This window comes from Pseudomonas sp. A125 (assembly GCF_055409485.1).
In genome coordinates, this window is record NZ_JBUZVP010000025.1 from 1 (window position 1) to 56,434 (window position 56,434).

At 60.5% G+C, this 56,434-nt stretch carries 55 protein-coding genes (1 of these 55 cut by a window edge); 32 read left to right on the plus strand and 23 right to left on the minus strand.

The genetic code is table 11. The features are described from left to right. Positions 1 to 188 precede the first annotated feature (188 nt). Both ACZRN6_RS27005 and ACZRN6_RS27010 read right to left on the minus strand, forming a co-directional pair. The gene (locus ACZRN6_RS27005) at positions 189 to 1,409 is read right to left on the minus strand and encodes a CaiB/BaiF CoA transferase family protein (protein ID WP_322142681.1); all 1,221 of its coding nucleotides are present in this window, start codon (positions 1,407 to 1,409) and stop codon (positions 189 to 191) included. A 13-nt stretch (positions 1,410 to 1,422) separates the two neighbouring features. After that, entirely contained in the window at positions 1,423 to 2,604 is a 1,182-nt protein-coding gene (locus ACZRN6_RS27010; protein WP_322142680.1) for an acyl-CoA dehydrogenase, read from the minus strand. Positions 2,605 to 2,761: 157 nt separating this feature from the next. Here ACZRN6_RS27010 and ACZRN6_RS27015 point away from each other — a divergent pair, with 157 nt between their 5' ends. The 11 genes from ACZRN6_RS27015 (at position 2,762) to ACZRN6_RS27065 (ending at position 12,860) form a co-directional block, all read left to right on the plus strand. Then, positions 2,762 to 3,661, plus strand: a complete 900-nt coding sequence (locus ACZRN6_RS27015; RefSeq protein ID WP_464009259.1) for a LysR family transcriptional regulator — start codon at positions 2,762 to 2,764, stop codon at positions 3,659 to 3,661. Positions 3,662 to 4,106: 445 nt separating this feature from the next. Next, positions 4,107 to 5,228, plus strand: a complete 1,122-nt coding sequence (locus ACZRN6_RS27020; protein ID WP_322142678.1) for a Re/Si-specific NAD(P)(+) transhydrogenase subunit alpha — start codon at positions 4,107 to 4,109, stop codon at positions 5,226 to 5,228. Positions 5,229 to 5,243: 15 nt separating this feature from the next. Then, a complete protein-coding gene (locus ACZRN6_RS27025; RefSeq protein ID WP_025854291.1) occupies positions 5,244 to 5,564 on the plus strand; it encodes an NAD(P) transhydrogenase subunit alpha part 2 in 321 nt (106 codons plus the stop codon). Continuing rightward, on the plus strand, positions 5,564 to 7,000 hold the full coding sequence (locus ACZRN6_RS27030) for an NAD(P)(+) transhydrogenase (Re/Si-specific) subunit beta (RefSeq protein ID WP_003214748.1): 1,437 nt from the start codon (positions 5,564 to 5,566) through the stop codon (positions 6,998 to 7,000). Before ACZRN6_RS27025 ends, ACZRN6_RS27030 begins: the two co-directional genes overlap by 1 nt. Positions 7,001 to 7,180: 180 nt before the next feature. After that, a complete protein-coding gene (locus ACZRN6_RS27035) occupies positions 7,181 to 8,674 on the plus strand; it encodes an acetyl-CoA hydrolase/transferase family protein (RefSeq protein ID WP_464009260.1) in 1,494 nt (497 codons plus the stop codon). A gap of 318 nt (positions 8,675 to 8,992) precedes the next feature. Continuing rightward, the gene (locus tag ACZRN6_RS27040) at positions 8,993 to 9,208 is read left to right on the plus strand and encodes a DUF1127 domain-containing protein (protein ID WP_048721398.1); all 216 of its coding nucleotides are present in this window, start codon (positions 8,993 to 8,995) and stop codon (positions 9,206 to 9,208) included. Between the two features lie 262 nt (positions 9,209 to 9,470). Next, complete coding sequence (locus tag ACZRN6_RS27045; RefSeq protein WP_464009261.1) at positions 9,471 to 9,665, plus strand: DUF1127 domain-containing protein; 195 nt, start codon at positions 9,471 to 9,473, stop codon at positions 9,663 to 9,665. A gap of 153 nt (positions 9,666 to 9,818) precedes the next feature. Continuing rightward, a complete protein-coding gene (locus tag ACZRN6_RS27050; protein ID WP_322142674.1) occupies positions 9,819 to 10,139 on the plus strand; it encodes a DUF2388 domain-containing protein in 321 nt (106 codons plus the stop codon). A 107-nt stretch (positions 10,140 to 10,246) separates the two neighbouring features. After that, complete coding sequence (locus tag ACZRN6_RS27055) at positions 10,247 to 10,555, plus strand: DUF2388 domain-containing protein (RefSeq protein ID WP_322148590.1); 309 nt, start codon at positions 10,247 to 10,249, stop codon at positions 10,553 to 10,555. A gap of 26 nt (positions 10,556 to 10,581) precedes the next feature. Continuing rightward, a complete protein-coding gene (locus ACZRN6_RS27060; RefSeq protein ID WP_003214760.1) occupies positions 10,582 to 10,902 on the plus strand; it encodes a DUF2388 domain-containing protein in 321 nt (106 codons plus the stop codon). Beyond that, positions 10,899 to 12,860 (plus strand): DUF7844 domain-containing protein, encoded by a 1,962-nt coding sequence (locus tag ACZRN6_RS27065; RefSeq protein WP_322142673.1) that lies wholly within the window; start codon positions 10,899 to 10,901, stop codon positions 12,858 to 12,860. Before ACZRN6_RS27060 ends, ACZRN6_RS27065 begins: the two co-directional genes overlap by 4 nt. Here the strand turns inward: ACZRN6_RS27065 and ACZRN6_RS27070 are convergent. After that, on the minus strand, positions 12,857 to 13,258 hold the full coding sequence (locus tag ACZRN6_RS27070; RefSeq protein WP_464009262.1) for a GFA family protein: 402 nt from the start codon (positions 13,256 to 13,258) through the stop codon (positions 12,857 to 12,859). The two genes, ACZRN6_RS27065 and ACZRN6_RS27070, sit on opposite strands and share 4 nt — an antisense overlap. Positions 13,259 to 13,529: 271 nt before the next feature. On the opposite strand from ACZRN6_RS27070, the gene ACZRN6_RS27075 reads away from it, so the two are divergent. The 9 genes from ACZRN6_RS27075 to ACZRN6_RS27115 all read left to right on the plus strand — a co-directional run bounded on the left by ACZRN6_RS27075 (position 13,530) and on the right by ACZRN6_RS27115 (position 23,696). After that, a complete protein-coding gene (locus ACZRN6_RS27075) occupies positions 13,530 to 14,837 on the plus strand; it encodes a CitMHS family transporter (protein ID WP_322142671.1) in 1,308 nt (435 codons plus the stop codon). A 64-nt stretch (positions 14,838 to 14,901) separates the two neighbouring features. Continuing rightward, positions 14,902 to 15,669, plus strand: coding sequence for a TerC family protein (locus ACZRN6_RS27080; protein WP_003214768.1), 768 nt, complete (start codon positions 14,902 to 14,904; stop codon positions 15,667 to 15,669). A 213-nt stretch (positions 15,670 to 15,882) separates the two neighbouring features. After that, entirely contained in the window at positions 15,883 to 17,541 is a 1,659-nt protein-coding gene (locus tag ACZRN6_RS27085; protein WP_322142670.1) for a Na/Pi cotransporter family protein, read from the plus strand. Positions 17,542 to 17,598: 57 nt separating this feature from the next. After that, positions 17,599 to 18,981 (plus strand): M16 family metallopeptidase, encoded by a 1,383-nt coding sequence (locus ACZRN6_RS27090; RefSeq protein WP_464009263.1) that lies wholly within the window; start codon positions 17,599 to 17,601, stop codon positions 18,979 to 18,981. Between the two features lie 71 nt (positions 18,982 to 19,052). Continuing rightward, positions 19,053 to 20,096: a DUF5924 family protein gene (locus ACZRN6_RS27095; protein WP_322142668.1), complete on the plus strand. Its 1,044-nt coding sequence runs from the start codon at positions 19,053 to 19,055 to the stop codon at positions 20,094 to 20,096. Positions 20,097 to 20,151: 55 nt separating this feature from the next. Beyond that, on the plus strand, positions 20,152 to 21,300 hold the full coding sequence (locus ACZRN6_RS27100) for an ABC transporter permease (protein WP_464009264.1): 1,149 nt from the start codon (positions 20,152 to 20,154) through the stop codon (positions 21,298 to 21,300). Then, complete coding sequence (locus ACZRN6_RS27105) at positions 21,297 to 22,100, plus strand: ABC transporter ATP-binding protein (RefSeq protein WP_464009265.1); 804 nt, start codon at positions 21,297 to 21,299, stop codon at positions 22,098 to 22,100. The genes ACZRN6_RS27100 and ACZRN6_RS27105 overlap by 4 nt, the downstream gene beginning before the upstream one ends. 1 nt (position 22,101) lies before the next feature. After that, a complete protein-coding gene (locus ACZRN6_RS27110; protein WP_017477990.1) occupies positions 22,102 to 23,040 on the plus strand; it encodes an MlaD family protein in 939 nt (312 codons plus the stop codon). Next, positions 23,037 to 23,696: an ABC-type transport auxiliary lipoprotein family protein gene (locus ACZRN6_RS27115; protein WP_322142665.1), complete on the plus strand. Its 660-nt coding sequence runs from the start codon at positions 23,037 to 23,039 to the stop codon at positions 23,694 to 23,696. Before ACZRN6_RS27110 ends, ACZRN6_RS27115 begins: the two co-directional genes overlap by 4 nt. Before the next feature lie 87 nt (positions 23,697 to 23,783). On the opposite strand, the gene ACZRN6_RS27120 is transcribed toward ACZRN6_RS27115, so the two are convergent. The 5 genes from ACZRN6_RS27120 to ACZRN6_RS27140 form a co-directional block, all read right to left on the minus strand. After that, positions 23,784 to 25,013, minus strand: a complete 1,230-nt coding sequence (locus ACZRN6_RS27120; protein WP_322142664.1) for a nucleoside recognition domain-containing protein — start codon at positions 25,011 to 25,013, stop codon at positions 23,784 to 23,786. A 99-nt stretch (positions 25,014 to 25,112) separates the two neighbouring features. After that, the gene (gene gltP, locus ACZRN6_RS27125; protein WP_010168665.1) at positions 25,113 to 26,444 is read right to left on the minus strand and encodes a glutamate/aspartate:proton symporter GltP; all 1,332 of its coding nucleotides are present in this window, start codon (positions 26,442 to 26,444) and stop codon (positions 25,113 to 25,115) included. A 730-nt stretch (positions 26,445 to 27,174) separates the two neighbouring features. After that, complete coding sequence (locus tag ACZRN6_RS27130; RefSeq protein ID WP_322142663.1) at positions 27,175 to 27,642, minus strand: inhibitor of vertebrate lysozyme family protein; 468 nt, start codon at positions 27,640 to 27,642, stop codon at positions 27,175 to 27,177. A 2-nt stretch (positions 27,643 to 27,644) separates the two neighbouring features. Next, a complete protein-coding gene (locus tag ACZRN6_RS27135; protein ID WP_003170804.1) occupies positions 27,645 to 27,809 on the minus strand; it encodes a DUF1328 domain-containing protein in 165 nt (54 codons plus the stop codon). 76 nt (positions 27,810 to 27,885) lie between these two features. After that, the gene (locus ACZRN6_RS27140) at positions 27,886 to 28,170 is read right to left on the minus strand and encodes a hypothetical protein (protein WP_322142662.1); all 285 of its coding nucleotides are present in this window, start codon (positions 28,168 to 28,170) and stop codon (positions 27,886 to 27,888) included. Between the two features lie 391 nt (positions 28,171 to 28,561). On the opposite strand from ACZRN6_RS27140, the gene algB reads away from it, so the two are divergent. Next, on the plus strand, positions 28,562 to 29,908 hold the full coding sequence (gene algB / locus ACZRN6_RS27145; protein WP_003214793.1) for a sigma-54-dependent response regulator transcription factor AlgB: 1,347 nt from the start codon (positions 28,562 to 28,564) through the stop codon (positions 29,906 to 29,908). A 10-nt stretch (positions 29,909 to 29,918) separates the two neighbouring features. Beyond that, the gene (locus ACZRN6_RS27150) at positions 29,919 to 31,706 is read left to right on the plus strand and encodes a KinB sensor domain-containing domain (RefSeq protein ID WP_322142661.1); all 1,788 of its coding nucleotides are present in this window, start codon (positions 29,919 to 29,921) and stop codon (positions 31,704 to 31,706) included. A 70-nt stretch (positions 31,707 to 31,776) separates the two neighbouring features. Here the strand turns inward: ACZRN6_RS27150 and ACZRN6_RS27155 are convergent, their stop codons facing one another. From ACZRN6_RS27155 to ACZRN6_RS27180, 6 genes are all read right to left on the minus strand, one after another. Then, on the minus strand, positions 31,777 to 32,553 hold the full coding sequence (locus tag ACZRN6_RS27155) for an N-acetylmuramoyl-L-alanine amidase (protein ID WP_322142660.1): 777 nt from the start codon (positions 32,551 to 32,553) through the stop codon (positions 31,777 to 31,779). Positions 32,554 to 32,651: 98 nt separating this feature from the next. After that, positions 32,652 to 34,760: a GGDEF domain-containing protein gene (locus ACZRN6_RS27160; protein WP_464009266.1), complete on the minus strand. Its 2,109-nt coding sequence runs from the start codon at positions 34,758 to 34,760 to the stop codon at positions 32,652 to 32,654. Beyond that, positions 34,757 to 35,635, minus strand: coding sequence for an endonuclease/exonuclease/phosphatase family protein (locus tag ACZRN6_RS27165; protein ID WP_003214803.1), 879 nt, complete (start codon positions 35,633 to 35,635; stop codon positions 34,757 to 34,759). Before ACZRN6_RS27165 ends, ACZRN6_RS27160 begins: the two co-directional genes overlap by 4 nt. Before the next feature lie 10 nt (positions 35,636 to 35,645). After that, a complete protein-coding gene (locus tag ACZRN6_RS27170; protein WP_464009267.1) occupies positions 35,646 to 36,284 on the minus strand; it encodes a thiol:disulfide interchange protein DsbA/DsbL in 639 nt (212 codons plus the stop codon). A 169-nt stretch (positions 36,285 to 36,453) separates the two neighbouring features. Then, positions 36,454 to 37,059: a c-type cytochrome gene (locus ACZRN6_RS27175; protein ID WP_010168648.1), complete on the minus strand. Its 606-nt coding sequence runs from the start codon at positions 37,057 to 37,059 to the stop codon at positions 36,454 to 36,456. 33 nt (positions 37,060 to 37,092) lie between these two features. Then, a complete protein-coding gene (locus ACZRN6_RS27180; protein ID WP_464009268.1) occupies positions 37,093 to 37,395 on the minus strand; it encodes a c-type cytochrome in 303 nt (100 codons plus the stop codon). A 192-nt stretch (positions 37,396 to 37,587) separates the two neighbouring features. Between ACZRN6_RS27180 and yihA the strand changes: the two genes are divergently transcribed. Continuing rightward, the gene (gene yihA, locus ACZRN6_RS27185) at positions 37,588 to 38,229 is read left to right on the plus strand and encodes a ribosome biogenesis GTP-binding protein YihA/YsxC (protein ID WP_088426053.1); all 642 of its coding nucleotides are present in this window, start codon (positions 37,588 to 37,590) and stop codon (positions 38,227 to 38,229) included. Between the two features lie 266 nt (positions 38,230 to 38,495). Here the strand turns inward: yihA and polA are convergent, their stop codons facing one another. Then, positions 38,496 to 41,288, minus strand: coding sequence for a DNA polymerase I (gene polA / locus ACZRN6_RS27190; RefSeq protein ID WP_464009269.1), 2,793 nt, complete (start codon positions 41,286 to 41,288; stop codon positions 38,496 to 38,498). Positions 41,289 to 41,362: 74 nt separating this feature from the next. Between polA and ACZRN6_RS27195 the strand changes: the two genes are divergently transcribed. Both ACZRN6_RS27195 and ACZRN6_RS27200 read left to right on the plus strand, forming a co-directional pair. Continuing rightward, the gene (locus tag ACZRN6_RS27195) at positions 41,363 to 41,653 is read left to right on the plus strand and encodes a DUF2782 domain-containing protein (protein ID WP_322142655.1); all 291 of its coding nucleotides are present in this window, start codon (positions 41,363 to 41,365) and stop codon (positions 41,651 to 41,653) included. A 56-nt stretch (positions 41,654 to 41,709) separates the two neighbouring features. Then, the gene (locus ACZRN6_RS27200; protein WP_464009270.1) at positions 41,710 to 42,663 is read left to right on the plus strand and encodes a homoserine kinase; all 954 of its coding nucleotides are present in this window, start codon (positions 41,710 to 41,712) and stop codon (positions 42,661 to 42,663) included. A gap of 133 nt (positions 42,664 to 42,796) precedes the next feature. On the opposite strand, the gene ACZRN6_RS27205 is transcribed toward ACZRN6_RS27200, so the two are convergent. Continuing rightward, positions 42,797 to 43,726, minus strand: a complete 930-nt coding sequence (locus ACZRN6_RS27205) for a zinc ABC transporter substrate-binding protein (RefSeq protein WP_322142653.1) — start codon at positions 43,724 to 43,726, stop codon at positions 42,797 to 42,799. 58 nt (positions 43,727 to 43,784) lie between these two features. Between ACZRN6_RS27205 and ACZRN6_RS27210 the strand changes: the two genes are divergently transcribed. The 4 genes from ACZRN6_RS27210 to ACZRN6_RS27225 are packed head-to-tail and all read left to right on the plus strand — an operon-like array spanning position 43,785 to position 46,590. After that, the gene (locus tag ACZRN6_RS27210; RefSeq protein ID WP_416152051.1) at positions 43,785 to 44,267 is read left to right on the plus strand and encodes a Fur family transcriptional regulator; all 483 of its coding nucleotides are present in this window, start codon (positions 43,785 to 43,787) and stop codon (positions 44,265 to 44,267) included. Then, positions 44,267 to 45,052, plus strand: a complete 786-nt coding sequence (znuC, locus tag ACZRN6_RS27215; RefSeq protein WP_464009271.1) for a zinc ABC transporter ATP-binding protein ZnuC — start codon at positions 44,267 to 44,269, stop codon at positions 45,050 to 45,052. Before ACZRN6_RS27210 ends, znuC begins: the two co-directional genes overlap by 1 nt. Then, positions 45,045 to 45,833, plus strand: a complete 789-nt coding sequence (gene znuB / locus ACZRN6_RS27220) for a zinc ABC transporter permease subunit ZnuB (RefSeq protein ID WP_010168631.1) — start codon at positions 45,045 to 45,047, stop codon at positions 45,831 to 45,833. Before znuC ends, znuB begins: the two co-directional genes overlap by 8 nt. Before the next feature lie 37 nt (positions 45,834 to 45,870). Next, on the plus strand, positions 45,871 to 46,590 hold the full coding sequence (locus tag ACZRN6_RS27225; protein ID WP_322142651.1) for a PA5502 family lipoprotein: 720 nt from the start codon (positions 45,871 to 45,873) through the stop codon (positions 46,588 to 46,590). Positions 46,591 to 46,690: 100 nt separating this feature from the next. Here the strand turns inward: ACZRN6_RS27225 and katE are convergent, their stop codons facing one another. Then, the gene (katE, locus tag ACZRN6_RS27230) at positions 46,691 to 48,832 is read right to left on the minus strand and encodes a catalase HPII (RefSeq protein ID WP_464009272.1); all 2,142 of its coding nucleotides are present in this window, start codon (positions 48,830 to 48,832) and stop codon (positions 46,691 to 46,693) included. 268 nt (positions 48,833 to 49,100) lie between these two features. On the opposite strand from katE, the gene ACZRN6_RS27235 reads away from it, so the two are divergent. The 3 genes from ACZRN6_RS27235 to ACZRN6_RS27245 are packed head-to-tail and all read left to right on the plus strand — an operon-like array spanning position 49,101 to position 51,607. Continuing rightward, the gene (locus ACZRN6_RS27235; RefSeq protein WP_003214829.1) at positions 49,101 to 50,108 is read left to right on the plus strand and encodes a methionine ABC transporter ATP-binding protein; all 1,008 of its coding nucleotides are present in this window, start codon (positions 49,101 to 49,103) and stop codon (positions 50,106 to 50,108) included. Beyond that, positions 50,108 to 50,782 carry a methionine ABC transporter permease gene (locus ACZRN6_RS27240; RefSeq protein ID WP_322142649.1) on the plus strand — a complete coding sequence of 225 codons (675 nt, stop codon included), beginning with the start codon at positions 50,108 to 50,110 and terminating at the stop codon, positions 50,780 to 50,782. The genes ACZRN6_RS27235 and ACZRN6_RS27240 overlap by 1 nt, the downstream gene beginning before the upstream one ends. Before the next feature lie 51 nt (positions 50,783 to 50,833). Beyond that, on the plus strand, positions 50,834 to 51,607 hold the full coding sequence (locus tag ACZRN6_RS27245) for a MetQ/NlpA family ABC transporter substrate-binding protein (protein WP_464009273.1): 774 nt from the start codon (positions 50,834 to 50,836) through the stop codon (positions 51,605 to 51,607). Positions 51,608 to 51,746: 139 nt separating this feature from the next. On the opposite strand, the gene ACZRN6_RS27250 is transcribed toward ACZRN6_RS27245, so the two are convergent. From ACZRN6_RS27250 to ACZRN6_RS27275, 6 genes are all read right to left on the minus strand, one after another. After that, positions 51,747 to 52,208, minus strand: coding sequence for a BRO-N domain-containing protein (locus ACZRN6_RS27250; RefSeq protein ID WP_464009274.1), 462 nt, complete (start codon positions 52,206 to 52,208; stop codon positions 51,747 to 51,749). Positions 52,209 to 52,755: 547 nt separating this feature from the next. Further along, the gene (locus ACZRN6_RS27255; RefSeq protein WP_010168617.1) at positions 52,756 to 53,391 is read right to left on the minus strand and encodes an SCO family protein; all 636 of its coding nucleotides are present in this window, start codon (positions 53,389 to 53,391) and stop codon (positions 52,756 to 52,758) included. Further along, positions 53,388 to 54,287, minus strand: a complete 900-nt coding sequence (gene cyoE, locus ACZRN6_RS27260) for a heme o synthase (protein ID WP_464009275.1) — start codon at positions 54,285 to 54,287, stop codon at positions 53,388 to 53,390. The genes ACZRN6_RS27255 and cyoE overlap by 4 nt, the downstream gene beginning before the upstream one ends. Then, positions 54,275 to 55,354: a COX15/CtaA family protein gene (locus tag ACZRN6_RS27265; protein WP_322142645.1), complete on the minus strand. Its 1,080-nt coding sequence runs from the start codon at positions 55,352 to 55,354 to the stop codon at positions 54,275 to 54,277. Before ACZRN6_RS27265 ends, cyoE begins: the two co-directional genes overlap by 13 nt. A 10-nt stretch (positions 55,355 to 55,364) precedes the next feature. Then, positions 55,365 to 55,964 (minus strand): hypothetical protein, encoded by a 600-nt coding sequence (locus tag ACZRN6_RS27270; RefSeq protein ID WP_464009276.1) that lies wholly within the window; start codon positions 55,962 to 55,964, stop codon positions 55,365 to 55,367. Then, on the minus strand, positions 55,930 to 56,434 hold the 3' portion of the coding sequence (locus ACZRN6_RS27275; protein WP_464009277.1) for an SURF1 family protein. It continues 236 nt past the right edge of the window; the window shows 505 of its 741 coding nt (coding positions 237-741); its start codon lies off the right edge, out of view; its stop codon occupies positions 55,930 to 55,932. The genes ACZRN6_RS27270 and ACZRN6_RS27275 overlap by 35 nt, the downstream gene beginning before the upstream one ends.

The window sequence follows — 56,434 nt, forward strand, 5'->3', positions numbered from 1 at the left end:
GCATAACTCTTTGTTTACCAAGGAGTTTTCCGTTTCGACTGCGCCGGAAGTGGGGCGAATTATAGACTTCCAGGATCTGCCGTCAACCCTTAATTCAGGCTTTCTATCAAATAGGCGCCGCTGGCTAAAAAACAACCAATTCCTTCTATAGAGAAAGCCTCGACAGCCTTCTATATAGAAGAGACGCTTCAGATGACTCCAGCCTCCCTCAAAACCGACACATTCGCCGGCGTCAAACCGAGCACCTGCTGCAACACCTGATAGGTATGCTCTCCCAAAAGCGGAGGCGCGCTACGGTATTCAACGGGCGTCTTGGACAGCCTCATAGGGCTGGCCACCTGGGGCACCATCCCGGCCAATGCATGAGGCAACTCCATCGCCAACCCGCGAGCCTTTACTTGCGGGTCGGCAAACACCTGCGCCAAGTCATTGATCGGACCACACGGCACACCCACCCGCTCGAGTTGGGCAACCCATTCAGCCGTTGTCTTGAATACGGTCGCCTGACGGATCAAAGGGATCAGCGTCGCTCTATTGGCCACTCGCAGCTTATTGGTAACAAACCGCGGATCATCCGCCCACTGCGGCTGCCCGGCCACCTCGGCAAACTTACGGAACTGCCCGTCATTACCCACGGTAAGAATGAAATCGCCATCCGCCGTAGGAAAATCCTGATAAGGCACGATATTCGGATGAGCGTTACCCAGGCGCTTGGGAGAGACGCCCGTCGTCAGGTAGTTCATCGCCTGGTTGGCCAGACAGGCCACCTGCACATCCAGCAAGGCCATATCGATATGCTGACCACCGCCGTCATGATCCCTATGAGCCATGGCTGCCAGAATCGCCACCGTCGAATAGAGCCCCGTAAGGATGTCTGTCAGTGCCACGCCTACCTTGACTGGCCCGGCGCCGTCTTCACCATCAGGACGGCCGGTCAGGCTCATTAACCCGCCAAGCCCCTGGATCATGAAGTCATAACCCGCCCGAGCCGCATAGGGACCGGTCTGGCCAAATCCGGTAATCGAACAGTAGATCAACTCCGGGTTGATCTCCTTGAGCGACTCATAATCCAGCCCGTAGGCCGCCAGGCCACCCACCTTGAAATTTTCGATCAGAATGTCGGACTTCGCCGCCAGGTCACGCACCAGCTTCTGCCCCTCCGGCCGCGTGAAGTCGATGGTCACCGACTCCTTGTTGCGATTGGCCGACAGGTAATACGCCGCCTCAGTGGTGTTCTCCCCGTACGCATCCTTGAGGAAGGGCGGGCCCCAGGCACGCGTGTCGTCGCCGTTACCCGGCCGCTCGACCTTGATCACTTCAGCGCCAAGATCTGCCAGTATCTGCCCAGCCCAAGGGCCCGCCAGCACACGCGACAAATCCAGTACCCGCAGGTGCGATAGCGCGCCCATGGTCGTTCTCCTATTAATAGAACGCCTGAATACCGGTTTGCGCGCGCCCCAGGATCAGCGCATGCACGTCGTGGGTACCTTCATAAGTGTTCACCACCTCAAGGTTAACCAAGTGACGGGCAATACCGAACTCATCGGAGATACCGTTGCCGCCGAGCATATCCCGCGCCATACGGGCAATGTCCAGGGACTTGCCGCAGGAGTTGCGCTTCATGATCGATGTGATCTCCACAGCCGCCGTACCTTCATCCTTCATACGACCCAGCCGCAGGCAACCTTGCAGGGCGAGGGTGATCTCGGTCTGCATGTCTGCAAGCTTCTTCTGGATCAGTTGGGTAGCCGCCAATGGACGCCCGAACTGCTGGCGATCAAGGGTGTACTGGCGCGCGGTGTGCCAGCAGAACTCCGCTGCACCCAGCGCTCCCCACGAAATCCCGTAACGCGCCGAGTTAAGGCACGTGAAAGGCCCCTTCAAACCACGTACATCCGGGAAGATGTTTTCTTCAGGAACAAACACGTTATCCATGACGATCTCACCGGTGATCGAGGCGCGCAGCCCTACTTTGCCGTGAATCGCCGGAGCACTCAGGCCTTTCCAGCCTTTTTCCAATACGAAGCCACGAATATCGCCCGCATCGTCCTTACCCCACACCACGAATACATCGGCAATGGGGCTGTTGGTGATCCACATCTTGCTGCCGCTGAGGCTGTAGCCGCCATCCACCTTACGTGCACGAGTAATCATCGCGCCCGGATCGGAGCCATGGTTAGGTTCGGTCAGACCAAAGCAGCCAATCCATTCGCCAGATGCCAGCTTCGGCAGGTATTTCTGCTTCTGTGCTTCGGTACCGAACTCGTTGATCGGCACCATCACCAGCGATGACTGCACACTCATCATCGAGCGGTAGCCGGAATCCACACGTTCGACCTCACGAGCAATCAGGCCATAGCTGACGTAGTTCAAGCCACTGCCACCGTACTGCTCGGGAATCATCGCCCCCAGCAAACCGGTCTCGCCCATTTCGCGGAAAATCGCAGGGTCGGTCTTTTCATGGCGGAAGGCCTCGAGCACCCGCGGCGCCAGCTTGTCCTGGGCGAACTGCTCGGCACTGTCACGCACCATGCGCTCCTCTTCAGTCAGCTGTGAATCCAGCAACAGTGGATCGATCCAGTTGAAGCTTGCCTTGCCGCCCATGAATGAGTCCTCGCGAAGTAAATCAAAAGTAGTGCATGGAGCCTAGGCCGCGAAAGCGAGGAGGGCAAACGAGGTTTTTTCATAGCCTTGTGCTAATTTCTCACTCCGTAACATTCAAAACCGGCATATATGCTCTTTACTTGTGAGGCTACGGTACATGCGCAGAAAGATTCCGAGCACTACGGCACTGGTCAGTTTTGAGGCAGCGGCCCGCCACGAGAGCTTTACCAAGGCTGCGCAGGAGCTTTCGATCACCCAAGGCGCAATTTGCCGGCAGATCGCAGGCCTTGAGGAGTTTTTGAGTGTCGAGCTGTTTCGACGTTCCCGCAGGGGCGTGAAGCTGACGGAAGCCGGGCTGTCCTACAGCCGCCGAGTGGCCGCACAGTTGGACGCGGTCGAGCGCGACACCTTGTCGGTAATGGGCCAGCAGGGCACCAACGTTATCGAACTGGCGGTGGTCCCGACCTTCGGCACGCAGTGGCTGATCCCCCGCCTCAAGGACTTCCAGCAACAACACCCAGAGGTCACCGTCAACCTGACCAACCGCACGCGGCCTTTCCTGTTCGCCGATACCGAATTCGACGCAGCGATCTACTTTGGTGATGCCGACTGGTCCGGCACCGAATCCCACAAGCTAATGGGAGAAAACCCACTCCCGGTGTGCAGCCCACGCTTGCTGGGTGAGCGTTCGCACTTCACCGCGCACGAAATCGCCGAACTGCCCCTGTTGCAGCAAACCACTCGACCCTATGCCTGGCGCCAGTGGTTCAACGCGCAACAGCTGGACATACCCCGCGACATGACAGGCCCCCGTTACGAGCTATTCTCCATGTTGTCCCAGGCAGCCATGCACGACATGGGCATTGCGTTGATCCCGCCGTTCCTTATTCAAAGAGAATTGAGCGAAGGCCGCCTGGTAGTCGCCAGCCCTCAGATACTGGCGAGCTCAAAGGCCTATTACCTGATGATTCCCGAGAGAAAAGTCGAATCTGCGTCTCTTCATGCATTCAGAGACTGGCTAATCGATCAGTCACTCCGCTACAACCCCAATATATAAAGGGGAAAACCCACATACCTGACCCTGTAGTCAGTAAACAAAAATACCTACATATGTATATATATGTCGCAATTTAGAAGACCGGTTCTTTTGACCATGAATCGGCCTTAAGCCATGCTTACAGAGGCCTACAGCCATAAACGTCGCGGCAATGGGCGCCTATTCATATTACCGATGGCGACAAGTCCCTATTTCGCCTTAACTCCTTTAACTGTCTGTATTTGAAGGAGTTGTTCGGCACCATTGCGGCAATCGGTCACAGGGTGACTTGTAGTTAATTTTTCGTCACCCGTCATAATCTCTTGAAGGCCGTAAAGTTCGCCTGCAAAATGCCGCGCCCCGCTGTATTCAAGCGGGATCGTGCTGATCGGCCGCCCAGATGTGCTTCTCGGTGCACTGGCCTTTTTACAAAATCAAAGCAAAAAGATCATGCAGGAGATTTGACGTGCACATTGGTGTTCCTCTCGAAACCCATACCGGTGAAACGCGGGTGGCTGCCACCCCGGAAACCATCAAGAAGCTGATCGGCCAAGGCCACAAGGTCACAGTGCAAGCCGGTGCAGGCATCAACGCCAGTGTCGTCGACAGTGCCTATGAAGCAGCAGGCGCGACCATTGGCAGCGCCAGTGATGCATTCGGCGCCGAGCTGATCCTCAAGGTGGTCGCGCCCAATGCCAGCGAACTGACGCTGATCAAAAGTGGCACCGTGCTCGTGGGCATGCTCAACCCGTTCAGCAACGAAACCATCACTCGGCTGGCCGAGCATGGCATCACAGCCTTTGCCCTTGAGGCAGCGCCGCGTACCTCCCGCGCGCAAAGCCTGGATGTGCTGTCTTCCCAAGCCAACATTGCCGGCTACAAGGCCGTGTTGCTCGCCGCCCATCACTACCCACGCTTCATGCCTATGCTGATGACCGCCGCCGGCACAGTGAAGGCCGCGCGTGTGCTGATTCTTGGCGCTGGCGTAGCCGGGCTGCAGGCGATCGCTACTGCGAAACGCCTGGGGGCGGTAATCGAAGCGTCCGACGTGCGCCCGGCTGTAAAGGAACAAATTGAATCCCTGGGCGCCAAGTTCGTCGACGTGCCCTACGAAACCGATGAAGAACGTGAATGCGCTGTCGGCGTCGGCGGTTATGCGCGCCCCATGCCTACCAGCTGGATGCAGCGTCAGGCGCTGGCCGTGCACGAGCGCGCCAAGCAGGCCGACATCGTCATCACCACCGCATTGATCCCGGGCCGCAAGGCACCCACTCTGTTGAGCGCCGAAACCGTCGCACAGATGAAGCCAGGCTCGGTGGTCATCGACCTCGCCGCAGCCCAAGGCGGTAACTGCCCGCTGACCGTGGCCGATCAGGTGGTCGTGGAAAACGGCGTGACCATTTGCGGCCCGACCAACCTGGCCGGTGCCGTCGCGGCCGATGCCTCGGCGCTGTATGCGCGCAACCTGCTGGACTTCCTGAAGCTGGTCTTCACCAAGGAAGGGCAGTTTGAAATCAACCTCGAAGACGACATCGTCGCCGCGTGCCTGATGTGCCGCGACGGCCAAGTCATCCGCAAAAACGCCTAAGCAGGGATTCAGACGATGGAAGAGCTTATCTCCCCCGGTATCTACAACCTGATCATCTTCGTGCTGGCGATTTATGTCGGTTATCACGTGGTCTGGAACGTCACCCCAGCCTTGCACACCCCGCTGATGGCCGTGACCAACGCGATTTCGGCAATCGTGATCGTCGGCGCCATGCTGGCTGCCGCACTCACCGTGACGCCGCTGGGTAAGACCATGGGCACACTGGCTGTAGCCCTCGCGGCCGTCAACGTGTTCGGTGGTTTCCTGGTTACCCGCAGGATGCTTGAGATGTTCAAGAAGAAAGCGCCCAAGGTTAAAGAAGAGGTGCAGAAGTAATGAGCATGAATCTGGTTACGACGCTCTACCTGATCGCGTCGATCTGTTTTATCCAGGCTCTCAAAGGCCTCTCGCACCCCACCACTTCCCGGCGCGGCAACCTGTTCGGCATGCTCGGCATGGCGCTGGCGGTGCTTACCACCGTGGGCCTCATCTATAAGCTCGGCGCTGAACTGGCGACCGCCGGCATCGGCTACGTTATCGTCGGCCTGCTGGTCGGCGGCACCGCCGGCTCGATCATGGCCAAGCGCGTTGAAATGACCAAGATGCCGGAGTTGGTGGCATTCATGCACAGCATGATCGGCCTGGCGGCGGTGTTTATCGCCATCGCCGCGGTCGTTGAGCCGCAATCCCTGGGCATCGTCAAACACCTGGGGGATTCGATCCCCGCAGGCAACCGCCTGGAATTGTTCCTCGGCGCCGCCATCGGTGCGATTACCTTCTCCGGCTCGGTCATTGCCTTCGGCAAGTTGTCGGGCAAGTACAAGTTCCGCCTGTTCCAGGGCGCACCGGTACAGTTCGGCGGCCAGCATAAACTGAACCTGGTGTTGGGCCTGTTGACGCTGGGCCTGGGCCTGGCGTTCATGTTCACCGGCAACCTCAGCGCCTTCGCACTGATGCTGGCCCTGGCGTTCGTGCTGGGTGTGCTGATCATCATCCCGATTGGCGGCGCCGACATGCCAGTGGTCGTCTCGATGCTCAACAGCTACTCCGGCTGGGCGGCGGCGGGTATCGGCTTCTCACTGAACAACTCGATGCTGATTATCGCCGGCTCGCTGGTAGGCTCAAGCGGCGCGATCCTGTCTTACATCATGTGCAAGGCGATGAACCGCTCCTTCTTTAATGTGCTGCTCGGCGGCTTTGGCAATACGGCAGACGCCGCAGGCCCGGCCGGCTCGAAAGAAGCGCGCCCGGTGAAATCCGGATCGGCTGACGACGCAACCTTCCTGCTGACCAACGCCGACACCGTGATCATCGTACCGGGCTACGGCCTGGCTGTGGCACGGGCGCAACATGCGCTGAAAGAGCTGACCGAGAAACTGACCCACCGCGGCGTCACAGTGAAGTACGCCATCCACCCGGTTGCCGGGCGGATGCCTGGCCACATGAACGTGCTGCTGGCCGAGGCAGAAGTGCCTTACGACCAGGTGTTCGAGATGGAAGACATCAACTCCGAGTTCGGCCAGGCCGACGTGGTGCTGGTGCTCGGCGCCAACGACGTGGTCAACCCGGCCGCCAAGAACGATCCCAAGTCGCCCATCGCCGGCATGCCGATCCTCGAAGCGTTCAAGGCCAAGACGATCATCGTCAACAAGCGCTCGATGGCCAGCGGCTACGCCGGCCTGGACAACGAATTGTTCTACCTGGACAAGACCATGATGGTCTTTGGTGATGCCAAGAAGGTCATCGAAGACATGGTCAAGGCCGTCGAATAAACACTGCGCCAGCGCAATACCCAAAACCCTGGCCTTTAGTAGGCTGGGGTTTTTTATTATCGGTAAAAACCCGACAAAAGGCTCTAAATCGCTGCCTGGCATTCGACCATGGTAGCGGGACGAAACTTTTTGAAATCACTAGACTGCGCATCTTGCTTTCGTAGCCCGAGATAACAATCCATGTACCGTGATCGTATCCGCTTGCCTTCGTTGTTGAACAAGGTCATGAGCGCGGCTGACGCTGCCGCACTGATCCAGGACGGCATGACCGTCGGCATGAGCGGCTTCACCCGCGCCGGTGAAGCCAAGGCCGTGCCCCACGCCTTGGCCGAACGCGCCAAGACCTCGCCGTTGAAAATCACCCTAATGACCGGCGCCAGCCTGGGCAACGACCTGGACAAGCAACTGACCGAAGCCGGCGTACTGTCGCGACGCATGCCATTCCAGGTGGACAGCACTCTGCGCAAGGCGATCAACGCCGGCGAAGTCATGTTTATCGACCAGCATTTGTCCGAGACCGTCGAGCAACTGCGCAACAACCAGCTCAAGCTGCCGGACATCGCGGTGATCGAAGCCGTGGCGATCACCGAGCAGGGCCACATTGTGCCGACCACTTCTGTGGGCAACTCCGCCAGTTTCGCGATTTTTGCCAAGCAGGTGATTGTCGAGATCAACATGGCGCACAACCCGAACCTGGAAGGTCTGCACGACATCTATATCCCGAGTTATCGCCCAACCCGCACGCCTATTCCATTGGTGGCCGTGGACGACCGTATCGGTAGCACCGCGATTCCGATACCGCCCGAGAAGATCGTCGCCATTGTCATCACCAACCAGTGCGACTCAGCCTCCACCGTCACACCGCCCGACAGCGATACCCAGTCGATTGCCAATCACCTGATCAACTTCCTTAAAGAAGAAGTCGACGCGGGGCGCATGACCAACAAGCTCGGCCCGCTGCAAGCCGGCATCGGCAACATTGCCAACGCAGTGATGTGTGGCTTGATCGAGTCGCCGTTCGAAGACCTGACGATGTATTCGGAAGTACTGCAGGACTCTACATTCGACCTGATCGACGCGGGCAAGCTGAGTTTCGCCTCGGGCAGCTCGATCACGCTTTCGGAGCGGCGCAACGCCGACGTGTTTGGCAACCTGGAACGCTATAAAGAAAAACTGGTGCTGCGGCCTCAGGAAATCTCCAACCACCCGGAAGTGGTGCGTCGGCTGGGCATCATTGGTATCAACACCGCGCTGGAGTTCGACATCTACGGCAACGTCAACTCCACCCACATCTGCGGCACGCGGATGATGAACGGCATTGGCGGCTCGGGCGACTTTGCCCGCAACGCGCACCTGGCGATCTTTGTCACCAAGTCAATTGCCAAGGCGGGCGCGATTTCCAGTGTGGTGCCAATGGTCAGCCATGTGGACCATACCGAGCACGACGTTGACATTCTTGTAACCGAAGTCGGCCTGGCTGACCTTCGGGGACTGGCGCCGCGAGAGCGGGCTCGGGTCATCATCGACAACTGCGTGCACCCAGCATACCGCGACGCCCTGAGCACGTACTTCACACAAGCCTGTGCGTTGGGCGGTCACACCCCGCACATCCTGCGAGAAGCACTGAGTTGGCACATCAACCTGGAAGAAACCGGGCATATGCTGAAGGCGTAATTGATACAGATTCGGACTGATGCAAACACAGTTGCATCAGTCCGGGTTTATCGCCCTGTCTTTTTTAAAAAACTGTACTGCTGTACCGGTCATTTCCTACCGAAAAATCCTACTACCTGACCTAAAACCGGCAAAAACGCACCATAAAAGTGCCGACAGGTACAGTTGCCCCAATTTCGTACAGTACAGCCCCTATAAACAGTTAACTGGCCCCTCACAATACAGGTGAACTGTATCTAGAGAGTCTTGCGCCGGAGGAGGATCATTGGCATCAGTTAAACCACTACCTAATCCCGCCACAAGCGGAAGGATGTCATCATGGAACGTACACTCAGTTCCGATCTGTTCTTCGAAGAAAAAGCTGTAAACACCCAGGCTTCCATGCCTTTGCGCGTTCTCGCCAACCTGATGTTGTGGCAGCGCCGCATCTCCAGCCGCCATCAACTGGCTCGCCTGGATTCGCGTCTGCTGGCTGATGCCGGTATCAGCGAAGCACAACGCTACGAAGAGTTGAGCAAGCCGTTCTGGCGCTAAATAGCGTCCGCTGGCCCTGACCCACCGGGTCCACTGCCAGCACTCAGAATTGTTAAGACAAAACCCGCCCCGGGTAACCGGAGGCGGGTTTTGTTGTTTCTGGGTTTGATTTTTTAAGGACGAAAACAAAAGGCATTGGTTTCTATAGGTACAGTTTAAAAAACATAACACTTGAGCAGTACAATTTAGGCTTGGTGTATCTGTACCGGTAATGCTGCCCAGCCCAACATGGTGTTCCAGGACCTCATGAAAGGCTCTCGCCATGCGCACTCAAATCCGCAAAAGCTCTTTGTTGATACAGCTACTGAAACGCACAGCCTCAGCGCTTGCCCACTGGGAGCAACGCGCCCGCACGCGCAAATTGCTAGCGCAACTGGATTGGAGGGAGCTGTCTGACGCAGGCATCAGTCACAGCGACCGAGTCGCTGAACTATCCAAATCGTTCTGGAGCGAGTAACACCTCAAGTAGCTATCCGAACGGATAAACGGCGGCTTAATATCCGTCTGCCACGTGGCGAACCCCTTACAACGGGCGTCTGATGCCCATGGTCCCGCTGATCAAGTAGCGGCTTTGTGCCACTTTTATTCGTTCACCTATAGGAGTCACCCCATGTCCCGTCTTCGCCTGTTGAGCACCGCAGCCCTGCTGGCCCTGGCTGCCAATGCCAACGCCACCAGCCTGATCGTGACCACGGATTCGATCGTTGGCGCACTCAAAGCCACCTCAGACGCTACCTCCGATGCAACATCCTCCCTGCGTGACAACAAAGTCGTACGTGCCGCGCGCGACGACGCCGCCAGTTTCGTGGCCAGCGAAGGCGCCATCCGTGGCGTGAAACTGGAAAGCGCCCTGGCGCAGATTCGCCAACAGGCTCCGCAATTGAATACCGCGACTGACGCTCAGTTGGCCCAGGCGATCCTGGCCATCTAACTGCAGGTGAGGAAGATGGGGGCGCCAGGCGCTCCTTGAATCCTGCGCACTGGCTCTCGCCCGGGCATTGCGCTAGCCTTGGCACTCGTTTTCAGTTGTCGAGTCCCATGGCTTTTTCATACCGCCTGTTGATCGCTCCCATAGTGTTTTGCGCTTGTTGGTCCACGCAAGTTCTGGCTTTTGACCTGTCCACCCAGAGCCTCGTTGTCAGTGCGTATGCCACCAGCAAAGTGACCTCCGCACCGTTCGACCATAAACTGATACTGGCCGCCCAGGATGACGCTGCCGCTTTCATTGCCACTGACGGCCAATGGCGGGGAGCCCGGCTGGAATCAGCGCTGGATTATTTGCGCCGCACCCAGCCAAAACTTAACGCCAGCGACCTTGAACTGGCTCAAGCAATTCTCGTCCAATAATCATCTTTGTATTTCGGAGTCATTCCATGCGTAGCCCGCTGATCGCCGCCGCTCTCGGCCTGCTGTTGTTGGCCGGTGTTGCCCAGGCACAAACCCTGAAGGCCACCAGTAACATCATCGTCCGTGCCTCGGCGCGAACCATCGACTTCACGTCGGACACCACCACCTCCATCCGCGACTCCAAAGTGGTGCGCGAAGCCCACGACGATGCCGCAAGTTTCGTCGCCAGCAATGGCGAGATTCGTGGCGCCCAGCTGGAAGCCGCCTTCGATACCCTGCGAACCCGCGTGCCGGAAGCCCGCGACGCCAGCGACCAGGTCCTCGCCGAAGCTATCCTCTCTCTGTGAGGCGCATTGCCGCCTGGCTACTGGCCGGCACCCTGTTGCTGGGCGCCAGTGCGGCTCAGGCCAGCCTGCAACTGCGGCTCAAGACCGATGGCCTGAGCCCTGCCCAGCAGCAGGCCAGCCAGGCATTGCTGGATGAAGCGATGCAGGCGTTGCCGCCGCGCTTCATCGAGCAACTGGACCGGACCATCGACGTCGGCTGGACCGACAAGATGCCCGAGAACGCCTACGGCCAGGCCTCGCTGGTGTCCGAACTGGACCTCAACAGCAACCTGCTGGCAAGCCTCACCGACGGCAGCGCCGCGACGCAAAAAACCAACCGCCCCCACGGCACCGTGCGCCGGGAAATGCTCGCCACCGTGCTGCATGAACTGACCCACATCTACGACCGCGCCCGCTTGTGGTCCAGCGCCGACCGCAAGCTGATCCAGCGTTGCAGCCGCCAGAACAACATCACCGGCCTGATCGGCCTGCCCGATCAATGCCGTGGCCAGAATGACCGCCGCTTTACCCTCAGCGATGACCCGCGCCTGCTGGACCTTGCCGGCTGGCCGCAATATGTCGGCCGTCGCGGCGAACGCGAGCAGAACAACCACCAGGTGGCCCGCAGCCCGGACATCTACGAAACCACCAGCCCGCTGGAGTTCGTCGCGGTCAACATGGAGTACTTCCTCCTCGACCCGAGCTACGCGTGCCGCCGGCCTTCGTTGTACCGCTATTACAAGGAACACTTTGGCTGGGCGCCGCCGGCCAAGGACACTTGCGCAAAAACCTACGCGTTCCTCAACGCCGGCAACGATTTCGCCAAGACACCGCTGGGCCAAGTCGACCCCGAGCGCGTCTACGAAATCGACTACCTGCTGGCCGAGGCCAACCAGAACCTGGTAAGCCGCTGGGGCCACAGCATGTTGCGCCTGGTGATCTGCGCGCCGGGCCGGCCACGCGGCCCGGATTGCCGGCTGGACCTGGACCAGCACCTGGTGCTGTCCTACCGCGCGTTTGTCGGCGACGTACAGCTGTCGAGCTGGGACGGCCTGATCGGCAAGTACCCGTCGCGGCTGTTCGTACTGCCGCTGTCCCAAGTCATTGATGAGTACACCAAGACCGAACTGCGCGGCCTGGCTTCGGTGCCGCTGAAACTCACGCGCCAAGAGATCAACGACACCGTCGAACACGCCGCCGAGATGCACTGGAGCTACGACGGCAATTACTTCTTCATCTCCAACAACTGCGCGGTGGAGAGCCTGAAGCTGTTACGCAGCGGCAGCGCCAACCCGCAGCTGACCGGCCTGGACAACATCACGCCCAACGGCCTGCTGGAAGTCCTCAAGGGCCGCGGCCTGGCCGATACCAGCGTGCTGGATGACAAGAAACGCGCGCTGCGCCTGGGCTATCACTTCGACTCCTTCCGCGAGCGCTACCAGGCGATGTTCGAGGTGCTGAAAAAGCGTCTGCCGATCAAGCAGGCTGAAGTTGAAGATTGGTTGTCCCTGAGCGCCGCGGAACGTCGCCCATGGTTCGCCGAAGCCGACCTGCGCGCCAGCGCGGCCTTGCTGCTGCTGGAGCAGGCGAGTTTTCGCAAGCAACTCATGCTGGCCCAGGATGAGGTCAAACAACGTTACCTCGGTGCACGCGAGCTGAAGAACGGCGGCATGGAAAAGGCCAACGCTACCTTGCAGCAGATCCTCGCCAACAGCGGCTTCCTCAGTCGCCCGGCAGAACTGCTGGGCACCAGCGGTTACGGCCTGCCGCAGCCGACGGAATCCCAACGGCTGGAATCGGAAAGCGCCGCGCGCCAGAAGCAACTGCAGTCGCTGACCGGCGATCTGGACAAAGAGGTAAGGGCGCTGCTGGAACCGTCCCGCGCAGCGGAGATTGCCGCGTGTGAGGCCAACCTCAAGCAATTGGGCGAACACCTGCGGGCGCTGCACAAGGCCTCCGGCGGGTTCGAACTGCCCTAGAGCGCTTCTTGATCCTCTTGTGGCAACTGCTCATCGAGGTGCAACCACGGCAATCGGCTTTGTACCCAGATGTGCCGATCTGCCGGGGCCTGCTCCGGGTGATCCAGGGTCGCGATGGTCACATCGATACTCTCAGGGCTCAGGCGGGTCACCAACGCCAAGTGCGCCCCACAGTTCGAACAGAAATACCGCACGCACGTCGATGACGATTCGTACTGTGCCGGCGTTCCCTCCACCCAGGAAAACGCAGAACGCGGCAGGGTGATCCAGGCCGTCACCAGCCCACCGCTGACCCGCCGACAAATCGAACAGTGGCAATGGGCAATATCCACCAACGCTCCGCGGAACTGATAACGCACCCGGCCGCAATGGCAGCCGCCTTGGTGTTGCTCATGCATCCTCTGCCTCCCACTGGCTTATTTGTAGGACCAGTCGTCCATTCAACGTAGCCTGTTTCTTAAGCGAAAGCTGGCTGAAAGCTTCCGGGACTAGGATCGCCCACCACTACCGGCAACAGACCGGTTGTTAACAACAACAATGGTGATTCCCGATGTCCGCTCGTACCCGCCTGTTTGCCCCAACTCCACCCGTACGCCTCGTGCCTTTCGTTCTGCGCTGACCCCCAACCGGTTCGCCATTCCCTAGCCGCGCTACGCCTGGAGTATTCCTATGCTGACTTTCCTTGGCTTTGCCATGGTCATCACGTTCATGTTCCTGATCATGACCAAGCGCCTGTCTGCGCTGATCGCCCTGATCATCGTGCCGATTTTGTTCGCGCTGTTCGGCGGCTTTGCGCCGAAAATCGGCCCAATGATGCTCGAAGGCATTACCAAGCTCGCGCCGACCGGCGTGATGCTGATGTTCGCCATCCTCTACTTCGCCTTGATGATCGACTCCGGCCTGTTCGACCCGGCCGTGCGCAAGATCCTCAAATTGGTCAAGGGCGACCCGCTGAAGGTCTCGGTCGGCACTGCCGTGCTGGCCCTGGTGGTCTCCCTGGACGGTGACGGCGCCACCACCTACATGATCTGCGTGGCCGCCATGCTGCCGTTGTACAAGCGCATCGGCATGAGCCCGCGGATCATGGCCGGTCTGATCATCCTTGCTGGCGGCGTGATGAACATGACGCCATGGGGCGGCCCAACTGCCCGTGCGGCCAGTGCGCTGCATGTAGACCCGTCGGACATTTTCGTGCCGATGATCCCGGCGATGCTGGCGGGCGTGGTTGCCATCCTGGTGATCGCCTATATGTACGGCAAGCGCGAACGTGCGCGCCTCGGTGAACTGCACCTGCAGGGCGACGAAATCGACCACAGCGAAATCAGCGTTTCGCAGTACCCGGACGCCCGCCGTCCGAAGCTGATCTGGTTCAACGGCGCCCTGACGCTGGCCCTGATGTGCACCCTGATCGCCGGCCTGCTGCCGCTGCCCGTGCTGTTCATGGTGGCCTTCAGTATCGCGATGATCGTCAACTACCCGTGCCTGCAACAGCAGAAAGACCGCGTCGCCGCCCACGCCGGCAGCGTACTGGCGGTGGTCGGGTTGATCTTCGCGGCCGGCATCTTCACCGGCATCCTGTCCGGCACCGGCATGGTCGATGCGATGTCCAAGAGCCTGCTGGCAGTCATCCCTGACGCTTTGGGCCCTTACCTGGCGGTGATTACCGCGCTGGTGAGCATGCCGTTTACCTTCTTCATGTCCAACGATGCCTTCTACTACGGCGTACTGCCGGTACTGGCCGAAGCCGCCAGCCACTACGGCATCACCGCCGTGGAGATGGCCCGTGCCTCGATCGTTGGCCAACCCGTGCACTTGTTGAGCCCACTGGTTCCATCCACCTACTTGTTGGTGGCGCTGGCGGGTATCGAATTTGGCGATCACCAGCGCTTCACCCTCAAGTGGGCGGTGCTGGTGTGCCTGTGCATAATGGTCGCCGCATTGCTGATGGGGATTTTTCCGCTGTTCAGCACTCTATAATCGTACCGACTCACCGCGCGGCGCTGCAGCTGGCGCGGTTTAACACTCGCTCAAAGGAATACACATGGAATGGCTGACCAATCCGGAAATCTGGATTGCCTTCTTCACCCTGACAGCCCTGGAGATCGTCCTGGGCATCGATAACATCATCATGATTTCGATCCTGGTCAGCCGCATGCCCAAGCATATGCAGGCGCGCACCCGGATCTTCGGCCTGGCCCTGGCCATGGTCACGCGCATCCTGTTGCTGCTGTCGATCACTTGGGTGATGCGCCTCACCGACGATTTGTTCGTGGTGTTCGGCCAGGGCATTTCCGGCCGCGACCTGATCCTGTTCTTCGGTGGCCTGTTCCTGTTGTGGAAAAGCTCCCAGGAGATGTACCACGCACTGGAAGGTGAAGACGAAACCCACGACGAGCCGAAAGGCGCCGGTGGCAAGTTCATCTACACCATCATCCAGATCGCGATCATCGACATCGTATTCTCCCTGGACTCGGTGATTACCGCGGTGGGTATGGTTTCCCACGTACCAGTAATGGTGGCCGCGATCATCGTCGCCGTGCTGGTGATGATGCTGGCCGCTGGCACCATCAGCGATTTCATCGACAAGCACCCGTCGCTGAAAATGCTGGCGCTGTCGTTCCTGCTGGTGGTGGGTACCGTGCTGATCGCCGAAGCCTTCGACGTTCACGTGCCTAAAGGCTACGTTTACTTCGCCATGGCGTTCTCCCTGGCGGTGGAAGCGGTGAACATCAAGATGCGCACGGCCATCGCGAAAAAGAAGAAACAGCAGGACCCTGTGAAACTGCGCAAGGACATTCCGGGTCAATAACCCAGACCCGCGTGTAAAAAGGGGCCTTGAGGCCCCTTTTTTTCATCTGCAAAAAGCTGATTTCATGACAGTTTTGTTTCAATCCCAACTTTAGCTATGCGATGCTGGCGCAGAGCCCATTCGCCAACTACAGCTTAAGTACAAGACGTAGAAAGGCACGCGGCACTATCCACTTGCTCCGGTTGGAGCACGACTCAATACAGGGGGCCCAGCATGCTGACCCTGCTCAATCTGCTTTCCGCGGTAACCCTGCTGATCTGGGGCACGCACATCGTCCGTACCGGCATCCTGCGGGTGTACGGCTCCAACTTGCGCCAGGTCATCGGGCAGAACATGTCCAAGCGCTGGCTGGCGTTTATCGCCGGTATCCTGGTGACGGCCATGGTGCAAAGCAGCAACGCCACGGCGATGCTGGTGACCTCGTTTGTCGGCCAGGGCCTGATGGGGCTTATGCCCGCCTTGGCCACGATGCTCGGTGCCGACGTCGGTACGGCGTTGATGGCCCGGGTATTGACCTTCGACCTTTCGTGGCTGTCGCCGCTGCTGATTTTTCTCGGGGTGATTTTCTTCCTGTCACGCAAACAGACGCGTGCCGGGCAGATGGGCCGCGTCGGGATTGGCCTGGGCCTGATCATTTTGGCGCTGCAATTGATCGTCGAGGCCGCAGGCCCGATTACCCACGCCCAAGGCGTCAAGGTCCTGTTCGGCTCACTGACCGGCGATATCCTGCTCGACGCCCTGGTCGGCGCTCTGTTCGCGATGATTTCCTACTCCAGCCTGGCCGCCGTCCTGCTGACCGCGACCCTGGCCGGTGCCGGCGTAATTGGCCTGCACGTGGCCATCGGCCTGGTGATCGGCGCCAACATCGGCAGCGGTGTGCTGGCCTTCCTCAGTACCAGCATGCAGAACGCCGCCGGGCGCCAGGTGGCCCTGGGCAGCCTGTTGTACAAGCTGATCGGCTTGCTGCTGATCATCCCCGTCCTCGATCCGCTGGTAGGGTGGATGGACACCCTGGACTACAGCGCCCAAGGCATGGTGATCACCTTTCATCTGCTCTATAACGTCACTCGCTGCCTGATCCTGCTGCCCACCATCGGCCCGATGTCCCGCTTGTGTGCCTGGCTGTTGCCGGAGCGCGAAGAGGTCAACGGCCTGGCTAAACCTCGCCATCTGGACCTCGCAGCGCTCGCCACGCCCAGCCTGGCACTGGCCAACGCCGCCCGCGAAACCCTGCGCCTGGGCGACCTGATCGACAACATGCTGACCTCGATGCTGGAAGTGCTGCGAGGCAAACAAACTGCCATCACCCAGGAAATGCGCAGCCTGAGCGACGACGTTGAAGCGCTCTACAGCGCGATCAAGCTCTACCTCGCGCAAATGCCCCGGGAAGACCTCAGCGAACAGGACAGCCGGCGCTGGGCCGAGATCATCGAACTGTCGATCAACCTGAAGCTGGCCGGCGACCTGATCGAACGGATGCTGCGCAAGGTCCAACAGCAAAAGACCTCCCAGCGCCGCTCATTTTCCGAAGTCGGCCTGGAAGAGCTCGCCGGCCTGCAAACCCAACTGATCGCCAACCTGCGCCTGGGCCTGTCGGTGTTCCTCAGCGCCGACCCCGAAAGCGCCCGGCAACTGCTGCGGGAGAAACGTCGCTTTCGCGCCCAGGAGCGTCGCCTGGCCCACGCCCACGTCAGCCGCTTGCAACGTAAAATCGTACAGAGCCTGGAGACCAGTTCCCTGCACCTTGAGCTGATTGCCGACATGAAGCGCCTCAACTCGCTGTTCTGCAGCAGCGCTTATGTGGTGCTGGAAACCACCGACACCGGCGCGCTCTCGGTGGACGATATCGCCGACATCACCCATTCGCCCTGAACGTAAGATGGCGAGTGAAGTCAGTTAACAAGGACCTCACTCGCCAGGAAGCTTGTTATGCGTCGCCTGTTATTCGCCTGCCTGCTCATGGGCTCGGCACAAACCTTTGCCTTTGACCGCCTGCAAGTCGAGGGCTATACATTGCCCAACGGCCTGCAATTGCTGCTCAAGCCGGGCACCGAACGCGGCCACGTGGCCATTCGCCTGGTGGTGGGTGTAGGCCTGGATGACTTCAGTTGCGAAGACAAAGAGCTGCCGCACCTGCTGGAACATCTGCTGTTCAGCGGCATCGATGGCGGCGGCGAAGGCGAGCTGGAAGAGCGCATGCAAGCCCTCGGTGGTGACTGGAACGCCTACACCAGCAACGCCGACACCACCTTCGTCATCGAGGCCCCGGCGCGAAACCAGCGCAAGGTGCTCGACCTGCTGCTGGCCATTGTTACCCGCACGCAACTGACCGACGCCAACATCAACGCCGCCAAACAGGTGGTGGAGCGCGAAGACGGCGGCCATTACTCGCACCTGCAACGCCTGCTGGACCGCCAGGACCTCGGCCACAAGGCCAGCAGCCAGCTTGCGGTGGAGCTGGGCCTCAAATGCGCCGAACGGGCCGACGTTGACCACCTGACCCGCGACCAGCTGGAAAAGCTGCGCAAGGCCTGGTACGCCCCCAACAACATGACGCTGATCATCGTCGGCGACCTCGACAAACTGTTGCCGGCCTACCTCGAACGCACCTATGGCGCGCTTGATCCAGTAGACCCCAGCGAACATCGCCCCCTCCCGGACATCCAACACGCCGCCGCCATCCACCGTGACCTGATCCACGGCTGGGTCGGTGACAACGCCAAGCTGCACTGGCTGTTCCCCGAGCCGGTACTGGACGACCAGTACGATGAAACCTTCGACCTGCTCAAGGACTACCTGGACTGGGCGCTGTACCGCCAACTGCGGTTGCAGCACGGTTTGTCCTACGGCCCATGGAGCGAGCGCGAAGTGCTCGGCGGGGTCGGTTTCATGAGCCTCAACGCCGACCTTGAGCGCGACAACCTGCCCGAAGCCGAGCAAGTGCTGCAAACCCTCAAGGCCCAATTGCTCCAGGACGGCCTCGACCCAACCACCTTTGCTCGCCTGCAACAAGCCGCCATCGCCCGCCAAGCCTGGGCGGTACAGGGTAACAGCGCGCTGGCCGACTATTACTGGAGCGCCTCGGGCGACTACGCCAAGGGCCGCTTCAGCGACCCGGCCAAGCGTATCAAGGCCGTCAGCCTGGAGCAGGCCAACCAGGCCATGCGCGAGCTGTTCAAGCACAACGGCTACTGGCGCATCGAGAAACCATTGTTCAGTTACGACAGCCTCTACTGGATCGCTGCTGGCGCGCTGGGACTGATTGCGATTGTGTTGCTCGGCGTGTGGCGTTATCGCAAAGGGATTGCGTAATGAGGCCCCGAGAAAACAGCTAAAACGTTATTCTGTCTGGGATTTTTCCTACAAAGACTGTGAACAACCGAATGCCTATCCTGACCCACACCATCCAGCGCATCCTCGAGCTGATGAAGCGCTACCCAGGGGTGATTGCACTCGGCGGTTTCATCTCGGGTGTGTGCAGCTTTATCCTGGTGGACCGCCAGCAAGGCATGGCCAGCTGGATCGCGGTGATCATGCTGGTGAGCTGGTTATGGCTGATGCTCGAAAACAGCTTCACCCAGCTGTTCAGCAAAATCTTCAAACGGGAAATCCCCGAACCGCTGCTGCGCTACGCCACGCAGATGATCCACCAGGAAAGCCTGTTTTTTGTCCTGCCATTCTTTTTTGTCACCACCACCTGGAACAGCGGCCAGTCGATTTTTACCGGCCTGTTGGGCGCGGCAGCGCTCGTCTCTATCACCGATCCGCTGTACTACAAGTGGCTGGCGCCCAAGCGCTCGCTGTTTTTGGCGCTGCACACCCTGACCCTGTTCGCGGCCCTGTTGACCGCCCTGCCGATCATCCTGCACCTGACCACCGCCGAGAGTTACAAGCTGGCCCTCGGCGTCGCGATGGCGTTGTCGATCCCGAGCCTGGCCGTCAGCCTGCCGTTGCGCAGCATCAAGGGTTGGGCCATGTTGCTGGGAGTGACCGCCGCGATTGGTTGCGCCGGCTGGTTCCTGCGCAGTTGGGTGCCGCCCGCGACGCTGTGGATGACCGAAGTGGCCATCAGTACCCAACTGCAGGACCGCACGCCCGGCGATGACCTGAAAGAAGTCAGCGCCACCCAGCTGCGCAGCAGCGGGTTGTATGCCTACACCGCGATCAACGCTCCGCGTGGGCTGGATGAACGGATCTACCACGTGTGGAAATTCAACGGCAAGGAAGTCGACCGCATCGCCCTGGACATTCACGGCGGGCGCAAGGAAGGTTATCGCGCCTGGACCCACAAGCAGAACTTCCCCGCCGACTCGGTGGGACGCTGGCAGGTACGCGTGCTGACCGAGGATGGCCAAGTGATCGGCGTGTTGCGCTTCAAGGTGACTGATCCCGGTCAGGGCACCACAACGCCGGACGCGCCAAAGTAGGTAGGATCGTGCTATTACGTAGGAATTGTGGAATAGCCAAACAAGCTCGGAGCTTATGACCAGTAGCACAACGGCCGGCGCAGCCCATCTGGACACGTCCATCCAACCTCCATTGCTGAGGATTACCGGGGATTGGACGCTTGCCCACTATGCCAACCTGAAGAAGCTGTCGGAAAAGCTCGACGGCCAGTACGACGCTGGCGCACGCATCGACCTTAACGGCCTCGGCGCCCTGGACACCGCCGGCGCCTCGCTGCTGGTGGAATTGCTCGGCCCCGAGCGCATCGAACAATCCGCCGAACAGACCGACTGCAGCCTCTCGCCCGCCGACCGCGCATTGCTCAAAACCGTGTACCGCTCACTGAACGATTTTTGTGTCCCGATCAAAGAACCGGAGGAGGCCGCCGGCATCATGTTGCTGGCGCGCATCGGCAGCGCGGTGTACACCGTCTGGCAAGACGGCCTGAAGTTACTGGGCTTTATCGGCCTGATCCTCGAAACCTTCGCCCGTGGCGTATTCCGGCCCAAGCGCTGGCGCGTCACGCCGGTGGTCGCGCATATCGAACAGACCGGCCTCGACGCGGCGCCCATCGTGGCCTTGCTGACCTTTCTGGTGGGCGCAGTGGTGGCGTTTCTTGGCGCCACGGTGCTGGCCAGTTTTGGCGCGAGCATCTTCACCGTGGACCTGGTGGCGTTTTCCTTCCTGCGGGAATTTGGCGTGTTGCTTACCGCAATCCTGATGGCCGGCCGTACTGCCAGTGCCTTTACCGCGCAAATCGGCTCGATGAAGGCCAACGAAGAAATCGACGCCATCCGCACCCTGGGCCTGGACCCGATGGAATTGCTGGTGCTGCCCCGCGTGCTGGCATTGCTGGTGGCGCTGCCGATGCTGACGTTCCTGGCGATGCTCTCCGGGATTATCGGCGGGGGCGTGGTGTGCGCGGTGGCCCTGGATATTTCGCCGGCGATGTTCCTGTCGCTGCTGCAATCGGACATCGGCGTGCAGCACTTCCTCGTCGGCATGGTCAAGGCGCCGATCTTTGCCTTCCTGATCGCCGCCATTGGCTGCCTGGAAGGCTTCAAGGTCAGCGGCAGTGCCGAGTCAGTCGGCGCCCACACCACCTCCAGCGTGGTGCAATCGATTTTTGTGGTGATCGTGCTGGATGCGGTCGCCGCCTTGTTCTTCATGGAGATGGGCTGGTGAGTCGGTTACGTCGTGCACCCGCCGAGGCGGTGATCGAAGTCCGTGGGCTGTGCAACCGCTTTGGCCCGCAAAGCGTGCATGAGAACCTCGACCTGGATTTATACAAGGGCGAGATCCTGGCCGTGGTCGGTGGTTCGGGCAGCGGCAAGTCGGTATTGCTGCGCAGCATTATTGGCCTGCGCCAACCCAGCGAAGGTTCGGTTCGGGTGTTTGGCCAGGACCTGCCGACGCTGTCGGAACACGAGCGTTCGATGGTGGAGCGCCGTTTTGGTGTGCTGTTCCAGAAGGGCGCGCTGTTTTCCTCGCTGACGGTGACCGAAAACGTCGCCTTGCCGCTGATCGAACATGCCGGCCTCAGCCGCCCCGATGCCGAACACCTGGCGGCGGTGAAACTCGCGCTGGCCGGGTTGCCATTGTCGGCCGCCGACAAGTATCCATCGTCACTCTCCGGCGGCATGATCAAGCGTGCGGCCCTGGCCCGTGCCCTGGCGCTGGACCCGGACATTCTGTTTCTCGACGAACCCACCGCCGGCCTCGACCCGATCGGCGCCGCCGCCTTCGATCAACTGATCCTGACCCTGCGCGATGCGTTGGGCCTGAGCGTGTTCCTGGTCACCCATGACCTCGACACGCTGTACACCATCACCGACCGCGTGGCGGTGCTGGCGCAGAAAAAGGTACTGGTGGCAGATGCCATCGATGTCGTCTCGGAAACCGACAACGCCTGGATTCACGAATACTTCCATGGCCCACGGGGCCGCGCGGCATTGGATGCCGCTCAACTGCTCAACGAGGTATGACATGGAAACCCGAGCCCATCATGTGATGATCGGTCTGTTCAGCGTGATCGTCGTGGTCGGCGCCATGCTGTTTGGCCTGTGGCTGGCCAAATCCAGCGTCGACAGCGCGTTTCAGGATTACGAAGTGATCTTCAACGAGGCGGTCAGTGGCTTGTCCCAGGGCAGCGCGGTGCAGTACAGCGGGATCAAGGTGGGCGACGTCACCAGCCTGCGCCTCGACCCGAAAGACCCGCGCCGGGTGTTGGCGCGCATCCGTCTGGCCGGGCAAACACCGATCAAGGAAGACACCCAGGCCAAGCTCGCCCTGACCGGCATCACCGGCACTTCGATCATCCAGCTCAGTGGCGGCACGCCCCAAAGCCCGGAACTCAAGGGCAAGGACGGCGAACTGCCGCAAATCATCGCCTCGCCCTCGCCCATCGCTCGCCTGTTGAACAACAGCAATGACCTGATGACCAGCATCAACCTGCTGCTGCACAACGCCAACCACATGTTCTCCCGGGAGAACGTCGAGCGCCTCAGCAATACCCTGGATAACCTGCAACAGACCACCGGTGCCATCGCCGATCAGCGCGGCGACATCAAAGTGGTGATGCAGCAATTGATGCAGGTGAGCAAACAGGCCAGCGCGACCCTGGAGCAAACTACCGCGCTGATGCGCAATGCCAATGGTTTGCTCAACGACCAGGGCAAGCAGGTATTCGGCAGTGCTGAAAAGGCCATGCAGTCGCTTCAACAAAGCACGGCCACCATCGACACCTTGCTGACCAACAACAAAGACTCTCTGAACAGCGGCATGCAAGGCCTCAACGAACTGGCGCCAGCGGTGCGCGAACTGCGGGAGACCCTGGGTTCATTGCGCGCCATTTCCCGCCGCCTGGAAGCCAACCCCAGCGGGTACCTGCTGGGCAGCGACAAGAACAAGGAGTTCACGCCATGAAGCGTGCTTACCAAGTAATCGCCCCCGTTGCCCTGGCACTGGTCAGTGCGTGTTCGATCTTGCCCAAGGCGGATCCTTCGAACGTGTACCGGTTGCCATCGACGCAGACGGCCACGCAAGCCAGCCCGGTGGCCTGGTCCCTGCGCGTGACCAAGCCGCAGACCAGCGAGTTCCTCGACAGCCCGCGGATTGCCGTGGTGCCTAACGGCGACCTGATCAGCAGCTATGCCAATTCACGCTGGAGCGATCCGTCGCCGGTGTTATTGCGTAACCGGCTGTTGGATGGTTTCCAGCGGGATGGGCGGGTGACGCTGCTCAGTACCGATGAGACCAATCTGCAGGCGGACTTTGAATTGGGCGGGCAATTGCAGGCGTTTCAGAGTGAGTATCGCGGCAGTGCAGTTGAAGTGGTGATACGGCTGGATGCGCGGCTGGTGCGCGGGAGTGATCAGCGGATTATCGCCAGCAAGCGGTTTGAGGTGAGGCAGCCGGTGGGCGATACCAAGGTGCCGGCGGTGGTGGCCGGGTTTGGTCAGGCTGGGGATGCGCTGAACAGGCAAGTGGTGGATTGGGCCGTCGGCCTGGGAAGCCACGCTTTTGTGGCGAGGGAGCTTGCTCCCGTTGGGCTGCGCAGCAGCCCCAAAACCGGTCAATGAACTTTGACTGACACACCTGCGAAAACTTACTGGGGCCGCTTCGCGGCCCAACGGGAGCAAGCTCCCTCGCCACAGGGGATGTAGGCCTTAACCGAAGAACCAGTAGCACACCGCTATCGCCGCCACCACACCAGCAAACTCCGCCAACAACGCACACCCCACCGCATGCCGCGCCCGCTGGATTCCCACCGAGCCAAAGTACACCGCCAGCACGTAAAACGTGGTCTCGGTACTGCCCTGAATCGTCGCCGCCACCAGCGCCGGGAAGCTGTCCACGCCCTGGGTCTGCATCGTCTCAATCAGCATCGCCCGCGCCGCACTGCCGGAGAATGGCTTGACCATCGCCGTCGGCAACGCATCGACAAAGCGCGTGTCCATGCCAGCCCAGGCCACCAAATGGCGAATGCCTTCCAAGCCGAAATCCAGCGCGCCGGACGCCCGCAACACCCCCACCGCACAGAGCATCGCCACCAGATACGGCAGCAGGTTCTTGGCCACGTCGAAGCCTTCTTTGGCCCCTTCGACAAACGCCTCGTAGACCTTGACCTTGCGCAGCGCGCCAATCACCAGGAACAACATGATCAGCCCGAACAGCGTCAGGTTGCCGAGGATCGAGGACAACCCTGCCAGCGCAGTGGCTGAGAGCGTCGCCAGCAAGGCCATGAAGCCACCCAGTACCAACGCGCCCGGAATCAGATACGCCAGCACCACCGGGTCCCACAGCCGCAGGCGTTGCATCACTGCCACCGACAGCAGGCCCACCAGGGTCGAGGCGCTGGTGGCCAGCAGGATCGGCAGGAACACCAGCGTCGGGTCGGCCGCACCTTGCTGGGCGCGGTACATGAAGATGGTCACCGGCAGCAGGGTCAGGGAAGACGCATTAAGCACCAGGAACAGGATTTGCGCGTTGCTGGCGGTGTTGGGGATGGGGTTGAGCTCTTGCAGCGCCTTCATGGCTTTCAGGCCGATGGGCGTAGCGGCGTTGTCGAGGCCCAGGCCGTTGGCGGCGAAGTTGAGGGTGATCAAGCCGATGGCCGGGTGGCCCGCCGGCACTTCCGGCATCAGGCGGCGAAACAGAGGCCCAAGTGCCTTGGCCAGCCAGTCGACGATCCCGGCTTTCTCGGCAATGCGCAGGAAGCCCAGCCACAAGGTCAGCGTGCCGAACAGCAGCACCATCACCTCGACCGACAACTTGGCCATGGCAAAGATACTTTCCACCATCGCCGCAAAAATGCCGGCGTTGCCGCCGATCAGCCATTGCGCGAACGCGGACACCATCGCCACGATAAAAAAGCCAAGCCACAGGCCATTGAGCATCAGTTGAATCCCCCGAAAGATGGGGCGAATGATAGCGGGGCTGGCAGAAACGACAAACCCCGGATTTTCCGGGGTTTGTGTAGGAGGCAGTCCTGGCGATCAGCCGCGAGTGGTCTCGCCGGCCGGCAGCGCTTCCTTGGTGCGCCAGTGCGGCAGCGAGTTCCAGTAGCGCTCGCCCTTGGCGTCGTCGTACATGCCTTCCCAGCGGGAGATGACCAGTACGGCCAGGGCGTTGCCGATCACGTTCAGCGCAGTACGCGCCATGTCCATGATGCGGTCGACACCGGCGATGAACGCCAGGCCTTCCAACGGAATACCCACGCTGCCCAGGGTCGCCAACAGCACGACGAAGGATACGCCCGGCACGCCGGCGATGCCTTTGGAGGTGACCATCAGCGTCAGTACCAGCATCAGTTGCTGGCCAATCGACAAGTCGATGCCATACAGCTGGGCGATAAAGATTGCCGCGATGCTCTGGTACAGGGTCGAACCGTCGAGGTTGAACGAGTAGCCGGTGGGTACCACAAAGCTGCAGATCGCCTTCGGCGCGCCGTAGGCTTCCATCTTCTCGATCACGCGCGGCAGCACGGTTTCGGAACTGGCGGTGGAGTAGGCCAGTACCAGCTCATCCTTGAAGATGCGCATCAGCTTGATCACCGAGAAGCCGAACAGGCGGGCGATCAGGCCAAGCACCACAAAGGCGAAGAACAGAATGGCGACGTAAACCAGGATCACCAGCTTGGCCAGCGGCAGCAGGGAGGCGAACCCAAAGTTGGCGACCGTCACCGCGATCAAGGCAAACACGCCGATCGGGGCGTATTTCATGATCATGTGGGTGACTTTGAACATGCTCTCGGACACGCCCTGGAACATGGTTACCAGGGGCTCGCGCAGTTCAGGCTTGAGGCTCGACAAGCCGAGGCCGAACAACACCGAGAAGAAGATGATCGGCAGCATGTCGCCACGGGCCACGGCGGCAAAGATGTTCGAGGGGATCAGGTTGAGGATCGTCTCGATAAACGCATGCTCGTGCTGAACCTCGGCGGCGGTGGCCGTGTATTTGGAGATATCGACGGTACCCAGGGTACTCATGTCGATGCCGGTACCCGGATGGAACAGGTTGGCCAGCAGTAGGCCGACCACAATGGCAATGGTGGTGACCACTTCGAAGTAAAGGATGGTTTTCACGCCGATCCGACCGAGCTTTTTCGCATCCCCAACACCGGCAATTCCGACAATCAGCGACGAAATCACGATCGGGATAACGATCATCTTGATCAGGCGGATAAAGATATCGCCGGCGGGCTGCAACACGTTGCTGATCCACCAGGCCTTTTCGGCACTGAAATGGTTAAGCACTGCACCGATTGCAATCCCCAGCACCAGACCGATGAGGATCTGCCAGGCGAGGCTTAGCTTTGCCTTCTTCATGTCATTACCCTTACTTCAAGTGGACTCAGGCAGATGCGCCAGCAGCTGGAACGCTCGAAAGCGAAAAAGTGTGTGCATCTGCCCCCGTAGAAGGTCACCGCAGTTGGCCGATATGGCTCACTGGCAGGCGAAAAAAGGCGCAACTATTCCGATGCAAGGAGGCGACGTCTAATGCCGTAAACGCCTACCCTATGCCGAATCGGCATGAGTTTTTTTGAGTTTTTCTGTCTGAACGGTCAGTTCGAATACGACATTTCGGCAGGCATAAATGCCGCGAACCGGCCATTTCAGGCTCGCGCAGGGTTTTTTGAAAATCTACGGTCGCGGTCGAAAACTCCTGAAAATTCCTACGCATACCATCGGAAAACTCGTCTGGCAGAGGACAAACTTTCTCGATAGATGGTCACGCGCACACACCAAGAAATGGTTTGAGCGAAGCAAAAAGGAAAATTGCCGCTATGGGCGGCATGACAAGAAGCAGGCGTCAGAGCCGTAAGCTCGTCGCAAGTTCCACAAACCATCAGCTTGGGAACTTGCGTCGCAGCTTTTCACCTGACCCGGCCCTTGCGCAGGCACTCCTTGTACCCGTAGGTCACGCCGATCCGATCGATCAGAGCAACCCGGCCCCCTGGTCATGCATCGTCCTCCTCGGGCGATGCAGACAGAAAGAAACGCGGCGCTTCTTTCTATGGACGATAGGCTGGTAGACGACAGCGTCGTGCGGACCAGCCTAGTACCAATTCGGATCTTTCTTGAGCTGTTCCATCAACAGCTTCTGCATGCCTTCGTTCGGCTTGCCAAGAAAACGGTAGTCGGCATGCCTAGTCGGGGATTTATCGGACGGCAGGCCGGCCGGGACTTCCACCAACATTGCGTAGGCATCTTCCTTGTCGTAACTAAAAGCGACGATCAAGCGCTTGCTCTTGCACGTGTCTGCGGTTTCACAGAGCGGCCCGACCAAGTACTTGTCACCTGCTTCTTCAACGGCGTTCATTTGTTCTGCGCTACCCGAGAGGTTTAACACCCACTCCGGCAGACGCTCTTCCTTCTTGACCACGCCCTGCCAGGTTTCGCGGTATTGCGGGTCCGCGCTCAACAGTTCATTGGCCCGGGACTGGCCGTCATTGGCAGCCAGCGCCAAGCCGCTGCCGCCCAACAACAGGGCGGCAGCCAGGGCTTTAAGGGACGAATTGAACATGTTCAGCCTCGGCCACGACGGCCAAAGAAGAAGGAAGCGATAAACATCACCAGGAACACCACAAACAGAATCTTGGCGATACCCGTGGCGGTGCCCGCGATACCACCGAAGCCCAGGACTGCAGCCACAATGGCGATGATCAGAAATGTGATTGCCCAACTCAACATGGTGATTCTCCTTAAGCTTCTTTAGGGGTAACAGCGGTGATGCCTGCGGTCGCTCGAGTCGAGAACCGCGTCTTGCCTAGAACACCCAGCGTTCCTGATAAGGCAGGTCGCCGAGGGTGGAATCCTGTTCAACCGCCGCCAATTGCGGGGTTGTCACTTCGCCAGCGCTGGCGCTGACGGAACGAAAATGGGTCTGGGTCATCATCGGACGCTCAAAATGCGCGGCTTGCTGCTGACTCTGTTGCCAATGTCCCAATTGCTGACCGCCAATCAAGGTCACCATCAGGGCCAGGCTGGCAAACAGCCCCTGTTGCAGACGCAATGGCGATACACGCAGTTGGGTGAGGCTTTGGCGAGTCATGCTGTATCTCTCCCGCATTCTGATTATTCGTTGATGAAGCTCGTACAAGACCTATTGCAGCCTGCGTGCCAGTTTTTTAACAAAATAAAATCCAGCAAAATCAAACACTTGAAAACGAAAGCGGTTTGACACCACGAGCATCCTGCACGATGCCCCTATCCTTACCGTGCGTAATGCACGATGGTCAGTGGTCGGATAGAAGGATAAAAACGCAGCGCTCGACTGCCGAAGAGGCAAGAGAGGCAGAAAAACGCCTCGAATGGGCATCTCTGTAAGAAGAAGCGCAGATAGCTGCGCGATGTCGGCTTTAATCAATCAGAATAAACCATGCAACTTGCCCGATTATTCCGGGACTAAACAACATCATTCATTCTTAAGGAGCGCGGGACAGATGGAATCAGCCAAGGAACTTCAAGGCCGCATTCTTTTAGTGGATGACGAATCCGCGATCCTTCGCACCTTCCGTTACTGCCTGGAAGATGAAGGCTACACCGTAGCCACCGCCAACAGCGCCGCCCAAGCCGATGCCCTGTTGCAACGCCAGGTGTTTGACTTGTGCTTCCTGGACCTGCGACTGGGCGAAGACAACGGCCTGGATGTACTGGCGCAAATGCGTATCCAGGCACCGTGGATGCGCGTGGTGATCGTCACCGCCCATTCGGCAGTCGACACGGCCGTGGACGCGATCCAGGCCGGTGCCGCTGATTACCTGGTCAAACCGTGCAGCCCCGACCAGTTACGCCTGGCCACGGCCAAGCAACTGGAAGTGCGCCAGCTATCGGCACGCCTGGAAGCACTCGAAGGCGCAGTGCGCCAGCCCAAGGACGGCCTCGACTCCCACAGCCCGGCGATGATGGTGGTGCTGGAGACTGCACGCCAGGTGGCGGGTACGGATGCCAATATCCTGATTCTCGGCGAGTCTGGTACCGGTAAAGGCGAACTGGCCCGGGCCATTCACGGCTGGAGCAAGCGGGCAAAGAAATCCTGCGTCACCATCAACTGCCCTTCGCTGACAGCGGAACTGATGGAAAGTGAACTGTTCGGTCACAGCCGGGGAGCCTTCACCGGCGCCAGCGAAAGCACGCTGGGCCGGGTCAACCAGGCTGACGGCGGCACGCTGTTCCTTGATGAGATCGGCGATTTTCCGCTCACGTTGCAACCCAAGTTGCTGCGCTTCATCCAGGACAAGGAATATGAGCGCGTCGGTGATCCGGTGACCCGGCGCGCCGACGTGCGGATCCTCGCTGCCACCAACCTGAACCTGGAAGACATGGTCCGCGACGGTCGTTTCCGCGAAGACCTGCTGTATCGCCTGAATGTCATCACCTTGCACCTGCCGCCGCTGCGCGAACGCAGCGAAGACATCCTGACCCTGGCCGACCGGTTCCTGGCGCGTTTCGTCAAGGAATACGCGCGACCGGCCCGCGGGTTCAGCGATGAAGCACGTGAGGCCCTGCTCAACTACCGTTGGCCGGGAAACATTCGCGAGCTGCGCAACGTGGTCGAGCGGGCCAGCATCATTTGCCCACAGGAAAAGGTTGAAATCAGCCACCTCGGCATGGCCGAACAGCCGACCAATAATGCCCCGCGTATCGGTGCAGCCTTGAGCCTGGATGAACTGGAAAAAGCGCATATCGGCGCCGTGCTTGCCACCAGCGATACCCTGGACCAGGCCGCCCGGACCCTTGGCATTGATGCCTCGACGCTGTACCGCAAACGCAAACAATACAACCTGTGAGCTGTAGCCTATGAAGCTTGCGATGAAGCTGCGCACTCGGCTGTTCTTGAGTATTTCTGCGCTGATCACCGTTGCCCTGCTGGGGTTGCTACTGGGCCTGGTGAGTGTCATGCAAATGGCCAAGACCCAGGAGTCATTGATTCGCAGCAACTTCATCACCCTGGACCTGGGGCTCAAGCTGCGGCAGACCCTCGGCGATCAGTTGATGATCATGCTCAACGAGCGACCTGATGCGGCCGCGCTGGAGGATTCCAAGCAACGCTATTTCGCCCTGCTGCAACAGGGCATTGAGCACGAACAGAAGGACGCGACAACCAGCGGCTTTACCCAAGCCAAAACTGATTACCTGAGCTTCCTGGAAGCGTTCGATAAAAACGAAAATACTACGCCGCAACTGCGTAACAACGACGAGTTGACCGAGCGTTTCAATATCTTGCGCAACGGCCTGATCGCCGAGCACAAGAAAGCCCTCGAAAACATCAACGACACCGAACACAAGTCCCGTGAACGCGCGCTGTTGATTGCGGGCCTGCTGGGCCTGGTCGGGCTGGCGGTGCTGATCATTGGTTTCATCACCGCCCACGGGATCGCCCGGCGCTTTGGCGGGCCGATCGAAGCCCTGGCCAAAGCTGCCGACAAGATCGGCCAGGGCAACTTCGAAGTCACGCTGCCCATCTCCTCCGCGGCTGAAATGAACCTGCTGACCCGGCGCTTCGGCATCATGGCCGAGGCGTTGCGCCAGCATCAGGCAACCAACGTCGATGAATTGCTTGCCGGGCAGCAGCGCTTACAAGCGGTACTCGACAGCATCGACGACGGCCTGCTGATGATCGACCGCCAGGGGCGCCTGGAGCACCTTAACCCGGTGGCACAGCGTCAATTGGGCTGGGATGAGAATCGCCTGGGCCAAGGCCTTGGCGACGCCCTGGGCCGCCCCGAGCTGGATGAGCAACTGCATTTGGTACTACGTGGTGGCAACCTGGAGCGCGCACCTGAAGACCTGGAGGTGGAAGTCGAGGGCGAGCTGCGCCTGCTCACTTTTAGCCTGACACCGGTCAGCCATACCCAAGGGCATATTCTGGGCGCGGTGATGGTGCTGCATGATGTGACCGAACAACGCGCCTTTGAACGAGTGCGCAGTGAGTTTGTGTTGCGCGCATCCCATGAACTGCGCACGCCGGTGACGGGTATGCACATGGCATTCGGCTTGTTCCGCGAACGGGCGAAGTTTCCTGCAGAGTCTCGCGAAGCGGACCTGCTGGATACGGTCAACGAGGAAATGCAGCGCCTGATGCAGTTGATCAACGACTTGCTCAACTTCTCGCGCTATCAAAACGGCTTGCAGAAACTTACCCTGGGCCCGTGCGATATCAGCGACTTGCTCGAACATGCCCGCGCCCGCTTCGCGGAGCAGGCGAACGCGCAGAACATCGAATTGCTGGTTGATGAGCAGCCCCCGCTGCCGAGGTTGCATGCCGATAGAGCGCAGTTGGAGCGAGTACTCGATAACCTTTTAGGCAATGCCCTGCGGCACACAGCCGACGGTGGGCAGATCCGCTTGCAGGCGCGCCGCCATGGTGAACGGGTGATCGTCAGCGTCGAGGACAACGGTGAAGGTATCGCCTACGGCCAGCAAGGGCGGATATTCGAACCGTTTGTGCAGGTAGGCCGCAAGAAAGGCGGCGCCGGGCTGGGCCTGGCGCTGTGCAAGGAAATCGTGCAATTGCACGGTGGCCGCATGGGGGTTTATTCGCGGCCGGGGCAGGGAACGCAGTTCTACATGGCGCTGCCCTTGTAGGAGCCCGGCTTGCCGGCGATGGCGATGGCGATTCTGAGGACGCCATCACCGGCAAGCCGCGCGCCAACAATTATTGGTGATTCAACGCCCGCAGGATCGCGGCACTTTCAGCATCCGGCGTCCCGTCATACAACGATGCCCGGAAATGCATCTGGAACGCGGCCACCACATGCCGCGTCGCCACATCCAGCTCGCCCGTCTGTGGCGTCGGATAGCCCAGCTTGGCCAACTCTTGCTGGAACCAGGTAATGCTCGGTAGATCGACGGCGTACTGCACCTGGTAACGGGCCACTGCCTTGGCGTCCGGCCACATGCCCAAACCTTCATCCGCGAGGCGCTTCCACGGGAACAATGGCCCAGGGTCCAGCTTGCGCAACGGGGCAATGTCGCTATGGCCGATGATGTTCCGCGGGTCGATGCCGTTGCGTTTGCTGATGTCCTTGAGCAGCACCACCAGCGATTGCACCTGCGCCTCGGAGTACGGATACCAGACGCGGCCCGTCGGCAAATCGCGATAGCCCGGGTTCACGATTTCGATCCCGATCGAGCTGGAGTTGAGCCAGGTGCGGCCCATCCATTCGCTTTCCCCGGCATGCCAGGCGCGCTGGCTTTCGTCCACCAATTTATAGATGGTGGCCGAGGCATCATCACCGATCAGGTAATGGCTGCTGACCTGGCCATGGGTCAACAGCGCCAGCGAGCGCTCAAGGGACGCAGAGGTGTAGTGCACGACGACGAACTGCACACGGTTGTCGTGGTTCACCGACGGATGACTGGTGTCCAGGCGAGGGCCGCTCGCGCAACCGGCGAGCAGGAGAAGCAGCAAGGCAGAACACAGAAGTTTCATGGCAGCAGACAATACGCTTAAGACGGTAATGCAACAGTGTAACGTACCGTTTGCTCCCAAGCGGCCAAATGCGGCGTTTTAAACAAAATGGAACATTTTCAGGCCGCCTGCACCTGATTGCGCCCTGCGGCCTTGGCGCGATACAGCGCCTCATCGGCACGCTTGAGGGCCAGGTCACTGCGCTCTCCCGGCTGAAACTGCGCCATGCCCATGGACACCGTGATCGTCACCGGCTCGCCCTTGAAGTGAAACGGGCAGGCTTCGATGGCTGCGCGCAGGGTTTCACCCACGGCCAAGGCCTCGGACAGCGATGAGTTGGGCATCAGCAGCACAAACTCTTCACCGCCAAAGCGCGCGATGAAGTCGTTGGGCCGCAGGCGCTTTCGGAGCACCGTGGCGATGATCTTCAGCACCTTGTCGCCGGCCAGATGACCATAGCCATCGTTGATCCGCTTGAAGTGATCCAGGTCCAACATCGCCAGTGACAGGCTGTTTCCCTGCTGATGCCAGGCGTTGACCTCGTGCTCCAGGCGTTCGCTCCAGGCTGCTCGGTTGGGCAAGCCGGTAAGCGGGTCGACCAGGGCTTTCTGGCGCTGAACCTCAAGGTGCTCCCGGTAGCCCTGAGCCTCTTGCTCCATATTGGCGACCCGTTCGGCCAAGCCTTTGAGGCGGGCAGCCACTTCCTGCTCACGTTGGTCACGCTGGTGCTGGTGTTCGTCCATCGTGCCCAGCAGCCCTTCAAGGTGGCTCTCCAGCACGTGCTTGAGGCTATCCAGGTCGGCCGCGTCCTGGACGCTGGTTTGCAAACCATCCACTTGTTCGCGGATCTGGGTGTCCAGCTCTCTGGCGGCTGAACGGCTGTCGGCGTGGCCTTCACTGGCGACCTGCAAATGGCCCTGGAAGGCTTCGAGGCGCTCGTTGAGTTGCTTGAGGTAGGCTTCAAACTCGTGCTGGCCGCTGTCGGTGATGGCCAGCATCAATACCGCCAGGTCATCGAGGATCGGCAGCAGTTCGTACCAGTTCAAGCCATGCGTCAGGCGTTCACGCATCGCTTCGGCTTGAGGCCTATGACGCTCGGGTAGCGACAGGTCTTCCAGCAAGCCGAGCAGGGTGTCTTCGATGTGTTTGGCCACCGAGCTGTAAGACGGCTCGGGCGTGTCGGGCAGTGCGTAGGCTTGGTCCGCTTGCAGTTCGTCGGGGTTCAGCTCCGCTGGGGCCGGCGGCTCTTGCGCCTCATCGGCCATGACCGGTGGCAGCGACAAGCTGCCGATCTTCGTTTGCTCCAGCTCGCGGGCCTGTACCTCTGGCGCCTCGACCATAGCGGCGAGGGCGCTTTCAAGCGCTGGCTCACCTTCCGTTTCGGTCGGCTGCTCGGGCTCCAGTGGTTCGACAATCGCTGCGGGCACCTCGATGACGGGAGCCATGGCCACAATGGCAGGGGCATCTGGCGCCACTTCGCTGACAACCTCAACAGCCTTTACGGGTGGCACGCGCTCAGGCAGCGGCTCTGCGGCCGCCGGGGCTTTGGGTTGTGGCGCAAAAGCTCGCAGCGCTTGAGCCAGCTCGGCCGATTGCGCTGGCGCTTCAGCCTCATCCACCGGCTTTGGCGCAGCAGGCGCCTGAACCGCCGGGCGCGGTGGCGCAGGTTGCTCAACCTCGGGGGTTTCGGCCGCTGCGTCCCTCGTGCCAAACAGACGCTGCAACAAGCCCGGGCCCGAACGGCTGGCTTCGCCCTCCGGCTCCATGTTGCTCAATGCCTGCCCCTGAAGGCCGCTCAACTCACTCAGCAACAGCGGGATCTCCCGCGCTTGGCCGACACGCCCGTCCAGCTGTTTGGCGAACGCCTTCAGCGGGCGACTCACCTCACGCGGCAAGGGCAGTTTCTGCAACTGGGTGACCAACGCGGTCAAGGCCGTGCCAATCTGGTCAACCCGGGTTTCGCGGCGCTGCTCCGAATCCAGCACGGCCTTTTCCAGGCGCGGCAACAGTGCAGCAAGCGCAGCATCCATGTCGTCTGTGCGCACAACATCGCGCATTTCCTTCATGCATTGATCAACGGCGCGGTCGGTCCCTTCCGCCGCGAGGGTGCTGCGCACCAACCCCCGGCGCAGCAGGTCGAGGCGGGCGGCCCAGCGGCGCTCGAGCTTTTCTTGCTGCTCGATGCTTAACAGGTATTTTTCTTTCCAGCGCTGGGCGTCGTCGCTCATGCAAGGGGTCCGCGAGGGCCGGGGCTCAACGCGGGCAATGCATCAGCCGTGAGCGAACCCGGCAGACGAATCTCTACCGCGACCGGCAGGTGATCGGAGATGGGCTGCGCCAGTACCTGCACACTTTCGAGTGTCAGGGTCGGGCTGAGCAAAATGTGATCAAGACAGCGTTGCGGACGCCAGCTGGGAAAGGTGGCTTCGACTTGCGGCGCCAGCAACCCAAGGTCGCGCAACGGGGAATTCTGTAGCAGGTCTGAGGCATGGGTGTTCATATCACCCATCAGCACCTGGTGTTTGTAGTTGCCGATCAACTCGCGAATGTAGGCCAACTGCAGGGTGCGGGTTCGAGCCCCCAATGCGAGGTGCATCATCACCACCACCAACGCTTCCGGCCCTTCGCCGAATCGCACCAGGATCGCCCCGCGGCCTTTCGGACCGGGTAAGGGGTGATCCTCGATCGCCCACGGTTTAAGGCGACTGAGCACACCATTGCTGTGCTGGCCGAGTTTGCCGAGGTTGCGGTTGAGCTGTTGGTACCAGTAGGGAAAGGCGCCGAGCTGGGCCAGGTGTTCGACCTGGTTGATGTAGCCGGAACGCAGGCTGCCACCGTCGGCCTCCTGCAGGGCTACCAGGTCGAAGTCGCCCAGCAGGTCGCCGATCTTTTGCAGGTTGCCGGCACGCCCGTTGTGGGGCAGCAGGTGCTGCCAGCCACGGGTCAGGTAATGCCGGTATTTCTCGGTACTGATGCCCACCTGGATATTGAAACTGAGCAGGCGCAGCCGACTGTCTGCCGGCAGGCCCGTGGATTCCAGGTGGTGTTCATTGACCTTCGGGTCATGCAGGCCAACGACACGTTCAGTACCCCAGCGACGCATGACGGGCCCCTTACTTGGCTGCGCGCTCTTTGGCGATCAATTGGTCGGCCACGTTCAGCGCTTGCTCTTCGCCGCCAGCACTGCCGATGTCAAAGCGGTATTTGCCGTTGACGATCAGGGTCGGTACGCCTTGCACGCCGTATTTCTGGGCAAGTGCCTTGTATTGGGCCATCTTGCCCTTCACAGCGAACGAGTTGAACGTCTCGGTGAACTTGGCTTTGTCGACACCTTGGGTGGCGACGAAATCGGCCATGTCTTCAGGCTTGAGCAGGCGCTTGCCTTCTTTCTGGATGGCATTGAACACGGCGGCATGCACCTTGTGCTCTACACCCATGGTGTCCAGGGTGATGAAGAGTTGGCCGTGGGCATCCCATGGGCCACCGAACAGGGCCGGGATACGCACGAAATTCACATCAGCAGGCAGTTTTTCGATCCACGGATTAATCACCGGCTCAAAAGCGTAGCAATGCGGGCAACCGTACCAGAACAGCTCCACCACTTCGATCTTGCCCGGCACGGAAACCGGTACCGGCGTCTCCAGCTGAACATAGGTTTTACCGGCTTCAAGCGGCACATTATCGGCAGCTTGTGCGGTCATGCCGAAAAGGCTGGCAGTGACGAGAGCGGCGCTGAGGATCAGATTACGCATGCTTTACTCCTGGACAAATAAAGTCGCCTCACGCGACCTTTGTTGTGACAGGTCTACGCGGGCATGAGTTCGTTAGTGTAACGGCACCGGCCACAAAAAAGGGCAGCCTAAGCCACCCTTTTTATGCTTGCATCGACGGATTAATCGAGCGTTAACGTAGCCGGGGCAATTAGTGCAGGCCCTGGATGTATTGGGATACGGCTTCGATGTCCTTGTTGCTGAGTTTCCCGGCGATGCTCTGCATGATTTTGGTATCGCCGTCGTTGGTGCGATTGCCTTCGCGGAAGTCCGTCAGCTGCTTGCCGATGTACTGCGCATGCTGGCCGCTCAAGTGCGGGAAACCGGCAGCGGCAAGGCCAGCACCGTTAGGCGAGTGGCAACCGATGCACGAAGGCATGCCCTTTTCCAGGTTGCCGCCGCGGAACAGTTCTTCGCCGTGGGCCACCAGTTTTGGATCAGCAGCTCCCACGCTGCCTTTCTGGCTGGCAAAATACGCCGCGATATCTGCCAGGTCCTGATCGCTGAGGTTGGTCAGCAAGCCGGTCATTTCCAGGACCGTGCGCTTGCCGTCCTTGATGTCGTGCATCTGCTTGGTCAGGTAACGCTCACCCTGGCCGGCCAGTTTTGGAAAGTTTGGCGCCGGGCTATTACCGTCCGGTCCATGGCAAGCACCACATACGGCGGCTTTCGCCTGGCCGGCAGTGGCGTCGCCTGCGGCATGGGCAACACCGGTGATGCCCAGGGTCAACAGCAGACTCACGATCAGTTTGTTCATCAGCTAATCCAACTACGGCTAAGGGTTAAAGAGTTATGGACCGGGTTTACTCACCATCAACTGAATGACGGCATGGTAATCCTCGGTACTGCAGTCCATGCACAAACCACGCGGCGGCATCGCCTTGAAACCCTGGGTCACGTGTTGCACCAGCGTGTCCATACCTTGAGCCAGTCTTGGCTTCCAGGCTGCCTGGTCACCCCGTTTCGGGGCGTTGGGCAACTGTCCGGCATGGCAGGCCCCGCAAACGCGGTTGTACACAGCCTCCGGATCCTGTGTAGCCTGCACACTGTAAAGTGGCATCAAGACACCGACGGCCAGCAGCCACTTGGTCATACATCGACCTTTTCAGGGTTTGAGAGCGTTTTGCGTTCTAATGCGCAATAAAGGTCTATCGCTCCCGTGAACTTCACCTTTCGCTGGGACAAAGCACACACAAAATCTGCGGCATTATATACTGGCGCTACTGAAACGGAAACGACACCGCTTGCCGCACCCATTCCCGGCACCGCCCACATCGGAAAACTCATGCAACTCAAGAATCCCATCCTCGGCCTGTGCCAACAGTCCACCTTCATGCTCAGCGCCGCCAAAGTCGACCAATGCCCCGATGACGCAGGCTTCGAAGTCGCATTCGCCGGCCGTTCCAACGCCGGTAAATCCAGCGCGCTGAACACCCTGACCCACGCCAGCCTAGCGCGCACCTCGAAAACCCCGGGGCGCACACAGCTCCTCAACTTCTTCAAGCTAGACGATGATCGACGTCTGGTCGACCTTCCGGGCTACGGTTACGCAAAAGTACCCATCCCGCTGAAGCTGCACTGGCAGCGTCACCTGGAAGCCTATCTGGGTGGCCGGGAGAGTTTGAAGGGTTTGATTCTGATGATGGACATCCGTCATCCAATGACCGACTTCGACCTGTTGATGCTCGATTGGGCCGTCGCCAGCGGCATGCCGATGCACATCCTGCTGACCAAGGCCGACAAGCTGACCTACGGCGCAGCGAAAAACACCCTGCTCAAAGTGCAGGCGGATATTCGCAAAGGTTGGGGCGATGCCGTGACCATCCAGCTGTTCTCGGCGCCAAAACGCCTGGGCCTGGAAGACGCTTACACCGTACTGGCAGGCTGGATGGAACTGGCTGACAAGGGTTCGGAGGTCGCCGAGTAAAAACCCGGGGCAAAAAAAACCCCGGACTTCGTATGGGGAGGGGAAGTTCGGGGTCCAAGTTCCGGACCGCTAGGGCGGGGTCCAGATATCTGCCAACACTTAACACAACATAGGAGCATTGAAGGGCTTCACCACCCATTCAGTAACTCTGAGTCACATTTCATGGGTTAAGTTCCGGCACGTTCAAAAAACTATTGGAAATAACCCGTCGCGCTTTCCGATCTAAAGCGCTGCCGCGGCATCACGCCGCGGCCCAAGCCCCAGGCCTAGTGCGCCTCGTCCCAGTTGTCGCCCACGCCGACGTCCACCACCAACGGCACATCCAGCTTCGCCGCATCGCTCATGTGCTCACGAATCTTCGCGCTGACTTCAGCCACCAGGTCCTCACGCACCTCCAGCACCAATTCATCGTGCACCTGAAGGATGACCTTGGCGTCCAGGCCCGAGGCCGTCAGCCAGTTGTCGACCTTCACCATGGCCTTCTTGATGATATCGGCCGCCGTGCCCTGCATCGGCGCGTTGATCGCCGTACGCTCGGCGCCAGCACGCTCCTGAGGCTTGTTGGAGTTGATCTCGGGCAAGTACAGGCGGCGCCCGAACAGCGTTTCCACGTAGCCCTGGTCCGCCGCCTGCGCGCGGGTGCGCTCCATGTACTCGCGAACCCCTGGGTAGCGGGCGAAATACACGTCGATGTAGGCCTTGGCGGTCTTGGTGTCGACGCCAATATCCTTGCCCAGCTTCTGAGCGCCCATGCCATAGATCAGGCCAAAGTTGATCGCCTTGGCACTGCGACGCTGATTGGACGTGACCTCGGTCAATTCAACCTTGAACACCTCGGCCGCCGTGGCGGTGTGCACATCGAGGTCGTCGCGGAACGCATTCAGCAACCCTTGGTCCTTGGACAAATGCGCCATGATGCGCAGCTCGATCTGCGAATAGTCCGCCGCCAGCAGCTTGTAGCCCTTAGGCGCGACAAATGCCTGGCGGATGCGCCGGCCTTCGGCGGTACGCACCGGAATGTTCTGCAGGTTCGGATCGCTGGAGGACAGGCGCCCGGTAGCCGCGACGGCCTGGTGATAGGACGTGTGAACGCGCCCGGTGCGTGGGTTGATCTGCTCCGGCAGGCGGTCGGTGTAGGTGCTTTTCAGCTTGCTCATGCTGCGGTACTGCATCAGCACTTTCGGCAGCGGGTAGTCATCTTCAGCCAGCTTGGCCAACACTTCCTCGGCCGTCGAAGCCTGGCCCTTGCCGGTCTTCTTCAGCACCGGCAGCCCGAGCTTCTCGTAAAGAATCGCGCCCAGTTGCTTGGGCGAGCCGAGATTGAACTCCTCGCCGGCGATTTCGTAGGCCTGGCGTTCCAGATCGACCATCTTGTTGCCCAGCTCGATGCTCTGGATACCCAGCAACGCAGCATCCACCAGGGCACCCTGGCGCTCAATACGCGCCAGCACCGGCACCAGCGGCATCTCGATGTCGGACACAACGCTGGCCAAGGCAGGAATCGCACAGAGTTGCTTATGCAGCTCCTGGTGCAAGCGCAGGGTCACATCCGCGTCTTCCGCCGCGTAAGGGCCGGCCTGTTCAAGGGCAATCTGGTCAAAGGTCAGCTGCTTGGCGCCCTTGCCGGCGATGTCCTGGAAGCTGACGGTGTCGTAGTCCAGATACTTCTTCGCCAGACTGTCCATGTCGTGGCGAGTCGCAACCGAGTTCAGCACGTAGGATTCGAGCATGGTGTCGAAGGCGATGCCGCGCACGGTGATGCCGTGTGCCGGGTCGCCGCCGATGGCGCAATTAGCCAGGATATTCATGTCGAACTTGGCGTGCTGGCCGACCTTGAGTTTTTCCGGGTCTTCGAGCAGCGGTTTCAGGGCCAGCAGCACGGTGTCCCGGTCCAACTGTTCCGGCACGCCGATGTAGGAGTGGGTCAGCGGAATGTAGGCGGCTTCGTGGGCCTGCACGGCAAACGACACACCCACCAGTTGCGCTTTTTGAGCGTCGATCCCGGTGGTTTCGGTATCAAAGGCAAACAGCTTGGCGTCGTTGAGCTTCTTCAGCCACCCATCGAATTGGGCCTGGGTGAGGATGGTTTCGTACACCGGCTCCACAGACACCGGCGCGATCGTCTCAACCGCGGCCTCAGCGGCAGCGTCCGACGGAGCGGCGCTCAACTCAACCCGCTTGGCATCGCGCTGAATCTCGTCAATCCAGCTCTTGAACTCCAGCAGCGTGTACAGCTCCAGCAGCTTCTCGCGGTCCGGCTCGATCAGATGCAAATCGTTGAGGCCCACATCCAGCGGCACGTCGATCTTGATCGTCGCCAACTCGTAGGACAGGAACGCACTCGCCCTGTGCTCTTCGAGCTTGGCGGCCAGGGTCTTGGCGCCACGAATCGGCAGGGTCGGCACGATATCGAGTTGCTCGTAGAGCTCCTTCAAACCGCCGTTGACGCCCACCAGCAAGCCGGAAGCCGTCTTCGGACCAATGCCTGGAACGCCCGGGATGTTGTCGGACGAATCGCCCATCAGCGCCAAGTAGTCGATGATCTGCTCGGGAGCGACACCGAATTTCTCCTTCACGCCCTCAACGTCCATGGCGCTACCGGTCATGGTATTGACCAAGGTAATGTGCCCGTCGACCAGTTGCGCCATGTCCTTGTCGCCGGTGGAAATCACCACCGGCCGGTCAGCGGCCGCGCTGCTGCGGGCCAGGGTGCCGATCACGTCATCCGCCTCAACGCCTTCGACGCACAGCAGCGGGAAGCCCAGGGCGATCACGCTCTGGTGCAGCGGCTCGATCTGCACGCGCATGTCATCCGGCATGCTCGCGCGGTTGGCCTTGTATTCGGCGTACAGCTCATCGCGAAATGTGCCGCCCTTGGCGTCGAACACCACCGCGAACGGGCTGTTCGGGTACTGCTTGCGCAGGCTTTTGAGCATGTTCAACACGCCCTTGACCGCGCCGGTAGGCAGGCCTTTGGACGTGGTGAGCGGTGGCAGCGCGTGAAAGGCGCGGTACAGGTAAGAAGAACCGTCCACCAGGACGAGGGGGGCTTGGCTCATGAGCAGGATCAACCTTTTCGGCGGGTCAGGCGCTAGAATAGCCGGACCAATGACGACAAAGGGACAAGGTTATCATGCGTACAGTGAATCGCCTGTTGTTGACCGGCTTGATTGCATTCCTTCCGCTGGCCGCCACGGCAGCCGACGGTGCTCCTTCGGCAGATCCGGAGGTCACCATCCGCACGGAGGGCGACAAGACCATTCAGGAATACCGCCAGAATGGCTTCCTGTACGCGATCAAAGTGACCCAGAAAGGCTTCCCGCCTTACTTCCTGGTGCGCGCGGACGGAACCGATGCGAACTTCATCCGCTCTGACCAGCCGGATATGCTGATCCCGTCATGGAAGATCTTCGAATGGAAATGATTTCTTAACTTTAATCGGCGCTGCCCACGGCAGCGCCCGTAACGGCAGTTTTAACCATGTCTGTGTTCACCCCCCTGGCTCGGCCCGAGCTGGAAACCTTTCTCGCCCCTTATGGGCTCGGCCGCCTGCTTGATTTCCAGGGGATTGCCGCTGGTAGTGAAAACACCAATTTCTTCATCAGCCTGGAACAGGGCGAGTTCGTCCTGACCCTGGTTGAACGCGGCCCCGTACAGGAAATGCCGTTCTTCATCGAACTGCTGGACGTGCTCCACGACGCCGACCTGCCGGTGCCTTATGCCCTGCGCACCACCGACGGCGTGGCCTTGCGCGAGTTGGCCGGCAAGCCGGCGCTGCTGCAACCGCGCCTGGCGGGCAAGCACATCAAGGACGCCAATGCCCAGCATTGCGTGCAAGTGGGCGAACTGCTCGGCCACCTGCACATCGCCACCCAGGGCGAGAAGGTGCTGGAACGCAAGACCGATCGCGGCCTGGACTGGATGCTCAACGAAGGCGCGCAACTGATTTCGCACCTTGATGCGGACCAACAGCACCTTCTGCAAGCCGCGCTGGATGAAATCGAGGCGCACAAGGCACAGATCCTCGCGCTGCCCCGGGCGAACATCCACGCCGACCTGTTTCGCGACAACGCGATGTTCGAAGGCACCCACCTGACCGGGCTGATCGACTTCTATAACGCCTGCTCGGGGCCGATGCTGTACGACGTGGCGATCGCCCTGAACGACTGGTGCTCGGACGCCGAAGGCGTGATCGACGGCCAGCGGGCGCGGGCGTTGCTGGGGGCTTATGCGGGCTTGCGACCGTTTACGGCCAAGGAAGCGGAGCTGTGGCCGACCATGCTGCGAGTGGCCTGTGTGCGGTTCTGGCTGTCACGCCTGATTGCCGCAGAGTCGTTTGCCGGTCAGGACGTGCTGATTCACGACCCGCGCGAGTTTCAAGTGCGTCTGGCGCAACGCCAGCAGGTCAAGACCCCGCTGCCGTTCGCGTTGTAAGCAATAATCCGGTCGTGCGCGGTCAGTGTGGGAGCTGGCTTGCCTGCGATAGCGGTGGGCCAGTTGACTCTGTGATAACTGACACACCGCTATCGCAGGCAAGCCAGCTCCCACAGTTGATCTTCACTGAGCCTTACAACGACTCCAGGCACCCGGCCAGGTCATTTCCCAGCTTCTCCAGCACCTGCTCATAACCCTGGGCGGAGGCCGGCGTGTAGCCGCCCAACGCATCCAGCTCCGCCAGCTTCACCGGCAAACCCGCCACCAGCGTTTCCGCCAGGCGCGGGCGCAACGGTGGCTCGCTGAACACGCAGGTCTTGCCCACTTCCTGCAAGCGCGTGCGCATCGCCGCCACATGCTGCGCGCCCGGCTGCACCTCTGCGGCAACACTGAACACACCGGTGTGCTTGAGGCCGTAGGCATCTTCGAAGTAATCGAATGCTTCATGGAACACAAAGTATGGCTTGCCGGCGACATCCGCCATGCGCGCTTTCAAGCGTACATCCAGTGCATCCAAGCGACCATCAAAGGCCTTCACGTTGCTCTGATAACGCTCGGCATTCGCCGGGTCGGCAGCGCTGAGGTCCGCCGCCATACGATTGGCGATCACCCGAGCGTTGACGGTCGACAACCACAAGTGCGCGTCCAGGCTGCCGGGGCGATGATCATGGTCGTGTTCGTCGGCATCTTCAGCATGGGAGTGGCTATCTTCGGTGAACCGACGCAGTTTCATCCCCGCAAGGTCCTGCACCGCCACCGTCGGCAAGGTGCGACCTTTCAAAACACGCGGCAGGAAGCTTTCCATGTCCGGGCCGATCCAATACAGCAGGTCTGCCGACTGCACACGCCGTACGTCGGATGGGCGCAACGCATAGTTATGCGGCGAAGCGCCCGGCGGTAGCAACACCTCGGGAATCGCCACGCCGTCCTGCACGGCGGCGGCAATCAGTTGCAGCGGTTTGATGCTGGTCAGCACCCGAACCTGCGCCTGAGCGGCACCGGCAAGCAACAAACTGGTGACAAATACGACAAAAACGGGAAAAAGTCTGGACACGATGACCACTCAAGGAGGCAGGAACAGGTAACATAATAACGTCTCTCACAAATATCTGTCGCCGCTCATGCCTAAAACACCGCTTGCCAGCCGTCCCCACGACCACTCTCACTGCGTGCACAGCGCGCTGTCAGAAGCCGACGCCCTGTGTGCGCGCCAAGGCCTGCGCCTGACCGCCCTGCGTCGCCGGGTGCTGGAGCTGGTGTGGCAAAGCCATAAGCCGCTGGGTGCCTACGACATCCTCGGCGTGCTCAGCGAGCAAGACGGCCGTCGCGCCGCGCCGCCTACGGTGTACCGCGCGCTGGACTTCCTGCTGGACAACGGCCTGGTGCACCGCATCTCGTCACTCAACGCCTTTGTCGGCTGCAACCACCCGGAACACGCGCACCAGGGCCAGTTCCTGATTTGCCGCGAATGCCACGCCGCCATCGAACTTGAGCAAAAAAGCATCAGCGACAGCATCATCAAGAGCGCCGGCGACGTCGGCTTCAGGGTCGAAGGGCAAACCGTCGAAGTGGTCGGTGTGTGCTCGGGCTGCCAGGGGGCTTGATGAGCACTGCGTTAATCCGCCTGGAGCAGGTCGGGGTCACGTTCGCCGGGCAAAACGTGCTGGACAACATCGACCTGAGCGTCGAGCCGGGGCAGATCGTCACCCTGATCGGCCCCAACGGCGCCGGCAAGACCACCCTGGTGCGCGCCGTACTTGGCCTGCTCAAGCCCGACAGCGGCAGCGTGTGGCGCAAGCCGAAGCTACGGGTTGGGTACATGCCACAAAAGCTGCATGTGGACCCGACCTTGCCCTTGTCGGTGCTGCGCTTCCTGCGCCTGGTGCCCGGTGTTGACCGCGCCCGCGCGCAGTCGGCCCTCAAGGAAGTCGGCGCCGAACAGGTGATCGACAGCCCGGTGCAAAGCATCTCCGGCGGCGAAATGCAGCGCGTACTGCTGGCCCGCGCCCTGTTGCGCGAACCGCAACTGCTGGTGCTGGATGAACCTGTGCAAGGCGTCGATGTGGCCGGCCAGGCCGAGCTGTACAGCCTGATCACCCGCCTGCGCGACCGCCACGGCTGCGGCGTGCTGATGGTCTCCCACGACTTGCACCTGGTGATGAGCACCACCGACCAGGTGGTGTGCCTCAATCGCCACGTGTGCTGCTCCGGCCACCCGGAACAGGTCAGCGGCGACCCGGCCTTCGTCGAGTTGTTCGGCAAGAACGCCCAGAGCCTGGCTATTTATCATCACCATCACGACCACGCCCATGACCTGCATGGCGCCGTAGTCGATGACCCCGCCGCCCCTCATACCCACGTTCATGGAGATAGCTGCAAGCATGGCTGATTTTCTGCTCTACGCCCTGCTGGCAGGCTTGGCTTTGGCGCTGGTGGCGGGCCCGCTGGGCTCGTTCGTGGTCTGGCGGCGCATGGCCTATTTTGGCGACACCCTGTCCCACGCCGCGCTGCTGGGCGTGGCCATGGGCTTTCTGCTGGATGTGAGCCCCACCATCGCCGTCACCGTCGGCTGCCTGCTGCTGGCGGTGCTGCTGGTGACCCTGCAACAGCGCCAGCCACTGGCCTCCGATACGTTGCTGGGCATCCTGGCGCCAAGCACCCTGTCGTTGGGCCTGGTGGTGTTGAGCTTCATGCACGAAGTACGCATCGACCTGATGGCCTACCTGTTCGGTGACCTGCTGGCGATCAGCCCCACTGACCTGGCCTGGATTCTGGGCGGCAGCGCGGCGGTGCTGGTGTTGCTGGTGACGCTGTGGCGGCCGCTCCTGGCGATCACCGTCCACGAAGAACTGGCCACCGTCGAAGGCTTGCCGGTGGCGGCCCTGCGCATGACCCTGATGCTGCTGATCGCGGTGGTGATTGCTGTCGCGATGAAGATTGTCGGCGTATTGTTGATCACATCGCTGCTGATCATCCCTGCAGCTGCGGCCCAGCGTCACGCCCGCTCGCCGGAGCAAATGGCGGTTGGCGCGAGCCTGTTGGGGATGCTGGCCGTGTGTGGTGGCCTGGCGTTGTCCTGGTTCAAAGACACCCCGGCCGGGCCGTCGATTGTGGTCACGGCGGCCGCCCTGTTTCTGCTGAGTTTTGTCCTGCCCCGTCGTGGGGTGTAGACTTGCTCGCTTTTTGCGCAATTAGAGAGTCGCAGGAATGAAGCTGTCCAACGCCCGTTATCTGCTCCTTGCCGCATTTTCCTTGCTGCTGGGCGCCTGCCAAAGCACCCCGCCCGCCGCCCCAGAGGCCCCGGACGCACGCGCTGCCGCCATCGCACAGCTGCAGCAAAACCTCGCCAGCAGTGAACTGGCCACCGCCGAAGACGAACTGGCCGCCTTGCAGGCCCAATCGCCCAACGACCCGGCGCTGGAGCCTTATCAGCGCCAACTGGCCGAAGCCTACTTGCAGCGTAGCCAGATCGTGCTGCAAAAAGGCGACGTCAACGCTGCCGCCACGGCCCTGAGCCGCGCCCGGGCATTGATGCCCAAGGCGCCGGCACTGACCGGTGGCGTCAACAGCGCGATCGCCCACGCCCGCAAAGTCGAGTTGGATAAAGCCGAGGCTGCCTTAAAAGCGGCTGAAGCCAAGCCGCCGGCCAAGGTCATCGACCCTGCGGCGCCTAGCACCACGGTTGCGCTGAACCTCACCGATATCGAGGCGCTGCGCCATCAACTGGATGAAATCGCCACCGATGTGGTGAATTACCAGTGCGATGTGAGCATCCAGGCGCCGCGCACCGAAGATTACCCATGGCTGGCCACGCTGCTGACCAAACGGGTGAAGCGTATCGATTCGGGGTATGACCTGAAGATTCACCGGCAGATCCTGAAGAAGGTCCCGGCGCAGGTGGTACTGGTTCCGCGCAAAGCCGAATAAAGCATCGCAGGCAAGCCAGCTCCCACACTTTGAACTGTGAACACATTCAAGTGTGGGAGCTGGCTTGCCTGCGATAGCGGCCTAACAAACCACCCATAACTTAAGCCGGAACAGCTTTAGCCTTCGGCTCCCGATCCCAGACCCGATGCTGGGCAATCGCTGCAAAAAACGCCTTCAACGCCTTCGCATCACCGCCCACGATCAACCCCGCATCCGCCTCAAGCTTGAGCACATCCAGCAATTGCTTCGCCTCACCGGCCAAGGCAATCGCCTTCAAGTGCTTGTATGCCTCCAGCAGGTAATGCAACGCCACGCCATCGCCGCTCAACGCCTGCACCGACTTGGCGCCGCCCGGCACAAACACCGCATCAAATGCCACCGACGGCAAACCTTCCATGGACGCATCCACCGGCAGGCTCTTGCCATCCGCCGTCGTCACCGGTGCCGATGTAGGCCCCAGCAGCTTCGCGTGCGCGCCCTCGGCTTCCAGCGCCGCCTTCAAGGCAGCAATCGCCGCACCATCAACGCCGTTCGCGGCCAGAATCGCAACCTTACGGGTCCTGATATCACCCGAGAGCAAGTTGGCCTGGCTCAACGCCGGCGAACGTTCTGGAGACGTCTTGCGCTCCGGCACCGTGCCTTTCTTCGGCGCCGGCAAGCCAAGGTTCTGCGCCACACGCTTGGCCAGCTCCAAGTCGATGTTGGCGAGGATCTCGTTCACTTGGCGCGCCCGGATAAACTCGCGTTCCACCTTGCCCAGCTCGAAGCTGTAGGCCGCGATGATGTGCTCCTGCTCGTGCTTGCTCATGCTGCGGAAAAACAACCGCGCCTGGGAGAAGTGATCGCCAAACGACTCACTGCGCTCACGGATCTTGTGGGCATCGATTCGCTCCGGGTACGTCTCGAAACCACCGTCTTCGGCAGCCGGCGGAGTCTCTTTCGGCCAACCGCCATCAATCGAGTTCGGCTCATAGGAGGCGCGACCCTTGTCGATCGTGGTGCGGTGCATGGCATCACGCTGGCCGTTATGAAACGGCGCGACCGGCCGGTTGATCGGTAGCTCGTGAAAGTTCGGCCCACCCAGTCGGCTGATCTGCGTGTCTGTGTAGGAAAACAGACGACCTTGCAGCAGCGGGTCATTGGAGAAGTCGATACCCGGCACGATATGCCCCGGGCAGAACGCCACTTGCTCGGTCTCGGCAAAGTAGTTGTCCGGGTTACGGTTGAGCACCATCTTGCCCAGCGGCGTGATCGGCACCAGCTCTTCGGGGATCAGCTTGGTCGGGTCGAGGATGTCGAAGTCAAATTTGTGCTCGTCCTCCTCGGCGATAATCTGCACGCCCAATTCCCATTCCGGGTAATCGCCACCTTCGATGGATTCCCACAGGTCGCGACGGTGGAAGTCAGTGTCTTTGCCCGCAAGCTTCTGCGCCTCGTCCCACACCAGGGAACAGGTGCCGACCGTAGGCCGCCAGTGGAATTTGACGAAGTTGGATTTACCCTCGGCGTTCACCAGACGGAAGGTGTGCACGCCAAAACCCTGCATGGTGCGCAGGCTTTTTGGAATCGCCCGGTCAGACATGGCCCAGATCACCATGTGCGCCGACTCCGGCTGCAGCGAGACAAAATCCCAGAACGTATCGTGAGCCGAGCCACCCGTAGGAATTTCGTTATGTGGCTCAGGTTTTACCGCATGCACGAAGTCAGGAAACTTGATCGCGTCCTGAATGAAAAATACCGGCATGTTGTTACCCACCAGGTCGAAGTTGCCTTCGTCGGTGAAGAACTTCACGGCAAAGCCACGTACGTCACGCACGGTATCGCCCGAGCCGCGAGGCCCCTGCACCGTGGAGAAACGTGCGAATACCGGAGTTTTATGCTCGGGGTTACGCAGGAACCCGGCCTTGGTCAGCGCCGAATGGTTGTCATAAGTCTGGAAATAACCATGGGCGCCGGTGCCACGGGCATGGACGATGCGTTCCGGAATGCGCTCATGGTCAAAGTGCGTGATTTTCTCACGCATGATGAAGTCTTCCAGCAGCGAAGGACCACGCGAGCCGACCTTCAAGCTGTTCTGGTTATCGGAAACCTTCACGCCCTGGTTCGTGCGCAGGGCCTGGCCGGTCGCGTCAGAGCGAAATGTTTCCAGGCTTTGCAGCTTGGCGTTGGTGTTGCCACGGTCCAGAGTGTCGGTACCCGCAAGTTCGCTCTTGGGCGGGGTGACTGGCTTTTTAGTGCTCATCAGACAAAAACTCCTCGTTTGCGTAGGCCAGAGCGATCCCCGGCTCTTCTTGAGCAAAACCCCGGGCACGGCACCCGGGAATTTCGAGTTGCTTAAGTAATGACTGGCGCTGTTTTGTACCGTTCCTTTTTTATGACCTTTGATCGCGTTATTGCCAAATCGCTGGTCGGATGCGAAATAAATGCTAAGAAACGCTATACGGACAGGCTAAAATGCGCGCCCGGCTAACCGCTGATCCCTTTTTAATGCGCCCCACAAGGTTCGCTACGTGATCGAGTTTCATAACGTCCATAAAACCTACCGGGTCGCCGGTAAGGATATCCCCGCGCTGCATCCCACCAACCTGCGCGTCGAAAATGGCCAGGTGTTTGGTCTGATCGGCCATTCCGGTGCGGGAAAAAGTACTTTGCTGCGTCTGATCAACCGCCTGGAGCAACCCAGTGGCGGCCAGATCAAGGTCGATGACGAAGAAGTCACCGCCCTGGATGCCAACGGCCTGCGCCGTTTCCGGCAACAGGTCGGGATGATCTTCCAGCACTTCAACCTGCTGGCCTCCAAGACTGTCGCCGACAACGTGGCGCTGCCGCTGACGCTGGCGGGCGAGCTGTCGCGCAAGGAGATCGACCTGCGCGTGGCCGAACTACTGGCCCGGGTCGGCCTGTCCGACCACGCCAAGAAGTACCCGGCGCAGTTGTCGGGCGGCCAGAAGCAGCGCGTCGGCATTGCCCGCGCCCTGGCCACCAAGCCAAAGATCCTGCTGTGCGACGAAGCCACCAGCGCCCTCGACCCGCAAACCACGGCCTCGGTGTTGCAACTGCTGGCCGAGATTAACCGTGAGCTGAAGCTGACCATCGTGCTGATCACGCATGAAATGGACGTGATCCGCCGAGTCTGCGACCACGTGGCCGTGATGGATGCCGGCGTGATCGTCGAGCAAGGCACCGTCGCCGACGTGTTCCTGCATCCCAAGCACCCGACCACCAAGCGCTTTGTGCAAGAGTCCGAGCAGGTTGACGAAGGCGAGCAGCGTGATGACTTCGCTCACGTGCCGGGTCGCATCGTGCGCCTTACGTTCCAGGGCGAAGCGACCTACGCGCCGCTGCTGGGTACCGTCGCCCGCGACACGGGTGTGGACTACAGCATCCTCGCCGGTCGTATCGACCGCATCAAAGACATTCCCTACGGGCAACTGACCCTCGCCGTCACCGGTGGCGACATGGAGGCCGCGTTCGCCGCCTTCACCGCGGCAGACGTCCATATGGAGGTGCTGCGCTAATGGAAATCCTGTTGAGCTTTTTCTCAAATATCGACTGGTCGGAAATTTTGCTCGCCACCGGCGACACCATGACCATGCTGTTCGGCTCGCTGCTGTTCACCGTGTTGCTCGGCTTGCCGCTGGGCGTGCTGTTGTTCCTGTGCAGCCCGCGCCAACTGTTCGAACAAAAGAACCTGTACGCCTTGCTGTCGCTGATCGTGAACATCCTGCGCTCGCTGCCGTTCATCATCCTGCTGATCGTGATGATCCCGTTCACCGTGCTGATCACCGGCACCTCGCTGGGTGTTGCCGGTGCGATTCCGCCGCTGGTAGTGGGTGCCACGCCGTTCTTTGCGCGCCTGGTGGAAACTGCGCTGCGTGAAGTGGACCGCGGGATTATCGAAGCAACCCAGGCCATGGGCGCGACTACCCGGCAGATCATCACCAACGCCTTGCTGCCCGAAGCCCGCCCCGGCATCTTCGCGGCGATTACGGTGACGGCTATTACACTGGTTTCCTACACGGCCATGGCCGGTGTGGTCGGTGCCGGTGGCTTGGGTGACCTGGCGATCCGTTTCGGCTATCAACGCTTCCAGACCGACGTAATGGTGGTCACCGTGGTGATGCTGTTGATCCTGGTGCAAATTCTGCAAACCGTCGGCGACAAGCTGGTGGTGCACTTTTCTCGAAAATAACGGCTATTGCCGGCGCGAAGCCGGCCAATACCCGAACAAGGAGCTTGTTGAATGAAAAAACTACTGGTTGCTTTCGCCGCCGTTGCTGCGTTTTCCGCCCACGCCGCCGAAACCATCACCGTGGCCGCCTCGCCGGTGCCGCACGCTGAAATCCTCGAATTCGTGAAGCCGGCCCTGGCCAAAGAAGGCGTGGACCTGCAAGTCAAAGTCTTCACCGACTACGTTCAGCCAAACGTACAGGTGGCCGAAAAGCGCCTGGATGCGAACTTCTTCCAGCACCAGCCGTACCTGGATGAGTTCAACAAAGCCAAGGGCACTCACTTGGTAAGCGTGGGTGCCGTGCACCTGGAGCCTCTGGGCGCCTACTCCAGCAAGTACAAAAAGCTCGAAGACCTGCCAAGCGGCGCCAACGTCGTGATCCCGAACGACGCCACCAACGGTGGCCGTGCGCTGTTGCTGCTGGCCAACAGCAAGCTGATCACCCTGAAGGACCCGACCAACATCCTGTCGACCATCAAGGACATCACCGAAAACCCGAAAAACCTGAAATTCCGCGAACTGGAAGCCGCCACCCTGCCGCGCGTGCTGACCCAGGTCGACCTGGCGCTGATCAACACCAACTACGCGCTGGAAGCCAAGCTGGACCCGTCCAAGGACGCACTGGTGATCGAAGGCAACGACTCGCCTTACGTGAACATCCTGGTAACCCGCGAAGACAACAAGGATTCGGATGCGGTGAAGAAGCTGGTTGCAGCCCTGCACACCCCGCAAGTGAAAGCGTTCATTCTCGAGAAGTACAAAGGCGCGATCCTGCCGGCGTTCTGATCTAAAGCTGAAAACCCGATCTCCCAAACACTGGAGATCAAATGTAGGAGCTGGCTTGCCAGCGATGGCATCGCTGCGGTGTATCAGTAACACCGCGCCGCCTGTATCGCAGGCAAGCCAGCTCCTACAGTTTCAAGCGCTACACGCCCGGCAACACCTTGGGCATATCCCGCAGCCGGATCCACGGCTCATTGCGCCACTGCAACACACTCAAACTCACCGTCGACCAGGCCAGCCAACTCAGGGCCGGGCTTTCGCTTGCCTGCTGTTTGCCGCGCAGGGCCGGCACCACTTCGTGAGTCAGCCATTGGCGCAGGGCGCGATTTTCGGGGCAGTAGTGATAGATCAACATCGCGTACACGCCTGATTCGCTGAGCATCAGGGTGGGTGCAGCGTGACCGTGAGTGGTCGCGGTTAATGTTTGTTGTTGGTCAGGATCGAGCTTGCGCAGCAAGGCTTCGTTGAGATGCAGGCCCATCAGGTGGCCAATGTCGCGGGCGCTGAACCAGGCTTGGGCATCGATGAGGATGGCGTGCAGTTGCTGGTGATGGCGGGTGAAGACTTCGGGGGTGCAGGGTGGGTCTGGGGTAAGTGTTGTCATGGTCTGGCTCCTAACGTATTGAGGGGCCGCCAAGCACTACTTCCACGTAATGGGTGGCGGCTGTACGCAGGTGTGGAAGACCGGGACGTTAGGCACCCGGCGCGCTCGAAAGCGCCCCGCGCACAACCACCATAAAACACAGACGATAAAAAGCGCCTGACTCTAGGTGGCGCTTTGTGCGCCTAACGATATAAGGGCTTCCACACCCTGTCACTGAATTTGCAGCGACAGGGCAAAGACTAGTCAGTCGACGCACGCCAAACAAGTTCGCGCCAACCGCTACACGTTGCGGGAAAAGTCCGACGACATAGCTTCAATGCCGTCCACATAACCCATGTGGGAGCGCGCTTACTGTGATGAACGGGCTTACTGTGGTGAGCGAGCTTGCTGTGGTGAGCGGGCTTGCCCCGCGCTGGGCTGCGAAGCAGCCCCATCAATCTGCGGTGAACCCGACGGGGGACAAGCCCCCTCACCACAGCAAGCCCCCTCACCACAGCAAGCCAGCTCCCACAGTTGCGCCATGGTGCCAGCACGACAAGTGACAGGCTTACTTACGCTGCAACAACCCCGGAAATTGCGCCACCAGCTTCTGGTTGTTCAACGGCGCCCGGATAAACCCGCGCTGCGTCCCATCGGGCCCGATCAGCGCCAGGTTGCCGCTGTGGTCGACGGTGTAGTTGGGCTTGCTGGTGTCCGCTGGAATAAACGGAATGCTCACCGCGTTCGAAACCTTCTGCACATCCTCCACATTCGCGCCGGTCAGGCCTTCAAACTGTGGATCAAAGTAGCCCAGGTACTGTTTAAGCTGCGCCGGCGTATCACGATTCGGGTCAACGCTGACCAAAATCACCTGCAACTTATCCACCACGTCTTTCGGCAGCTCGCTCTTGATCTGACGCAGCTGGGCGAGGGTAGTCGGGCAGATGTCCGGGCAGAAGGTGTAGCCGAAGAACAACACGCTCCACTTGCCTTTCAGCTCGTTGACCACCACCGGCTGGCCGTCCTGGTTGGTCATGGTCACGGGCGGCAACTGGCGGCTTTGCGGCAGCAGGATGATGCCGGCGTCGATCAGCGCGGTAGGGTCGCCCTGGCCTTTGCCACTCAGTACTTTGTTGACGGTCAGGCCCATGATCAACGCGACAATGGCCACCAGAATGAAGACAGTTTTTTGAGTTCGAGTCATAGGTTCAACAATAGGTAATGGTCTACGAGCAGGGCGATAAACAGCGCGAACAGGTACCCGATAGAGTACTTGAAGGTGTTGATCGCCGCGTGCGGCCGACTGCCACGGTACAGCACCCAGGCCCATTGCAGAAAGCGCCCGCCCAGCACCAGTGCGCACACCAGGTAAAGCATGCCGCTCATGTGGATCACATACGGCATCAGGCTGACCGCCAGCAGGGCGAAGGTGTAGAGCAGGATATGCACCTTGGTGTAATGCTCGCCGTGGGTCACCGGCAGCATCGGGATGTCGGCCTTGGCGTATTCCTCTTTACGGTGAATGGCCAGGGCCCAGAAGTGCGGCGGGGTCCAGGCGAAGATGATCAGCACCAGCAGCAACGGCTCGGCGCTGACGTGGCCGGTGACCGCCACCCAACCCAGCAACGGCGGCGCAGCGCCAGCAAGGCCGCCGATAACGATGTTCTGCGGCGTCGCACGCTTGAGAAAGCCGGTGTAGATCACCGCATAGCCCAGCAGCGAAGCCAGGGTCAGCCACGCGGCCAATGGATTGGTAAACGCCAGCAACAGCGCCAGCCCGGCCACCGCCAACACCATCGCGAACGTCAGCGCCGCCGCGGGCGATACGCGCCCTTGCGCCAGCGGCCGTTTATGGGTGCGCGCCATCAGCGCATCAATGCGCCGGTCCACCACATGGTTCACCGCTGCCGCGCCACCGGCACACAGGGCGATCCCCAGGTTGCCGAAAATCAGCACCGGCCACGGCACCCCGGCGCGCGTGGCGAGGAACATGCCCACCAACGAGGTGATGAGCATCAGCACCACCACTTTTGGCTTGGTCAGCTCCAGGTAGTCACGCCAGATCGCCTGGCTGTGACGCTCGCCGATCAAGGTCGCCATGGCATCTCTCCTTTTAGGGTCATGAGGCCCGACACGTGTTTACGCGGGCTGAAGCGCCAGCCGAACGGCAACTGATGCCGCACCCGGACCAAGCTGGTGCGGGCGTGGTAATTGACCAGCACCAGCGTCAGCAGCAACGCCGCGCCGCCGGCGTTATGAGCAACCGCTATCGGCAGCGGCAGGTGGAAATACACGTTGCTCAACCCCAGGCAGATTTGCGCCGCCAGGGCGATCAGCAACAGCCCGGCCAAGCGCGTCATGCCGACCACCTTGAGTTGCCAGGCCAGGCCGAGCAGCACGACGGTGACCAGCATCGCGCCAATCCGATGGGTAAGGTGAATCGCCGTACGCGCATCACTGTCCAGTTGCCCGCCGAGGTAATTGGGGCCGATATGCTGGGTCAGGTGGAAGCCATTGGCGAAGTCCGCCGCCGGCCACCACTGGCCGTGACAGGTTGGCAGGTCGATACAGGCCACCGCCGCATAGTTGGAACTGACCCATCCACCCAGCGCAATCTGGCCGATCACCAGTACCAGCCCGGCCGTCGCCCAGTACTGCAAGCGCTTGGGCACGATCAGCGCCGGCAACACGCCAGACAGGCGCAGCGTCAGCAAGAACAGCAGGCTCAACGTCGCAAACCCGCCCAATAAATGCCCGGTGACCACCTGCGGCCAAAGCTTGAGCGTCACCGTCCACATGCCAAACGCCGCCTGGGCGAACACCACCGCCAGCAAGAACAACGGCAGCTTCAGCGGCTGCCCCGGATGATGCCGATGGGTCCAGGCGCGCGCCGCCAGCAGTACGATCAGCAGCCCCAACGTCCCGGCGAAGTAACGGTGGGTCATCTCGTTCCAGCCCTTGTCCGCCTCGACGGGCGTGTCCGGGTAATGCAGTTCGGCATGGGCCAACTGGGCTTCGCTTTTCGGCACGCTGATAAAGCCATAGCAACCCGGCCAATCCGGGCAACCGAGGCCCGCGTGGGTCAGTCGGGTATAGGCACCCAGCAGCACCACGATCAGGGCCAGCAGGGTGGCAAACAGCGCGAGGCGAAATCCAGGTTTGGCCATGACCGTGTCCTTATCCGATGTTCGACAGTTTCAGCAGCAGGCGCAGGTCGTTAAGCAGGTCCTTGCCCTTGACCCGGGCGTCGTAGCGCAACACCAGGTTGCCGTGGGGGTCGACAATCCACAGCTGGGCATCGCCGCTGCCTTGGGCGGCGGCGCCTTTGTTGAAGGTCGAAAGGTCCAGGGAATAGCGCTGCAGTTGCGGGTATTGGGCCTTGAGCTTGGCGTCGTAGTCAGTGCTTACCGGCTGCGCGCTGGCCAGGGCGTGGCTGGCGCGGGAGGCATCACGGCCCAGGCCGATTTGCAGCTGGCGAGCCAGGTAAACCAATTGCTGGCAGTCAGCGGCGCAGGCAGTCGGCGCGGTGACCAACAGTTGCCAGCGATCCTCGTCGGCCTGCACGCCAATGTCGGCGCGGGTCTGGCCGTTGCCGATCATCTCGCCGTGGTAGCTGCGACTGTCCGGCACCCAGAACTGCAGCTTGTACATGAAGGTGGCGAGCACCATCGGGCCGATCACCATCAGCAGGATCAGGACCAATTGCCAGCGGCCCTTGCGCCGGTTGGGCGCTGCCGGCGCGTCAGACATGTTGAGTGGATTCATGGCCGCTCCCATGGCGCTTCTCCTTTGTGTTGTGCCATCCGAGGTAGAGATAAAGACCGAACAGCGCCAGCGCCATGGCAAACCACTGCACGGCATAGCCCAGGTGTTTTTCCGGGCCCATGGCGACCACGGGCCAGTTGGTTTCGTAAGTGCCAAGGCCTGCCTCGGCCCGCACTTCATAGGCGAAGCCGCTGCGGCCCAACTCGGTCCACAACGCATCGGGATGCAGCGCGGTCAGCAATCGTGGCCACTGTGCGCCCGCCGGATCGGCATGCAGCTGGAAGGTCTCGCCGGGCGCCACATAGACCCAGGCGTCGAGATTCAGCAGTTGTTCAGGCGTGTTGAAAACCGGCGGTGTGCGCCGGTCCGGCCAGGGCAGCCAGCCACGATTGAGCAACAGCCACTGGCCGCTGGCCTGATCATGGAAAGGCTGCAACAGCTCCACACCCACCTTGGCGTCACGAAAGCGGTTATCCAGCAGC

Coding starts and splice junctions, on each gene's coding strand:
- ACZRN6_RS27005 (WP_322142681.1), bottom strand. CDS start 1,409: ATGGGCGCGCTATCGCACCTGCGGGTACTGGATTTGTCGCGTGTGCTG.
- ACZRN6_RS27010 (WP_322142680.1), bottom strand. CDS start 2,604: ATGGGCGGCAAGGCAAGCTTCAACTGGATCGATCCACTGTTGCTGGAT.
- ACZRN6_RS27015 (WP_464009259.1), top strand. CDS start 2,762: ATGCGCAGAAAGATTCCGAGCACTACGGCACTGGTCAGTTTTGAGGCA.
- ACZRN6_RS27025 (WP_025854291.1), top strand. CDS start 5,244: ATGGAAGAGCTTATCTCCCCCGGTATCTACAACCTGATCATCTTCGTG.
- ACZRN6_RS27030 (WP_003214748.1), top strand. CDS start 5,564: ATGAGCATGAATCTGGTTACGACGCTCTACCTGATCGCGTCGATCTGT.
- ACZRN6_RS27035 (WP_464009260.1), top strand. CDS start 7,181: ATGTACCGTGATCGTATCCGCTTGCCTTCGTTGTTGAACAAGGTCATG.
- ACZRN6_RS27040 (WP_048721398.1), top strand. CDS start 8,993: ATGGAACGTACACTCAGTTCCGATCTGTTCTTCGAAGAAAAAGCTGTA.
- ACZRN6_RS27045 (WP_464009261.1), top strand. CDS start 9,471: ATGCGCACTCAAATCCGCAAAAGCTCTTTGTTGATACAGCTACTGAAA.
- ACZRN6_RS27050 (WP_322142674.1), top strand. CDS start 9,819: ATGTCCCGTCTTCGCCTGTTGAGCACCGCAGCCCTGCTGGCCCTGGCT.
- ACZRN6_RS27055 (WP_322148590.1), top strand. CDS start 10,247: ATGGCTTTTTCATACCGCCTGTTGATCGCTCCCATAGTGTTTTGCGCT.
- ACZRN6_RS27060 (WP_003214760.1), top strand. CDS start 10,582: ATGCGTAGCCCGCTGATCGCCGCCGCTCTCGGCCTGCTGTTGTTGGCC.
- ACZRN6_RS27070 (WP_464009262.1), bottom strand. CDS start 13,258: ATGCATGAGCAACACCAAGGCGGCTGCCATTGCGGCCGGGTGCGTTAT.
- ACZRN6_RS27075 (WP_322142671.1), top strand. CDS start 13,530: ATGCTGACTTTCCTTGGCTTTGCCATGGTCATCACGTTCATGTTCCTG.
- ACZRN6_RS27080 (WP_003214768.1), top strand. CDS start 14,902: ATGGAATGGCTGACCAATCCGGAAATCTGGATTGCCTTCTTCACCCTG.
- ACZRN6_RS27085 (WP_322142670.1), top strand. CDS start 15,883: ATGCTGACCCTGCTCAATCTGCTTTCCGCGGTAACCCTGCTGATCTGG.
- ACZRN6_RS27090 (WP_464009263.1), top strand. CDS start 17,599: ATGCGTCGCCTGTTATTCGCCTGCCTGCTCATGGGCTCGGCACAAACC.
- ACZRN6_RS27095 (WP_322142668.1), top strand. CDS start 19,053: ATGCCTATCCTGACCCACACCATCCAGCGCATCCTCGAGCTGATGAAG.
- ACZRN6_RS27100 (WP_464009264.1), top strand. CDS start 20,152: ATGACCAGTAGCACAACGGCCGGCGCAGCCCATCTGGACACGTCCATC.
- ACZRN6_RS27110 (WP_017477990.1), top strand. CDS start 22,102: ATGGAAACCCGAGCCCATCATGTGATGATCGGTCTGTTCAGCGTGATC.
- ACZRN6_RS27115 (WP_322142665.1), top strand. CDS start 23,037: ATGAAGCGTGCTTACCAAGTAATCGCCCCCGTTGCCCTGGCACTGGTC.
- ACZRN6_RS27120 (WP_322142664.1), bottom strand. CDS start 25,013: ATGCTCAATGGCCTGTGGCTTGGCTTTTTTATCGTGGCGATGGTGTCC.
- gltP (WP_010168665.1), bottom strand. CDS start 26,444: ATGAAGAAGGCAAAGCTAAGCCTCGCCTGGCAGATCCTCATCGGTCTG.
- ACZRN6_RS27130 (WP_322142663.1), bottom strand. CDS start 27,642: ATGTTCAATTCGTCCCTTAAAGCCCTGGCTGCCGCCCTGTTGTTGGGC.
- ACZRN6_RS27135 (WP_003170804.1), bottom strand. CDS start 27,809: ATGTTGAGTTGGGCAATCACATTTCTGATCATCGCCATTGTGGCTGCA.
- ACZRN6_RS27140 (WP_322142662.1), bottom strand. CDS start 28,170: ATGACTCGCCAAAGCCTCACCCAACTGCGTGTATCGCCATTGCGTCTG.
- algB (WP_003214793.1), top strand. CDS start 28,562: ATGGAATCAGCCAAGGAACTTCAAGGCCGCATTCTTTTAGTGGATGAC.
- ACZRN6_RS27150 (WP_322142661.1), top strand. CDS start 29,919: ATGAAGCTTGCGATGAAGCTGCGCACTCGGCTGTTCTTGAGTATTTCT.
- ACZRN6_RS27155 (WP_322142660.1), bottom strand. CDS start 32,553: ATGAAACTTCTGTGTTCTGCCTTGCTGCTTCTCCTGCTCGCCGGTTGC.
- ACZRN6_RS27160 (WP_464009266.1), bottom strand. CDS start 34,760: ATGAGCGACGACGCCCAGCGCTGGAAAGAAAAATACCTGTTAAGCATC.
- ACZRN6_RS27165 (WP_003214803.1), bottom strand. CDS start 35,635: ATGCGTCGCTGGGGTACTGAACGTGTCGTTGGCCTGCATGACCCGAAG.
- ACZRN6_RS27170 (WP_464009267.1), bottom strand. CDS start 36,284: ATGCGTAATCTGATCCTCAGCGCCGCTCTCGTCACTGCCAGCCTTTTC.
- ACZRN6_RS27175 (WP_010168648.1), bottom strand. CDS start 37,059: ATGAACAAACTGATCGTGAGTCTGCTGTTGACCCTGGGCATCACCGGT.
- ACZRN6_RS27180 (WP_464009268.1), bottom strand. CDS start 37,395: ATGACCAAGTGGCTGCTGGCCGTCGGTGTCTTGATGCCACTTTACAGT.
- yihA (WP_088426053.1), top strand. CDS start 37,588: ATGCAACTCAAGAATCCCATCCTCGGCCTGTGCCAACAGTCCACCTTC.
- polA (WP_464009269.1), bottom strand. CDS start 41,288: ATGAGCCAAGCCCCCCTCGTCCTGGTGGACGGTTCTTCTTACCTGTAC.
- ACZRN6_RS27195 (WP_322142655.1), top strand. CDS start 41,363: ATGCGTACAGTGAATCGCCTGTTGTTGACCGGCTTGATTGCATTCCTT.
- ACZRN6_RS27200 (WP_464009270.1), top strand. CDS start 41,710: ATGTCTGTGTTCACCCCCCTGGCTCGGCCCGAGCTGGAAACCTTTCTC.
- ACZRN6_RS27210 (WP_416152051.1), top strand. CDS start 43,785: ATGCCTAAAACACCGCTTGCCAGCCGTCCCCACGACCACTCTCACTGC.
- znuC (WP_464009271.1), top strand. CDS start 44,267: ATGAGCACTGCGTTAATCCGCCTGGAGCAGGTCGGGGTCACGTTCGCC.
- znuB (WP_010168631.1), top strand. CDS start 45,045: ATGGCTGATTTTCTGCTCTACGCCCTGCTGGCAGGCTTGGCTTTGGCG.
- ACZRN6_RS27225 (WP_322142651.1), top strand. CDS start 45,871: ATGAAGCTGTCCAACGCCCGTTATCTGCTCCTTGCCGCATTTTCCTTG.
- katE (WP_464009272.1), bottom strand. CDS start 48,832: ATGAGCACTAAAAAGCCAGTCACCCCGCCCAAGAGCGAACTTGCGGGT.
- ACZRN6_RS27240 (WP_322142649.1), top strand. CDS start 50,108: ATGGAAATCCTGTTGAGCTTTTTCTCAAATATCGACTGGTCGGAAATT.
- ACZRN6_RS27245 (WP_464009273.1), top strand. CDS start 50,834: ATGAAAAAACTACTGGTTGCTTTCGCCGCCGTTGCTGCGTTTTCCGCC.
- ACZRN6_RS27250 (WP_464009274.1), bottom strand. CDS start 52,208: ATGACAACACTTACCCCAGACCCACCCTGCACCCCCGAAGTCTTCACC.
- ACZRN6_RS27255 (WP_010168617.1), bottom strand. CDS start 53,391: ATGACTCGAACTCAAAAAACTGTCTTCATTCTGGTGGCCATTGTCGCG.
- cyoE (WP_464009275.1), bottom strand. CDS start 54,287: ATGGCGACCTTGATCGGCGAGCGTCACAGCCAGGCGATCTGGCGTGAC.
- ACZRN6_RS27265 (WP_322142645.1), bottom strand. CDS start 55,354: ATGGCCAAACCTGGATTTCGCCTCGCGCTGTTTGCCACCCTGCTGGCC.
- ACZRN6_RS27270 (WP_464009276.1), bottom strand. CDS start 55,964: ATGGGAGCGGCCATGAATCCACTCAACATGTCTGACGCGCCGGCAGCG.